Annotated in this window: 49 protein-coding genes, 1 tRNA gene, 1 rRNA gene, 1 other RNA gene and 2 pseudogenes (1 of these 54 cut by a window edge); 8 read left to right on the forward strand and 46 right to left on the reverse strand. The window is 39.1% G+C overall.

Annotated elements, in window-relative coordinates; translation table 11 throughout:
- Positions 1 to 127 precede the first annotated feature (127 nt).
- Positions 128 to 200, reverse strand: a tRNA-Ala gene (locus A2G56_RS04895).
- A gap of 54 nt (positions 201 to 254) precedes the next feature.
- Positions 255 to 1,813, reverse strand: a 16S ribosomal RNA gene (locus A2G56_RS04900).
- A 498-nt stretch (positions 1,814 to 2,311) separates the two neighbouring features.
- Here A2G56_RS04900 and A2G56_RS10200 point away from each other — a divergent pair.
- Positions 2,312 to 2,776 (forward strand): annotated as a pseudogene (locus A2G56_RS10200) (transposase family protein); the annotation flags it as partial.
- An 18-nt stretch (positions 2,777 to 2,794) separates the two neighbouring features.
- On the opposite strand, the pseudogene A2G56_RS10940 reads toward A2G56_RS10200, so the two are convergent.
- A pseudogene (locus tag A2G56_RS10940) lies at positions 2,795 to 3,647 on the reverse strand (IS630 family transposase); the annotation flags it as partial.
- A 299-nt stretch (positions 3,648 to 3,946) separates the two neighbouring features.
- Here A2G56_RS10940 and A2G56_RS10455 point away from each other — a divergent pair.
- Both A2G56_RS10455 and A2G56_RS10460 read left to right on the forward strand, forming a co-directional pair.
- Positions 3,947 to 4,018 carry a transposase gene (locus A2G56_RS10455; protein ID WP_418080411.1) on the forward strand — a complete coding sequence of 24 codons (72 nt, stop codon included), beginning with the start codon at positions 3,947 to 3,949 and terminating at the stop codon, positions 4,016 to 4,018.
- Between the two features lie 161 nt (positions 4,019 to 4,179).
- Positions 4,180 to 4,455 (forward strand): transposase, encoded by a 276-nt coding sequence (locus tag A2G56_RS10460; protein ID WP_237334389.1) that lies wholly within the window; start codon positions 4,180 to 4,182, stop codon positions 4,453 to 4,455.
- A 461-nt stretch (positions 4,456 to 4,916) separates the two neighbouring features.
- Here A2G56_RS10460 and hpf read toward each other — a convergent pair whose 3' ends face one another.
- The 3 genes from hpf to A2G56_RS04930 all read right to left on the reverse strand — a co-directional run bounded on the left by hpf (position 4,917) and on the right by A2G56_RS04930 (position 7,506).
- On the reverse strand, positions 4,917 to 5,465 hold the full coding sequence (gene hpf, locus A2G56_RS04920; protein WP_062709855.1) for a ribosome hibernation-promoting factor, HPF/YfiA family: 549 nt from the start codon (positions 5,463 to 5,465) through the stop codon (positions 4,917 to 4,919).
- Between the two features lie 80 nt (positions 5,466 to 5,545).
- A complete protein-coding gene (locus tag A2G56_RS04925) occupies positions 5,546 to 6,196 on the reverse strand; it encodes a ComF family protein (protein ID WP_237334390.1) in 651 nt (216 codons plus the stop codon).
- Positions 6,197 to 6,204: 8 nt separating this feature from the next.
- Entirely contained in the window at positions 6,205 to 7,506 is a 1,302-nt protein-coding gene (locus A2G56_RS04930; RefSeq protein ID WP_062712455.1) for an ATP-dependent helicase ComFA, read from the reverse strand.
- 46 nt (positions 7,507 to 7,552) lie between these two features.
- Between A2G56_RS04930 and A2G56_RS04935 the strand changes: the two genes are divergently transcribed.
- Together A2G56_RS04935 and cysK are read left to right on the forward strand one after the other, a co-directional pair.
- Positions 7,553 to 8,182, forward strand: a complete 630-nt coding sequence (locus A2G56_RS04935) for a YigZ family protein (RefSeq protein WP_062709860.1) — start codon at positions 7,553 to 7,555, stop codon at positions 8,180 to 8,182.
- 102 nt (positions 8,183 to 8,284) lie between these two features.
- Positions 8,285 to 9,211, forward strand: a complete 927-nt coding sequence (gene cysK / locus A2G56_RS04940) for a cysteine synthase A (protein WP_062709863.1) — start codon at positions 8,285 to 8,287, stop codon at positions 9,209 to 9,211.
- Positions 9,212 to 9,262: 51 nt separating this feature from the next.
- Here cysK and A2G56_RS04945 read toward each other — a convergent pair whose 3' ends face one another.
- From A2G56_RS04945 to A2G56_RS05010, 14 genes are all read right to left on the reverse strand, one after another.
- Positions 9,263 to 9,622 carry a S1 RNA-binding domain-containing protein gene (locus A2G56_RS04945; protein WP_062709865.1) on the reverse strand — a complete coding sequence of 120 codons (360 nt, stop codon included), beginning with the start codon at positions 9,620 to 9,622 and terminating at the stop codon, positions 9,263 to 9,265.
- Complete coding sequence (locus tag A2G56_RS04950) at positions 9,622 to 11,022, reverse strand: Cof-type HAD-IIB family hydrolase (RefSeq protein ID WP_062709867.1); 1,401 nt, start codon at positions 11,020 to 11,022, stop codon at positions 9,622 to 9,624. Before A2G56_RS04950 ends, A2G56_RS04945 begins: the two co-directional genes overlap by 1 nt.
- A 48-nt stretch (positions 11,023 to 11,070) precedes the next feature.
- Complete coding sequence (locus tag A2G56_RS04955) at positions 11,071 to 11,709, reverse strand: response regulator transcription factor (protein WP_062709869.1); 639 nt, start codon at positions 11,707 to 11,709, stop codon at positions 11,071 to 11,073.
- Complete coding sequence (locus A2G56_RS04960; RefSeq protein ID WP_062709871.1) at positions 11,702 to 12,700, reverse strand: envelope stress sensor histidine kinase LiaS; 999 nt, start codon at positions 12,698 to 12,700, stop codon at positions 11,702 to 11,704. Before A2G56_RS04960 ends, A2G56_RS04955 begins: the two co-directional genes overlap by 8 nt.
- Positions 12,697 to 13,395, reverse strand: coding sequence for a cell wall-active antibiotics response protein LiaF (gene liaF / locus A2G56_RS04965; RefSeq protein ID WP_062709874.1), 699 nt, complete (start codon positions 13,393 to 13,395; stop codon positions 12,697 to 12,699). Before liaF ends, A2G56_RS04960 begins: the two co-directional genes overlap by 4 nt.
- 161 nt (positions 13,396 to 13,556) lie before the next feature.
- The gene (gene pknB / locus A2G56_RS04970; RefSeq protein ID WP_062709877.1) at positions 13,557 to 15,464 is read right to left on the reverse strand and encodes a Stk1 family PASTA domain-containing Ser/Thr kinase; all 1,908 of its coding nucleotides are present in this window, start codon (positions 15,462 to 15,464) and stop codon (positions 13,557 to 13,559) included.
- Entirely contained in the window at positions 15,464 to 16,201 is a 738-nt protein-coding gene (locus tag A2G56_RS04975) for a Stp1/IreP family PP2C-type Ser/Thr phosphatase (RefSeq protein ID WP_062709880.1), read from the reverse strand. The genes pknB and A2G56_RS04975 overlap by 1 nt, the downstream gene beginning before the upstream one ends.
- 49 nt (positions 16,202 to 16,250) lie before the next feature.
- Positions 16,251 to 17,573 (reverse strand): 16S rRNA (cytosine(967)-C(5))-methyltransferase RsmB, encoded by a 1,323-nt coding sequence (rsmB, locus tag A2G56_RS04980; protein WP_062709884.1) that lies wholly within the window; start codon positions 17,571 to 17,573, stop codon positions 16,251 to 16,253.
- The gene (gene fmt / locus A2G56_RS04985; RefSeq protein ID WP_062709887.1) at positions 17,566 to 18,504 is read right to left on the reverse strand and encodes a methionyl-tRNA formyltransferase; all 939 of its coding nucleotides are present in this window, start codon (positions 18,502 to 18,504) and stop codon (positions 17,566 to 17,568) included. The genes rsmB and fmt overlap by 8 nt, the downstream gene beginning before the upstream one ends.
- A gap of 24 nt (positions 18,505 to 18,528) precedes the next feature.
- Positions 18,529 to 20,919 (reverse strand): primosomal protein N', encoded by a 2,391-nt coding sequence (locus A2G56_RS04990; RefSeq protein ID WP_062709890.1) that lies wholly within the window; start codon positions 20,917 to 20,919, stop codon positions 18,529 to 18,531.
- Between the two features lie 87 nt (positions 20,920 to 21,006).
- Entirely contained in the window at positions 21,007 to 21,324 is a 318-nt protein-coding gene (gene rpoZ, locus A2G56_RS04995; protein ID WP_062709893.1) for a DNA-directed RNA polymerase subunit omega, read from the reverse strand.
- Between the two features lie 25 nt (positions 21,325 to 21,349).
- The gene (gene gmk, locus A2G56_RS05000; RefSeq protein WP_062709896.1) at positions 21,350 to 21,976 is read right to left on the reverse strand and encodes a guanylate kinase; all 627 of its coding nucleotides are present in this window, start codon (positions 21,974 to 21,976) and stop codon (positions 21,350 to 21,352) included.
- A 780-nt stretch (positions 21,977 to 22,756) separates the two neighbouring features.
- Entirely contained in the window at positions 22,757 to 26,929 is a 4,173-nt protein-coding gene (locus tag A2G56_RS05005) for an IdeS/Mac family cysteine endopeptidase (protein ID WP_062709899.1), read from the reverse strand.
- A gap of 909 nt (positions 26,930 to 27,838) precedes the next feature.
- Entirely contained in the window at positions 27,839 to 29,449 is a 1,611-nt protein-coding gene (locus tag A2G56_RS05010) for a ribonuclease Y (protein WP_062709901.1), read from the reverse strand.
- Positions 29,450 to 29,599: 150 nt separating this feature from the next.
- Here A2G56_RS05010 and A2G56_RS05015 point away from each other — a divergent pair, with 150 nt between their 5' ends.
- Complete coding sequence (locus tag A2G56_RS05015) at positions 29,600 to 30,082, forward strand: S-ribosylhomocysteine lyase (RefSeq protein WP_062709904.1); 483 nt, start codon at positions 29,600 to 29,602, stop codon at positions 30,080 to 30,082.
- A 41-nt stretch (positions 30,083 to 30,123) separates the two neighbouring features.
- Here the strand turns inward: A2G56_RS05015 and A2G56_RS05020 are convergent, their stop codons facing one another.
- From A2G56_RS05020 to A2G56_RS05040, 5 genes are all read right to left on the reverse strand, one after another.
- Positions 30,124 to 31,617, reverse strand: coding sequence for a cell division site-positioning protein MapZ family protein (locus A2G56_RS05020; RefSeq protein ID WP_062709906.1), 1,494 nt, complete (start codon positions 31,615 to 31,617; stop codon positions 30,124 to 30,126).
- 11 nt (positions 31,618 to 31,628) lie between these two features.
- Positions 31,629 to 32,786 (reverse strand): THUMP domain-containing class I SAM-dependent RNA methyltransferase, encoded by a 1,158-nt coding sequence (locus A2G56_RS05025; RefSeq protein ID WP_062709908.1) that lies wholly within the window; start codon positions 32,784 to 32,786, stop codon positions 31,629 to 31,631.
- Between the two features lie 69 nt (positions 32,787 to 32,855).
- Positions 32,856 to 33,228: RNase P RNA component class B (gene rnpB, locus A2G56_RS05030), an RNA gene on the reverse strand.
- 14 nt (positions 33,229 to 33,242) lie between these two features.
- A complete protein-coding gene (gpsB, locus tag A2G56_RS05035) occupies positions 33,243 to 33,596 on the reverse strand; it encodes a cell division regulator GpsB (RefSeq protein ID WP_062709910.1) in 354 nt (117 codons plus the stop codon).
- 125 nt (positions 33,597 to 33,721) lie between these two features.
- The gene (locus tag A2G56_RS05040) at positions 33,722 to 34,240 is read right to left on the reverse strand and encodes an SLOG family protein (RefSeq protein WP_062709912.1); all 519 of its coding nucleotides are present in this window, start codon (positions 34,238 to 34,240) and stop codon (positions 33,722 to 33,724) included.
- Between the two features lie 78 nt (positions 34,241 to 34,318).
- Here A2G56_RS05040 and recU point away from each other — a divergent pair, with 78 nt between their 5' ends.
- Together recU and pbp1a are read left to right on the forward strand one after the other, a co-directional pair.
- Positions 34,319 to 34,918: a Holliday junction resolvase RecU gene (gene recU / locus A2G56_RS05045; protein ID WP_062709914.1), complete on the forward strand. Its 600-nt coding sequence runs from the start codon at positions 34,319 to 34,321 to the stop codon at positions 34,916 to 34,918.
- A gap of 1 nt (position 34,919) precedes the next feature.
- Positions 34,920 to 37,166, forward strand: a complete 2,247-nt coding sequence (pbp1a, locus tag A2G56_RS05050; protein ID WP_062709916.1) for a penicillin-binding protein PBP1A — start codon at positions 34,920 to 34,922, stop codon at positions 37,164 to 37,166.
- 1,095 nt (positions 37,167 to 38,261) lie between these two features.
- Here the strand turns inward: pbp1a and A2G56_RS05055 are convergent.
- The 21 genes from A2G56_RS05055 to A2G56_RS05155 form a co-directional block, all read right to left on the reverse strand.
- Entirely contained in the window at positions 38,262 to 39,293 is a 1,032-nt protein-coding gene (locus tag A2G56_RS05055) for an extracellular solute-binding protein (RefSeq protein WP_062709919.1), read from the reverse strand.
- 23 nt (positions 39,294 to 39,316) lie between these two features.
- Positions 39,317 to 40,078, reverse strand: a complete 762-nt coding sequence (locus tag A2G56_RS05060) for a response regulator transcription factor (protein WP_062712458.1) — start codon at positions 40,076 to 40,078, stop codon at positions 39,317 to 39,319.
- On the reverse strand, positions 40,071 to 41,714 hold the full coding sequence (locus A2G56_RS05065) for a sensor histidine kinase (RefSeq protein ID WP_062709922.1): 1,644 nt from the start codon (positions 41,712 to 41,714) through the stop codon (positions 40,071 to 40,073). Before A2G56_RS05065 ends, A2G56_RS05060 begins: the two co-directional genes overlap by 8 nt.
- A gap of 352 nt (positions 41,715 to 42,066) precedes the next feature.
- Positions 42,067 to 42,894 (reverse strand): PTS system mannose/fructose/sorbose family transporter subunit IID, encoded by an 828-nt coding sequence (locus A2G56_RS05070; protein WP_062709924.1) that lies wholly within the window; start codon positions 42,892 to 42,894, stop codon positions 42,067 to 42,069.
- Entirely contained in the window at positions 42,891 to 43,700 is an 810-nt protein-coding gene (locus tag A2G56_RS05075; RefSeq protein WP_062709927.1) for a PTS mannose/fructose/sorbose/N-acetylgalactosamine transporter subunit IIC, read from the reverse strand. Before A2G56_RS05075 ends, A2G56_RS05070 begins: the two co-directional genes overlap by 4 nt.
- 21 nt (positions 43,701 to 43,721) lie before the next feature.
- Positions 43,722 to 44,213 carry a PTS sugar transporter subunit IIB gene (locus tag A2G56_RS05080; RefSeq protein ID WP_062709929.1) on the reverse strand — a complete coding sequence of 164 codons (492 nt, stop codon included), beginning with the start codon at positions 44,211 to 44,213 and terminating at the stop codon, positions 43,722 to 43,724.
- A 21-nt stretch (positions 44,214 to 44,234) separates the two neighbouring features.
- Positions 44,235 to 44,660, reverse strand: coding sequence for a PTS sugar transporter subunit IIA domain-containing protein (locus A2G56_RS05085; protein WP_062709931.1), 426 nt, complete (start codon positions 44,658 to 44,660; stop codon positions 44,235 to 44,237).
- An 830-nt stretch (positions 44,661 to 45,490) separates the two neighbouring features.
- Positions 45,491 to 46,276, reverse strand: coding sequence for a transporter substrate-binding domain-containing protein (locus A2G56_RS05090; RefSeq protein ID WP_062709934.1), 786 nt, complete (start codon positions 46,274 to 46,276; stop codon positions 45,491 to 45,493).
- 420 nt (positions 46,277 to 46,696) lie between these two features.
- Positions 46,697 to 47,413: a YebC/PmpR family DNA-binding transcriptional regulator gene (locus tag A2G56_RS05095; RefSeq protein WP_062709937.1), complete on the reverse strand. Its 717-nt coding sequence runs from the start codon at positions 47,411 to 47,413 to the stop codon at positions 46,697 to 46,699.
- A 102-nt stretch (positions 47,414 to 47,515) separates the two neighbouring features.
- Positions 47,516 to 48,616 carry a nucleotidyltransferase gene (locus A2G56_RS05100; protein WP_062709941.1) on the reverse strand — a complete coding sequence of 367 codons (1,101 nt, stop codon included), beginning with the start codon at positions 48,614 to 48,616 and terminating at the stop codon, positions 47,516 to 47,518.
- A 10-nt stretch (positions 48,617 to 48,626) separates the two neighbouring features.
- Positions 48,627 to 49,370 (reverse strand): class I SAM-dependent DNA methyltransferase, encoded by a 744-nt coding sequence (locus A2G56_RS05105; protein ID WP_062712461.1) that lies wholly within the window; start codon positions 49,368 to 49,370, stop codon positions 48,627 to 48,629.
- A 137-nt stretch (positions 49,371 to 49,507) separates the two neighbouring features.
- Positions 49,508 to 49,861: a ribosome silencing factor gene (gene rsfS / locus A2G56_RS05110; protein WP_062709944.1), complete on the reverse strand. Its 354-nt coding sequence runs from the start codon at positions 49,859 to 49,861 to the stop codon at positions 49,508 to 49,510.
- A gap of 6 nt (positions 49,862 to 49,867) precedes the next feature.
- Entirely contained in the window at positions 49,868 to 50,461 is a 594-nt protein-coding gene (gene yqeK, locus A2G56_RS05115) for a bis(5'-nucleosyl)-tetraphosphatase (symmetrical) YqeK (RefSeq protein WP_062709948.1), read from the reverse strand.
- A complete protein-coding gene (locus A2G56_RS05120) occupies positions 50,458 to 51,090 on the reverse strand; it encodes a nicotinate-nucleotide adenylyltransferase (protein ID WP_062709951.1) in 633 nt (210 codons plus the stop codon). The genes yqeK and A2G56_RS05120 overlap by 4 nt, the downstream gene beginning before the upstream one ends.
- A gap of 39 nt (positions 51,091 to 51,129) precedes the next feature.
- On the reverse strand, positions 51,130 to 51,450 hold the full coding sequence (gene yhbY / locus A2G56_RS05125; protein ID WP_062709955.1) for a ribosome assembly RNA-binding protein YhbY: 321 nt from the start codon (positions 51,448 to 51,450) through the stop codon (positions 51,130 to 51,132).
- Between the two features lie 21 nt (positions 51,451 to 51,471).
- Entirely contained in the window at positions 51,472 to 52,590 is a 1,119-nt protein-coding gene (gene yqeH, locus A2G56_RS05130; protein WP_062709958.1) for a ribosome biogenesis GTPase YqeH, read from the reverse strand.
- Positions 52,590 to 53,117, reverse strand: a complete 528-nt coding sequence (locus tag A2G56_RS05135; protein WP_335339152.1) for a YqeG family HAD IIIA-type phosphatase — start codon at positions 53,115 to 53,117, stop codon at positions 52,590 to 52,592. Before A2G56_RS05135 ends, yqeH begins: the two co-directional genes overlap by 1 nt.
- Before the next feature lie 499 nt (positions 53,118 to 53,616).
- Positions 53,617 to 54,618 (reverse strand): LacI family DNA-binding transcriptional regulator, encoded by a 1,002-nt coding sequence (locus A2G56_RS05140; RefSeq protein WP_062709963.1) that lies wholly within the window; start codon positions 54,616 to 54,618, stop codon positions 53,617 to 53,619.
- Positions 54,619 to 54,711: 93 nt separating this feature from the next.
- Complete coding sequence (locus A2G56_RS05145) at positions 54,712 to 56,619, reverse strand: alginate lyase family protein (RefSeq protein ID WP_062709966.1); 1,908 nt, start codon at positions 56,617 to 56,619, stop codon at positions 54,712 to 54,714.
- Between the two features lie 70 nt (positions 56,620 to 56,689).
- The gene (locus A2G56_RS05150; protein ID WP_062709969.1) at positions 56,690 to 57,505 is read right to left on the reverse strand and encodes a PTS system mannose/fructose/sorbose family transporter subunit IID; all 816 of its coding nucleotides are present in this window, start codon (positions 57,503 to 57,505) and stop codon (positions 56,690 to 56,692) included.
- On the reverse strand, positions 57,492 to 57,671 hold the 3' end of the coding sequence (locus A2G56_RS05155) for a PTS mannose/fructose/sorbose/N-acetylgalactosamine transporter subunit IIC (RefSeq protein ID WP_062709972.1). It continues 687 nt past the right edge of the window; only the last 180 of its 867 coding nucleotides appear in the window; its start codon lies beyond the right edge, outside the window; it ends in the stop codon at positions 57,492 to 57,494. Before A2G56_RS05155 ends, A2G56_RS05150 begins: the two co-directional genes overlap by 14 nt.

Below are 57,671 nucleotides of genomic sequence, written 5' to 3' on the forward strand. Positions count from 1 at the left end.
AACTCATTTAATAATGACAGCGTTTCGGTTTATTTTCTTGTTACTTCTTCTACAATCTTTTCTAAAATTGTGGAATTTGATATAGATATTCAATTGTCAATGGACTATCTTGAATCTTACGATTCAATGGAGCCTAGCGGGATCGAACCGCTGACCTCCTGCGTGCAAAGCAGGCGCTCTCCCAGCTGAGCTAAGGCCCCACAAAGACCTCTCAAAACTAAATAAAGATCCCAAACGTGCTTCCATTTCCTTAGAAAGGAGGTGATCCAGCCGCACCTTCCGATACGGCTACCTTGTTACGACTTCACCCCAATCATCCATCCCACCTTAGGCGGCTGGCTCCTAATAGGTTACCTCACCGACTTCGGGTGTTACAAACTCTCGTGGTGTGACGGGCGGTGTGTACAAGGCCCGGGAACGTATTCACCGCGGCGTGCTGATCCGCGATTACTAGCGATTCCGACTTCATGTAGGCGAGTTGCAGCCTACAATCCGAACTGAGATCGGCTTTAAGAGATTAGCTGACTGTCACCAGTTCGCAACTCGTTGTACCGACCATTGTAGCACGTGTGTAGCCCAGGTCATAAGGGGCATGATGATTTGACGTCATCCCCACCTTCCTCCGGTTTATTACCGGCAGTCTCGCTAGAGTGCCCAACTTAATGATGGCAACTAACAATAGGGGTTGCGCTCGTTGCGGGACTTAACCCAACATCTCACGACACGAGCTGACGACAACCATGCACCACCTGTCTCCAGTGTTCCGAAGAAAAATCCTATCTCTAGGACGGTCACCGGGATGTCAAGACCTGGTAAGGTTCTTCGCGTTGCTTCGAATTAAACCACATGCTCCACCGCTTGTGCGGGCCCCCGTCAATTCCTTTGAGTTTCAACCTTGCGGTCGTACTCCCCAGGCGGAGTGCTTAATGCGTTAGCTGCGGCACTGAGTCCCGGAAAGGACCCAACACCTAGCACTCATCGTTTACGGCGTGGACTACCAGGGTATCTAATCCTGTTCGCTACCCACGCTTTCGAGCCTCAGTGTCAGTTACAGACCAGAGAGCCGCTTTCGCCACCGGTGTTCCTCCATATATCTACGCATTTCACCGCTACACATGGAATTCCACTCTCCCCTTCTGCACTCAAGTTTAACAGTTTCCAAAGCGTACAATGGTTGAGCCACTGCCTTTAACTTCAGACTTATTAAACCACCTGCGCTCGCTTTACGCCCAATAAATCCGGACAACGCTCGGGACCTACGTATTACCGCGGCTGCTGGCACGTAGTTAGCCGTCCCTTTCTGATAAGCTACCGTCACAGAGTAAACTTTCCACTCTTACTCCCGTTCTTCGCTTATAACAGAGCTTTACGATCCGAAAACCTTCTTCACTCACGCGGCGTTGCTCGGTCAGGGTTCCCCCCATTGCCGAAGATTCCCTACTGCTGCCTCCCGTAGGAGTCTGGGCCGTGTCTCAGTCCCAGTGTGGCCGATCACCCTCTCAGGTCGGCTATGTATCGAAGCCTTGGTAAGCCGTTACCTTACCAACTAGCTAATACAACGCAGGTCCATCTTTAAGTGGTGCACTTGCACCTTTTAAGTAGCTGACATGTGTCCGCCACTATTATGCGGTATTAGCTATCGTTTCCAATAGTTATCCCCCGCTTAAAGGTAGGTTACCTACGCGTTACTCACCCGTTCGCGACTCATTGATATCAAGTGTAGCAAGCTACGGTAGTTATCAATGCGTTCCACTTGCATGTATTAGGCACGCCGCCAGCGTTCGTCCTGAGCCAGGATCAAACTCTCATTAACTTGTTCGTTTGAACTGTACTCAGTCAGTTAACTTCTGACTTGTTCGTTTTTTATTGACAGGTTACTTACTGTAACCCGCACGTTTGGTTTCTTTATCCAGTTTTCAAAGGTCTTATCGTCTCCTAAGAGACAACTTCTTTATTCTAACAACTGTGTTTTCAAATGTCAACAAGTTTTTCTTATTTTTTTCAAAAACTTTTTCATCAGTTGGTTACTCAAACAGCAACTTTTATATCATACACTATCAGAATATATTCTGTCAACAACTTTTTTAAAAAACTTAATTGTCAAATTAGGCTTGGCTGATTTCTTCTACTCAGCAAAATGTGGTAAGAGGGTTGATAATAGCTTGATAGACAATTTCTTCGATGGCTCCACATAGGGTGTTATGACATTAAGATTTATAAGCTACTCGTGGTGCTAGTTACTTTCCAAATACACAAAAAAGCTCAAAAGGACTATACTGTAAGCGACTAAACATACAGGAGGTTAGTCCAAATGAGCCACTTACAGTATACCGCTAAATCTCATCACTTACAATGGAATATGAAACAATTATCAAAGATTTGTTCGAAGCTTTATCACGATTATTGCCCTCAATCCTTCAAACATCGTCGCAATGTCAACCTCTCTAAAGTTTCCGATGAATCCTTATTAGTTTTATTACTATTGCAAGCGGAATTAGGCATTAAATCGCAACGTCATTTCTACCGTATCTGCCACCTATTTCCTTGTGGTCGATTGCTGGAAAGAAGTCGCTTCAATCGGCGGTCACGGCAATTAATTTGGTTAGTCCAAGTCATCCGACAAGCATTGAACACTCAAATTTCTCCTGATACAATTGTCATCATAGATAACTTTCCGTTGCCCCTTTGCCAGCCTGTCCGTAACTACAGAACTCGTATTTTTAAAGGATTAGCAGACATTGGTTACAATGCCTCCAAGCATCTATGGTTTTACGGAATTAATACTCAACCAAAATCAAAAACTAACTTTCTGTAACCATTGTCTGTTGACGATATTTTTTAAAATTGGCCGTTCTAATCCTTGAATCACTTCTTGTAGCCTGTTCACCACGTCATCAAGTGTTTTAAATATTTTATTCTTAAAGCCTCTCTTGCGAATCTCAGCCCAGACTTGTTCAATTGGATTAATCTCAGGTGTATAAGGGGGAATGAACTCAAAGCTAATGTTGGCAGGTTTCTCTAACGTCCTTGATTTATGCCAAACGGCGTTATCCATGACGAGTAAAATATAATCATGGGGATAAGCTATCGATAATTGCTTGAGGAACTCGTTCATCCAGTTTGTGTTACAGCCTCCAGCAATGATGAAGAAAGAGTCTCCTGTATGGGCATCGACAGCACCATAACAATAGCGATATTCTCGAATATAGTGGCTGTGGACATGTGGGCGAGCCCCTTTCGGAGCCCATTCCTTCCCTATTTTACTGATACGCCCAAAACCGGCTTCATCTTGATACATTAGTCTTACTTTGTTGTAACGACGACTATCTTTAAAGCGCTTTCTCGCCTTCTTGAATGAATATTTTATTTTTAGACGCTAAAATGGTTTTAGCATCTGCTTTTTTAGGATGTTCTGGTCTTGGGGTTACTTTACGCCAACCATGGCGCTTCAATAATGCATAAAAACCCTCTCGTGTTGTCTGTTTCCCAACACGCTCTTGATAAGCTTGATAAAGAGAGTTGATTGTCACGAAGTCACCAGTTAATGACGCTGTTAGCTGCTCGTTTAAAAAAGCTTCCTCTTCCTCATGAGTCAGATACTGGTGATGTCGACCACCACGTGTTTCTTGAAGGAGAGCTGAAATGCCTTCTGCTTCGTATTTACGCGTTAAGCTCCAAATAGCATACTTTGAAAAGCCAATAAGAGTGGTGATTTCTTTATAAGTGAGACCTTCTGCCCTAAATAGCACCACTTGAAGTCGTCAATGAACTTTTGGAAAACTCTCAGCAGCCTTAGAACCTGTATTCACAATTGTGGTATACCAGAATTATGACACGAAAATCATATGATATCGATTTAACCGATCAAGAATAGGTTAATCTTGAACCTTATTCCTCCAACCACCACACTTATAAATGGTCTAAACGAGAACTTGTTAGTGCGACTTTGTACATCACCAAAACTGGTTGTCAATGGCGCATGCTCCCTCATAACTTTCCTCCGTATCCAACGGTATAGAGTTTCTTTCGTCGGGCCAAGGAAACTGGTCTGTGGGACGAGATTCTGACAGAGCTTGTTAAAAAAGCGAGTAAAAGCTGGTAGATCAGTCTTTCCAACCTATGCCATTATTGATTCTCAAAGCGTGAAAACAACAGATGCTGTAGAGGAACGTGGGATTGATGGTGAAAAAAGTCAAAGGGAGAAAACGCCCCATCGTAGTTGACACCATGGGGAATCTCCTTGATGTTGTGGTTCACACAGCTAATCTCCATAATACAAAACCAGGGATTTTAGTGGTTCGTCAAGTCATGGCGCAATTCCCAACAATCAAGACTTTTTCAGCTGATGCTGACTATCGCAAAAGTTTTGAAGAGATGATGGCACAAGAGTTTCGGTGGCCAGTAGATATTTCTGAAAAAATCAAAGGAAGCTGGCAAATCATTCCTAAGTGCTAGGTTGTCGAGCGGAGCTTCTCTTGGCTGAACCATTCCCGAAGATTAGCTAAGGATGTTGAAAAGCCAGTTTCATCAGAGGTTGCTTTTGTAAAACTATCACACATTAGTCGCATTTTAAAGAGATTATGATGTTGTGAATACAGGATCTAGGCTATTTAAATTATTAGTCACAACAATTGATGTCGCTATCTATGCTGTCAATAATCAATGTTTTCAAGAAAAGCACAACAGTCTCGCTCCTCTTAAAATGAGGAACGAGACCGCTTCTTAATCTTTTATTATTTCATTGTTCTCTTGACAGAGTATAATGCATTCTGTTCAACATATAACTATAACTGTTCGTTTTCTTTATAGTTTTATCTACTTAATAGATAGTGATGCTATCGAATCTCTAATATGAAAGTCTTTTTTGTCACAGACTCTACACCTATTACAGTTGAGAAATAATCGAAAATGCTCGATTATTTAGCTTCAATCAAACCAAATTCTCCATCTTCACGCTTGTATAAAACGTTGGTTTGACCATCCTCTGAATCTGTGAAGATGAAGAAGTCATGTCCTAGTAAATCCATTTGAAGAATCGCTTCTTCAATGTCCATTGGTTTTAAATCTACGTGTTTTGTTCTTACAACACGTGTTTCTGCACTTTCTTCACCAGCTTCTTTTTCAAACTCTGCTGTGAATACTTGTGCTGTAGGCACTTTTTCGCGATGTTTTTTCGCGATTTTTGTTTTATTTTTGCGAATTTGGCGTTCAATTTTATCAACCACTAAATCAATAGAGCCATACATGTCTTGTGAGACATCTTCTGCACGTAAAGTTACTGATCCAAGCGGAATTGTTACCTCAACTTTAGCTGTTTTTTCACGATAAACTTTTAGATTTACTCTTGCATCCAATTCTTGTTCTTCATTGAAATATTTTTCAATTTTTGCAACCTTTGATTCGACATAGTCACGGATTGCATCTGTTACTTCGATGTTTTCGCCACGGATACTATATTTAATCATAAGATACCTCTTTCTTGCGCTTAAAGCGCTTTCTATATTTATATTATATCGCTTTCATGAAAATTTGCAAGTTTTAAAATTCATCTCGCTAAACTAAAACTGACTATTTCTTTAACGCCAAAATCTTGCAAAATTTGCTTAGCTAAAAATATGGTGTGTCCGGTAGTATAAATATCATCCATAATAAGAACTTTCATCGGGATGTCTACTCCTTCCTTTAACTTGAAAACTTGCTCTGAACTCAGTCTCTCTTTTTTAGTTTTAGTTGTTTGTGAGACAGCATCTCTTTTTTCAAGTAAGTTTTTGTAGGGAATTTTTGCTGCTTCGAGAAGAGCTTCAACTTGATTGAATCTCCTTGTTTTCATTCTTTGATGACTTATGGGGATTGGAATAACAGTGTAATCCTTGTAATATTTTAACGACTTTCTAAGGTCCGCAGAGAATTGATTAGCTAGAAGGTAGTCTCCTTGAAATTTGAATAGAGAAAAATAGGTCTTCATCGCTTGATTGTATATGTAAATACTTTTATGATTCACCTTATTTCCTTTTCTTTCCCAATCCAAGCAATCTTGACATTGCTCTAATTCTGAGTTTTTAAAACAATTTGAACAGTGGTTTTTACCAATTGTTTCAAACAGATTTAAACAATCGTCACAAGTTTGAGAAGTCATTCTTTTAAGGACTAAAATTGACGTAAACTCTCTCTTTTCATCTATATCTTTTTGACACATCTGACACTTCATCGGAAACCTCCTAAGCAGTTCATCTTTCGTATTTCTTGCTTTGTTTTTTTGATCGCTCTTGTTAAGCCATCGTGGAAAAAGAACAAATCGCCAGTCGGTCTATCAAGTGAGCGCCCAACTCTTCCAGCTATTTGAATAAGACTGGAGCTATTAAATAATCGATGATGCGACAGTAAGACAAAAACATCAACTTTTGGAAAGGTTACCCCACGTTCTAAAATAGTCGTAGAGATTAGAATTCTTAAGTTTCCTTTTCTAAACCTTTCTACTTCTTCTAATCGATTTAAACTAACACTTGACACGAAACCTACGCTGTTTTCAGGATACATTTGGCGAAGGATTTCTGTTATCTTTTGACCAAACGAGATATCTGGGATGAATATCAAAAGGGGATACTCTGTCGACAATTGTCTATCAATATACTTCTTTAGCTTGGTAGGAATTTTCCCTGATTGCACTTTTTTCTCCAATTTTGTAAGCCAAATCGTTTGTGGCACAATCAATGGATTGCCATGAAACCTTCTTGATAAGGTTAATCTTCTTAACTGACCTTTTTTAACTTGTCTGTCTAGTGCTTCTGTTGACGTAGCTGTCATAAAGATGGTTAAGCCGTCCTCTTTTTTCGCGGTTTTAACAGCATAATAAAGTGTTTTATTATCAACATAAGGAAACGCATCGACTTCATCGACCAATATTAGGTCAAAACACCTATAAAACTTTAAGAGTTGATGAGTAGTAGCAACAACTAATGGCGCCCCACTGTAGGGTTCAGAATCCCCATGTAGTAAATCTATCTCACAAGAAAAGTCTTGACTTAAGCGTTTATATAATTCTATACAGACGTCAATTCGAGGACTGGCCAAGCAAACTTGACCTCCCTTATTAATCACTTGAGCCACCACTTCATAAATCATTTCCGTTTTTCCAGCTCCAGTTACAGCATGAATAAGGCTATCTCTTTTCTTATGAAGGGCTTCGATAAGACCATCTGAAACCTCTTTTTGATAATCAGTCAATTGGCCCTGCCATCTTAAACAATCTGTTTTAGGAAAAGGTTTTGGCGGAAAATAATAAAGATAATCATCTTCAGTTAGTCTACCTAACACAATACAAGAACGACAATAATGTGTCCCATCAGGTAGTCGCCAATCATTTGGAATCTTTTCTGCACATCTCAAACAAGTAAGACAGGCATTTTCTTTGGTCAAAGCAGGCATTCTGATAGCTATCTCTTTTTCTTCCAAAGTAAGATTTGAACTCGCAAACCAGCAGCCACTCTTTTCTTTTGTTATTTTCATCATCTATTTATTCGAAGTTCTATTAAGCTTATGGTAAAATTTTTTTATGAATTATAAAACAATCAAAACAAATCGTATTACCGAAGAAGATATCAAAAAATCACGTTTTATCTGCCATCTCAAGCGTGTAAATAGCGAGGAAGAGGCTCGTGAATATATTGCTGCTATCAAAAAGGAGCACTATAAAGCCAACCATTCTTGCTCTGCGATGATTATTGGAGAAAATAGCGAAATCAAGCGCTCTAGTGATGATGGTGAACCAAGCGGAACTGCCGGCATACCTATGTTGACAGTATTGGAGAAACAAGAACTCACTAATATTGTTGCTGTTGTCACACGTTACTTTGGCGGTATTAAGCTTGGAGCAGGAGGACTCATTCGTGCTTACGCTGGCAGCGTCGCCCATGCGATCAAAGAGACTGGACTGGTAGCTGTTAAAGAGCAGGTAGGACTACAGATCCATTTAACTTACCCTCAATACCAAACGTTTGCTAACTTTTTAGAGCAAGAAGGTTTAGAAGAGTTCAATACGCAATTTCTTGACCAGGTGACTAGCGATATTTATACTGACGAAGATAAGTTGTCTGATATCCAAGACGCTCTGACAGAATTTTATCAAGGTAAAATTTCATTCCAAAAAATTGATTCAAAGATTGTTGAAATACCACTTTCATAATAAGTTATAGTGATTGTTTATCGATCTGATAAGTAATTTGTATTTTACAAGCTTCTAGCTAGTCTTTATACTAGTATTTAAAAGAGTTTAGGAGCTAGAATCATGACAAAAATTTACCATCACATTACTGAACTTATTGGGCAAACACCTATTGTCAAACTGAATCGCATTGTCCCGGAGGATGCTGCAGATGTTTATGTCAAAATTGAAGCTTTCAATCCTGGTTCGTCTGTCAAAGACCGTATTGCTCTTCAAATGATTGAGGATGCTGAAAAAGCGGGTATCATTAAAGCTGGCGATACCATTATTGAACCAACTTCTGGTAATACCGGTATTGGCTTGTCTTGGGTTGGTGCTGCTAAAGGATACAAGGTTGTCATTGTTATGCCTGACACCATGAGTATTGAACGTCGTAAATTAATCCAAGCATATGGGGCTGAGCTAGTGTTGACACCAGGAAGCGAAGGAATGAAAGGCGCTATTGAAAAAGCTAAACAATTAGCGGATGAACGCCAGGGATGGGTCCCAATGCAGTTTGCTAATCCTTCAAACCCCAAAGTCCATGAGGAACAGACTGGTCAAGAAATCATCGATGCTTTCGGCGAAACAGGACTTGATGCTTTTGTGTCAGGTGTCGGAACAGGTGGAACTATTACTGGTGTTGCTAATGCTTTGAAAAAAGTTAATAGCGATATTGCTATCGTTGCGGTTGAAGCTGATGAATCTGCTGTTCTTTCGGGTGAAACTCCTGGACCACATAAAATCCAAGGAATTTCAGCTGGGTTTATTCCTGGTACCCTAGATACTAATGCTTACGATCAAATTATCCGAGTTAAATCTGACGATGCTTTAGAAACTGGACGTAAAGTTGGTGGGCAAGAAGGCTTCTTAGTGGGTATTTCTTCTGGTGCAGCTATTTTTGCTGCTATTGAAAAAGCTAAAGAATTAGGAAAAGGAAAGAACGTTTTAGCTATTCTTCCTGATAATGGTGAGCGCTACCTCTCAACAGCACTCTATGATTTTGACTAATAGGAACCACAAAAAAGACGCTACTGTGAATCCCTTACAGTAGCGTCTTTTTTAATCTTCTTTTTTTAAAAATTGTAAACTTTCTTCAATCCATGCTGACATCTTATTTTCCAAGGGTTTAAAACCTGTACGATGACGGTTGCTTGAGAACCGGTGACGATGTGGCATTTGATGACGATCTTCTTCTAAGGTCCTCATTGATAAACTTGCTTTTTGAGTGTACTCATCAACATCTAACACCTGAACAGTCACCTCTTGACCAATTGATAAATGATTATGAATATTATCGATAAAGCCAGGTTTTATTTCTGAAATATGAATCAAACCTGTTGTATCATTTTCTAATTGGACAAAAGCGCCATAAGGTTTAATACCTGTGATTGTCCCCTTAAGCTTATCCCCAATGTTCATTAATCCACAACCTCAATTGTTTCAATCACCACATCCTCAACCGGTTTATCTTGTACACCTGTTTCAACAGCAGCAATTTTATCTAGAACATCATAAGAAGCTTGGTTTACTAACTGACCAAAAACAGTGTGGCGACGATCCAAATGTGGGGTCCCGCCATGTTCAGCATAATACTCAGCGATAGCTTCTGGCCACCCACCACGAGATAATTCCTTAACACTATATGGGAAGTTTACATTTTGAACGATAAAGAACTGACTGCCATTTGTATTTGGTCCAGCATTTGCCATTGAAAGTGCTCCTCGAAGATTATAAAGTTCTTCTGAAAATTCGTCTTCAAAACTTTGACCATAGATAGATTCACCACCCATACCAGTTCCTGTTGGGTCGCCACCTTGGATCATAAAATCTTTAATAATACGGTGGAAAATAATACCATCATAATAGCCATCTTTGGCTAAACCAACAAAATTCGCTACTGTTTTAGGAGCTTGTTCTGGGAACAATTTCACCACTATATCACCCTGATTAGTTTTTATAGTCGCAACAGGTCCTTCGACATTGTCTAAATCCAACTGTGGAAAGTGCATTTCTTTTTCAACCAAACCTAATTCCTCCAAGGCATGTAAAATACCATCTTCTTCTACTTTACCCGTAACATAGTCGGCTTTTTCTTTTAATTCTGGAACAGCATTGCCCATAGCAACCTTAAGACCAACATGATCAAACATTTCCATATCATTTGGACCATCGCCAAAGAATAAAACATTCTCTGGTTTTAGGCCTTCTTTTTCTAGAACATGATCCAAACCAGAAGCTTTTGAAATCCCTAATTTGACAGTATCTGATGAGTGAACATGCCAAGGTACTAGCCGTACTTGCTCTGCTAAGTGTTCAGGCAAGACAAGTTCCGAGTTATTCTCTGCAAAAGTCCACATATGATAAACAGCGTTCGTTAAATGAAAATCGGGTTCCACATCTAAGTGTCCGTAAACAGGAACCAAAGCATCATCAATTAACGCTTTTCGCGCTGATACCACTGGCTTGTCTTTGCCGGCAAATCCATAATCAATACCAATTGCTTGACACCAAGCCACCAATTCCTTCAAAACTTCTTTATCTAACGGTAAATTAGCAACTTCATCACCTTTTCGATCAACCACGTAAGTCCCATTTATAGTGATAAAATAGTCAGGTTCAAGGTCACGAATCTCTGAAACCACGCCATAAATAGCACGACCACTAGCAATACCAGTTAAAATGCCTCTTTCTTTTAAAGATTTGAAAACTTTTGCAATCGATTGAGGCATGTATCCAGTATCTTTAATACGTAACGTATCATCAATATCAAAAAAAACAGCCTTAATCTTTTTAGCTTTGTATTTCGTTTTGACGTCCATTCTTTCCCCTTACTAAAAATAATATACTTAGTTATTGTATCATAATTTTTAATCTTCTTGGGGGACCAGATGATGTCTAAAAGCGTAGACCACTGCTTGTGTACGATCATCGACTTGAAGTTTGGCTAAAATATTTGAAACATGTGTTTTCACCGTTTTTAGTGAAATATATAATTCATCAGCGATGGTTTGATTGTCATAACCTTTAGCTAACAAATGCAAAATATCTTTTTCTCTAGCCGTTAAATCTTCATGAAGAGCAGGATTCTCATCATGATACTTCAACTTTTTCTCAACTTCAGTTTCAATGGCCAATTGACCTTCAACAACTTTTCGGATAGCATTGAGAATTTCTGGAGCATTAGATGTTTTCAGCATGTAACCCTTAGCTCCTGCCTGAATCACTGGATAGATTTTCTCATTGTCAAGATAAGACGTCAGAACCACTATCTTAGCTTCTGGCCACTCTTTTAGAATTTGCAAGGTAGCTTCTACCCCATCCATTTCGGGCATAACCAAATCCATGACAATAACATCCGGTCGCAACTCGAGAGCTTTCGCTATACCTTCTTGTCCGTTATCAGCTTCTCCAATAACTGAAATATCTTGTTGGAGATTCAGAAAGCTTTTTAAGCCCATCCTAACCATCTCATGATCATCAACTAATAATACCGTTAATTTATTCATTTACTTCTCCTACTAAAGGCAAGACTATCGTCATGGTGACACCTTGATTGGGTGCAGAGATCATCTGAAAAGTACCTGCCATATCTGAAACACGATCTTCCATATTTTTCAAACCATAGCTAATTTTCTTAGCCTCTTCAACATCAAAACCCACACCATTATCAATCATCTTCAACTGAACTGAACGCAATGTCTGATAAAGATAAATATCCAATTGATTCGCTTTTGAATGTTTTAAAGTATTACTGATAAATTCTTGGATAATTCGAAACAAATGGTCTTCAATCGGCTTGGGTAACCCTTGTAGATTTTCCTTGAATGAAACCCGAATTGGACTTTTATCTTTAATTTCCTGTAAAATCATTTCTAAACCTTGTTTGAGAGACTTGCCTTCTAGCTCAGTAGGACGTAAATGAAGAAGCATGACACGCAAATCATTTTGCGCATTTGTTAAAATATCTTCAGTATTTTTCAGCTGCTCTTGTAGCGCTTCTTGGCTCATATCAGAAAGGCTATAAGAAATTCCTGATAAAATCATGACCGCTGCAAACAACTCTTGACTAACCGTATCATGCAAATCCCTTGCGATACGCTTTCTTTCTTCCTGTATAATACTTTCTTTTTGAGAAAGATCAACGTTTTTCGTATTTTGTAGCTGCTGAGTCAAGGTCAGCGTTTTTTCAGATAGTTGATTAATGATTTGGCCCAGCTCATCATCCCCAGCTTGTACTGGTTGATTGTGGACAATTCTTCTTAAACTTTTAAAAATATGACGATGCGAGTTGTAATTGAGTAAGGTTGACACAAAAAGCAACATAATGGTTAAGGAGATAGTCAATAAGACGATTGAAAAAATAAACTGATTCAGTCGTTCAACATCCATCACAACATCTTTTAAAGAAACGGCAAAAGTATTTAGAATCAATGATACAATAGCGAAAATAATCACCAAGGCATAAAGAAACAGTAACATAACATGGGATTTTCTCATCGGCTCACCACCTCTGTATCCCCAGCAAAATTACTAATAACAATTTTAACGCTACGGTTACTATCTTCGTAATCATCACTTCTCAATTTAATGGTTTCGTTTCTCAAATCATAAGGCGTTTCATCAAAAAAGGCTACTGAACCATAAATGGAACTAACTGTTAAACTCACCGAAACATCAATAGGGACAAGGATTTTAGTTGGCCCATAAACTTTTCGGATAAGAATGACATTATCTTGATTTCTTAAAATAACTTTTGATAAATCAATCGTATCATTTCCAGTGATGCGAATCACATCGATATCATCAAAATAATAGCTATCTGACGTCAAATCTTCCTCTTGTCCAAACCATTGATTACGATACTTGGTTAAGGTTACTGGTCTTGTTTCAAAAGATAATTCCGCCAAGCGATTGCTCTTTCGAACTTGTGAAAAATGGTTGATCATGATGTAAATTAAGCCAACTATCATTGCTGAAATAATAAAAGGATTGAGCATGATAATTAAGAAAAATATCAGCAAAGAAGCCGTTAAAACAAAATTGATCTTATCTGTATTATTATAAAATTTAAGGGCTAACAGAGTTAAGATGAGAATGGCTATGAATCGCGGCACATCATCCGATAAAATAGTCATCATCGCTAGAAGCAAGAGAACAGCTTCGACGATTAAAAATAATTGAAATTTACGCATAAAACCTCACAGTTATCACTATGATTAAGTTTACCACAAGTTGCCAGGAAGAACATCAGCCTAAAGACTTACAAAAAAAGTATTTCCAGATTGAGCAAAACTACCAATCCGAAAAATACTTTTATTGTTATATTATTGTAGCCTCTAAAGCAGCTCCTTAATCAAGGAGAATCGCTAGACGACTCTGTTTGACTGTTACCCTCGGAAGTATCCGTCGAAGAATGACTGGAACTTGATGAACTGTTAGAACTACTTGACTCTGGTTGGCTTGTCATGCTAGTATCAGCACCGCTTGATGATGCGCTACTGCTGCTAGATGCTGATGAGTCCGGGTTGGTCAAATAGAGTGTCACACCTTCGCCAGTAGAAAGTTCAATTGAAGTACCCGCATATGGATATTGAGCATAAACAGTTGATGAAGAAGACGGTCGATCCGAATCAGTCTGAATCTGTGACGATTTAAAACCTAAATCTAACAGAGTATTTTTAGCATCTGCATAACTGTAACCAACCAAAGCTGGAACGGTTACAGTTGCTGAAGTTGCTACCTCAAAGGTGATTTTATCATTTCCAGAAGGATCAAAACTTTCGCCAGCTTCTGGCGTTTGGTTAATGATTTCGCCAGGTTTATGTTCGTCACTTGAGACTTCTTTTTTGATGATTTGCTTCTTCGAAAGTCCATAATTTTCCGTCAAATCTTTAACAGCATCTCTATAGGTCATTCTAGTATAATCAGTCATATCGAAACGCTTTGTCCCTTTTGACACTGTTAACTTAATTTCACTACCTTCTTTTTTAGTAGCTCCTGCTTTAGGACTGGTAGAAATAACTCGCCCTTCTTTGACTGTTTCACTTTCTTTACGCGCCACACTGCCAACTGTTAAACCAGCCTCTTCAAGAGTTGATTGCGCTTGTTTAATAGTTTGACCAGAGACATCTGGTACTACAACACTATCATTGCTACTTGACATAACAAAGTAAGCAAAGCCAGCCGCCAATATAACAACAATTAAAATAAAGAACCTGAATAAGCGTTGCCAAAGTGGTCTTTTGGACTTTTTATTTGTCGTATGGTTGGGTGCAGAGTTAACTGTTTTAGACGTTTCTTTGGTGGCCGCTCCCTTGACTGGCTCTGATGCTGCAACTGGTTTAGGAGTCTCTTTAACAGGAGCCGGTTCAATCTTAGGTAAGGTCTTAGTATCCGTCGAATCTTGGAAAACTAGCTTTCGTTCACGCGATCTACGAGGATCGAGAGCGGTCCCTAAGTCTTGATACATGTCTGTTGTGGAGACATAACGGTCTCCTAGTTTTTTAGCAGTCGCCTTAATCACAACGTTTTCCAAAGCTTGCGGAACGTTTCGATTTTCAAAAATAATCGAAGGCAGCGGTTTTTGGAAGTGCTGAAGAGCAATGGTTACAGCGCTATCGCCATCGAAAGGAATGTGGCAAGTAAGCATCTCAAACAGCATAATTCCCATGGCATAGATATCACTTTGAATCGTTGCCTTTGACCCACGAGCTTGTTCCGGTGATAGGTAGTGCACACTCCCCAACATAGAATTCGTTTGGGTCAGACTGGTTTCTGCAAAAGCAACCGCAATACCAAAGTCGGTAACCTTAGCCACACCATCTTTTGTTAACAGAACATTCTGTGGTTTCAAATCGCGGTGAACAATTCCTTTTTGATGGGCTAACTGCATGGCAGATAGAACCTCACTCATAATACGAACTGTTTCAGCATTGGATAGCGGAGCGTGATCTTGAATATATTTTTTTAAATCTGGACCGTTAACGTACTCCATTGCAAGAAATTGTTGACCATCTTCTTCGCCAATATCTCTGATTGCAACAATATTAGGATGACTCAATTCGGCCATCGCACGTGCTTCTCGCTGGAAACGAGCAACAGCAATCTGGTCTGTTTGATAATTGGTTCGAAGCACCTTAATGGCTACTTCTTCATTATCTAAAATCAGGTCATGTGCCAAATAGACATCAGCCATACCACCACGACCAATGGATTTAAGAATACGATAACGCCCAGCAAATAATTTGCCGATTTGGATCATTAAGCATCCTCCTCGTTATAGGCAATCAAGACAACCGTAATGTTGTCAAGTCCACCTGCTTGGTTTGCTGCATCAACAAGAGCTTCTACTTTTTCTTGTACTGTTTTTTCCGATAAAATAATCTCTAATTTCTGTTGACGACTAACCATGTTTGATAATCCATCGCTATTAACCAAAATAAAATCACCATTTTGAAGCGGTTGAATACCCAAGTCAATATCTAAAGGTGACGCTTGACCGATGGATTGTGTAATGACATTTTTTTGAGGGTGAACAGCAGCCTCTTCTTCAGTCAACTGTCCAGCTTTAACTAATTCATTAACCAAAGAATGATCGCTAGTTAACTGTTTATATTGTCCATCACGAATGAGAGAAATACGTGAATCACCAACATGGGCATATAAAACAACGTCTTTCACAAAGGCTAATACCTCAATGGTTGTCCCCATGCCGCTAAATTCTTCAGAAGTTCCTAAAGTGTGAATCTTTTGATTTTCAGCTTCAATTGTTACTAGCATCCAGTCACGGATTTGATTAACATCAGTGTAATCTGTTGCTGCCCATTGATTCCCTAAATCTGTAACAGCCATCTCACTAGCAATGTTTCCAGCGCGATGTCCACCCATGCCATCAGCTAAGATGACAAGGTTAACATCGCTCTGATTTTTGTATTGATTTACAAAATCTTGATTATTGGAACGTTTCTTTCCAATATCTGTTAAAAGTGAAATTTCCATAATCTGTATGTCTTTTCTGACGAATGCCAGCTTTCCTCCTATTAAGTCACTAGGCTTTCTTACGCAATTGCGCGATGAAAAAGCCATCTGTCTGATATTGTTCTGGCGTGATTAAAAGACAGCCATCTACTACAATATCTTTCTTGTCGTGATCTAAAGCCACTTGCTCAAAGTCAGGATGACTTGCCAAAAAAGTCCTGATAACATCTTGGTTTTCTTCCTTAAAAATAGTGCAAGTACTATAGGTTATTATACCACCTTTACGCAAGGTTTGACAAACGCTAGCCAGAATCTCTAATTGAATGGTTTGTAAGCTCGCAAAATCCTGAATATCTTTCTGGTATTTTATGTCTGGCTTACGGCGGATAAGACCAATCCCTGAACAAGGAGCATCAACCAATATTTTGTCAAAACTCTCTGGAGCAAAGACATTAGCCACTTCTCTAGCATCCAATTGTCTAGTCTCAATCCTATCAGTTAGTCCTAGCCTGTTAGCATTTTCTTGGATGAGCGCTAATTTATGGTCATATAAATCTAGCGCAGTAATTTTCCCAGATGTCAAGTAGGAAGCCATGTGCACCGTTTTACCTCCTGGGGCCGCACAGGCATCCAAAATATTGTCAGAACCTTGAATGTTAAGACTAGGGGCTACTAATTGGCTGGTCTCATCTTGAATGGTAATATCCCCATTTTTGAAAGCCACACTTGACGCAAAATGTCCCGACGACTTGGTCAAACCAACTGATGATAATGGGGAGTAATCGGCTTGAAAGCTAGCTTTAAATTCTTCTAAACGGTTAGCATTGGTAACACGAATGCTAGCTTTATTTCGTTCAAAAAGACTGTCAAACATCTTTTCTGCTCTTTCTTGCCCATATTGCTCGATCAGTTTTTTCACCAGCCAAACAGGTAATGAATATTTGATGGAATAACGCTTGTTGAGACGTTTAATAGCCTCAATATCTGGTAAATTCCCAGAAGCTAGTTTACGAAGAACAGCATTGACTAATTTCTCAGCTCCTTTTTTATTACCTCGGTTTTTAGCAATGGCAACTGCATCATTGACAATCGCATGAGCAGGTAGTTTATCCAGATAAATCAACTGATAAGCGCTAAGCATAAGCAAATCATAAACCCAAGGCTCCAACTTGTCCCTATCTTCAATGAATCGCGCCAAATACCATTCCAATGTTATCTTACGTGAAACCGTGCCATAGACAATCTCGGTAATTAAACTCTTGTCTCTGTCGTCATACTGACGATTGTTAAGCAAGCTGTTCAGAGCAATATTGGAATAAGCATTCTCATGAAAGACTTTTTCCAAAACAATTAGAGCACCTCCACGCGCCATTTTTTTCCAGTCATTAGCCAAATGTATCACCAACTTCTAAATCACGTCCAAGACCATTTAGAAAATCTGAAATGGCCATCTGCGGTTTTCCAAAAGCCTGAACTCGTTTCAATAAAAGAGCGCCATCGCCTGTCGCCACAACTAACGATTTCTTCGTTTTTTCAATAATCTGTCCCGGCTGTCCATGGCCTTCAACCAGTTCAACTTCATAAATCTTGAACCGCTTGTCATTCCATATGGTATGGGCAATGGGCCAAGGATTTAAACCACGGATAAGGTTGAAAACTTCACGATTGGATTTTGTCCAATCAATGCGTTCTTCTTCTGCTGAAATATTAGGAGAAAAAGTAGCTTGTGATTCATCTTGAGGTTCTGGCACAAGATTACCAGCTAGATAGTCCGGAAGGGTTTTTAAGAGTAAATCACGGCCAAGCACCGCTAATTTTTCAAACATGGTCCCTAAGTTATCATCATCTGTGATCGGTATAGAAGCCTTCGCAATCATATCACCCGCGTCCATTTGTCGAACCATCTCCATAATCGTGATGCCCGCTTCTTTTTCACCATTGATAATAGCGTATTGGATTGGTGCACCACCGCGGTATTTTGGCAAAAGAGACCCATGAACATTGACAGCAAAGTCAACTGAGTCCAATAGTTCTTCCGGTAAAAACTGCCCAAAAGCAGCGGTCACAATCCCGTCAGCACCAAGAGCCATCATATCCGACATTTCTTGACTGCCTGAGAGTTTTTCCGGTTGAAAAACTCGAAGATGATTTGCTAAGGCGACTTTCTTAACAGGAGTCATTTGGATTTCCTTTTTACGACCAACAGCACGGTCAGGCTGGGTCACAACGGCTAAAATATCATAAGAATCACTATCAATGATTCCCTGCAATACAGTTGCAGCCAAATCCGGCGTCCCCATAAAAATTAGTTTTGGTTTTGTCATTTCATCCTCCCTATATTAAGGTAATTACATCATATTTTGTGGTTCATTATCAATTGTAACACGAAGCTGCTTGTTTTCCGGTTTTTGGGTCCATTCTAACAGAGCATTTAGCGCTGTTTCCAGATGTTCCTCAAAGCGATATTTGATAATGATTTGATAGTGAAATTTATTATGCGTACGGGCGATAGGTTTTGGAGTTGGTCCTAAGAATCTGACGTGATCAGATAAGTGGCCTTTCAACCCCTTTAAAACATCATAAGCTTTACGAACCACCTCTTGTTCTTCCTGATGCGATAGCGTAATCCCTACCGTGTAATAATAAGGTGGATAACCCATTTTCTGGCGAATCTGCATCTCATACTCGTAAAAACCTTCAAAATCTTGTTTTTGAGCAAAACGAATCGCATAATGTTCAGGATTATAAGTCTGCACCAAGACCTCCCCCGCCTTATCAGCTCTGCCAGCCCTACCAGCTACTTGCGTTAGGAGTTGAAATGTTCGCTCACTAGCCCTAAAATCCGGTAAATTAAGTGAGGTATCTGCATTTAAAACACCGACAAGGGTCACATTGGGAAAATCCAGTCCTTTAGCAATCATCTGGGTTCCTAATAATATATCCGCCTCATGCTTACCAAAAGCCTTTAACAGACTCTCATGGGCGCCCTTACGGCGGGTAGTATCGACATCCATCCGTAATATTCGAGCTTCTGGTAAAAGCTCTTGCAATTCATCATAGGCTTTTTGCGTTCCCGTACCATAATAACGAATACTCTTGCTCTGACAGGACGGGCATTCTCGTGGGATGGCTTTTTGAAAATCACAATAGTGACAATTCATTGTCCGCGTGTCCATATGAAGTGTCAAGGAAATATCACAATTAGGACAATTATCCACATAACCACATTCACGACACATGACAAAACTTGAGTAACCGCGACGATTAAGCATGAGAACGACCTGTTCTTTTTTCGCTAATTTTTCTTGAATTTTTTCCAGCAATATAGGCGTAAAGTTACTGGTCTCTTGTTGGCCAATATAATCTCTAAAATCTACAATGTCTACGTCAGGAACAGTAGCTTTAGAATTGGCCCGTTCTGTGAGCTGCAAAAAATGATAAACGCCTTTACTTGCTCGTGCGCGTGTTTCAATAGAAGGCGTTGCTGAACCAAGTACCACGGCGGCTCTGTGAGTTTTGGCCCTAAGCAGCGCCACATCTCTAGCGTGATAGCGAGGATTAGACTCTTGCTTATAGGTAGCTTCATGTTCCTCATCAATAATGATGGCACCAATCTGTTCAAGCGGAACAAAAATAGCTGACCTTGCCCCAACAACAACCTTAGCTTGACCCGACTTGATTTTTCGCCATTCATCAAATTTTTCTCCGTCAGAAAGTCCTGAGTGCATAATAGCTACTTGCTTCCCAAACCGAGAAATAAAACGATTAGTCATCTGAGGAGTCAAGGAAATCTCTGGGACAAGAACGATAGCTGTCTTTTCAGACTTGAGAACTCGGTCAATAACATGCAAGTAAACTTCCGTTTTTCCAGAACCAGTAATCCCTTCTAGGAGAAATGGTTTGGCATCTTTTTGTCCAACAGCTTTCGAAATGGCTTCAACAGCGCTAGCTTGTTCCGCATTTAAAGAGAGAAAATCACTACTTTCCACGGATTCAAAATAAGCAGCTGAGCGTTCTACTTCTTCTTGACGCTCGATAAGAGCACCTGCTTGGATGAAAAAGCGCACAACCTCTCTGGAGTACTCTTTATTAAGTTCGCTGGCTTTTATAGAAAATGGAACCTTTTGCGATAACAACCACTCCTTAACTTCCTGACGCTTTTTAGCACGATTGGATATTTCCAAGCCAGACAAAACTGACTGATCCAAATCTAAATACTTCTCAGTTTTGATGTTTTTCTTATCATTAGCCACATAATCAACCAAAATGTGTTTATTGACAATGAGCCGATTAACGGCTTTTCGTTTGTCCAATGGTATATCCGAATAAGACAGGCTAGAAGAATCCCCAAAAATCTCATTTCGGTCATCTGCTAACAAGTCTTCACCAGGTTTTAAGCGTTTATCATATTGCGAATTAAGCAGACTAGGTATCATGCTTTTCAGCAAGGTAATCTTGTAAGAAAAGACAGTCTTTCTCAGATGATCAGCTAGCTGAAGCTGTTCCTTATTTAAAACGGGTTCTAAATCAAGCAAATCCGCAATAGGTTTTAATTCTTGATTTTCCGTATTTTCTTCGATGGAAACAACAAAACCTTGCAACAGTCGATTGCCCTTTCCAAAGGGCACGTGAACTCTTGAACCAACGCTTATCAAATCTTCAAAAGTTTGAGGTATGGAGTAGGTAAAAGGTTTGTCGGTTTGCATCAAGGGCACATCAACAATAATTTGAGCTTGCATATGTCTCCTTCTGAGCTAATCACTGCGAACAGTCACAACTTTCCGTATGACTCTAAAAATTGAAAAAAGCTAAGATTGCCAGCAACCTTAGACTTTTTGTCCTTCTTCTTGTTCTTCTTTTGCGATTTGTTCTTTAATTTTACGTTCTTCTTCCTCTTTTGCAAGACGTTCCATTTCCGCTTTACGGCGAACAGATTCACGCTTTGCAACTGGATCTGGATGAATGGTTACATATCCTGCTTCAATCTCTTCCAAGGCACGAAGAGTCGATTTTTCAGATTTAAATTCTTTAGTGGCTTTGGCACCAGCTTCTAATTCATGGGCACGTTTAGCTTGTAGAATAACCAATGAATATTTCGAAGGCACTTTATCCAATAATTTATCAATAGAAGGTTTTAACATCATAAGCGTTTTATCTCTTTTCTAAATCCTATTTACTAGCGCTTGTCTTTGCAATCATTTTATCGTAACGACCGATAACACGTTCGACACGGAAATGCTCCGCTTCAATAATACGTTTAACACGTTCCGCAGCGAGTGGTACTTCGTCGTTAACAACAGCATAATCGTATTCACGCATAAGGGCTATCTCTTCACGTGCGCGTTCGATACGACGCGCAATAACTTCTTGGCTATCCGTTCCGCGACCAACTAGACGGTCTTCTAATTCTTCCAAATCTGGAGGTGTTAGAAAAACAAAGACACCATCAGGCACTTTCTTCTTGACTTGGATAGCTCCTTGCACTTCAATCTCAAGAAAAACATCAATTCCTTTGTCTAGTGTTTCGTTAACATAGGTGAGTGGCGTTCCGTAGTAATTACCAACGTACTCTGCATATTCTAACATTTGCCCTTGACGAATCAGTTCCTCAAACTCTTCGCGGGTTCTAAAGAAATAATCAACACCATCAACTTCACCAGGTCTTTGAGGACGTGTCGTCATAGACACTGAATACTCAAACTTATGATCTGGCGTCGAAAAAATTTCTTGTCTAACTGTTCCTTTTCCAACACCCGATGGTCCAGAAAAAACAATTAACAAACCACGTTCAGACATGATGTTCTCCTTAAAAGTATTTTCTATCTATTATACCAAATAGGTGAGATATTTCAAGCTGATTGAGTCTCTTTACCCAACTTATATAATATTCGAAAATACTAACTTTTTAATTAAGTCGAGGATAAAAAAATCCTATTTACAGCACCAGTGGAGTAACGAGGTTTCAACTTAATAGATCTGAATTGAAAAATGTCACATCATTTTAGTAAAAAAAGCAAGATGATCTATCTTTGACGAAGTTTCTAAGCCTACTCAGAGAAAACTTCTAGTCGCTCGAGTCCCTGACAATGCATCCTATTAGATCTAAAAATAAGCATTAGTTTTTTAGAGATAATCCTTTGTGATTAACGATTTGCTAGCCACCAGTTAATCTATTCACGTCTCAGTTCTGAAAGGTCTCAAACGTTCTAACATAAAGACAATTCATGTAAAATCATATATTCCACTATATCAAAAAGACCAATGTATTCATTATCGTTCTATTAGAAGTCATTTGAACCATCATAAAACAAAGCGCTTTTCTCCAAAATAGTGATGCCGGCATCTTTTTTCAACGTCCAAAACCATCAAAAAACAACGACCTTTCCCTTATGGATATAAGGAACAAGGCCGCTGCCTAATTTTTCATAATATTGTCCACTTGACAGTGAGCCACTTAGATTGCATTCCTCTTCTATGAGATACTACAAGTGACAAGGAGAGCTTTATTTGAGAAATAGACTTTACAGAGACATTGACTCATTTTCATTTACTACTTTTTTAGCGAAAGATGGTGACTCATTTTTCTTTCTTTAACTTCCTCAAACCCCAGATACTTCCTAAGAGAAGTACTAGAGCCACACTGCAATAATGAACAGCATCTTGCAAATGGGAATCTTCCACATTTTTTCGATTTTTTTTCACAACAAGCCTACCTGATTGGTGCTGCGTTTGATTCTTGTCTGCTGCTTTATTATTGGTTAACTCATAATTTGTCTCAGATGCATTTTTCGCACCAACGCGTTCTTCTTTTCTAGAAGAAACCACTCGTGCTTCAGAAGCATCATCACCTGTTGGTGACACAGAGTTCAACTCTGTCTTTGGTCCAACTTGTGTCGAAGTGGAGCGAGGTGTCTCTAGAATCCGTGGACTAGCAGTGTCAGATACTGACTTATGATTCTTGTCTGGATTCTTCAACTCAGATTTTTGACCGATCTCAGGCGAGAAAGGAGTCTCTGGGATAACACTTGAACTAATTTCGCTCTTTGTGCCTATTGCTAAATCAGAACCAGTATTATCTGTCACTGGTGAATCAGGAGTCAATACAGACTGAGTATTGATTTCTGTCCTTGATTGATCTGGAGTATCCATAGGAACTTGTGGAACAATCTCGCTTTTGGCATCAATCGTTACTTCCGAATCTGCTTGTGGTACAACGCGGGTTGTTGATGAAGCTTCAGCGTTATCTGAACGGCCTTTCAATTCAGGTTTTTGACCGATCTCAGGCGAGAAAGGAGTCTCTGGGGTAACACTTGAACTAATTTCGCTCTTTGTACTTATCGCCAGATCTGAATCGATTGATGGTACAACGCGAGCTGTTGATGTGTCTTTGGTGTTGCCGGTAGAGACCTTCAACTTGGTTTTAGAAGCGATTTCAGTATCCGTTAAACGAGAGGTTTTTGGAACTTCTGGAGCTGAAACAGATGGGTTCAGACTTTTTAATACTGTTTTGGGACCTACTTGGGTAGCCGTGGAGCGTGGAATCTCTGGGATTCGCGGAATTTCCATGTCAGTTTCTGAATCATTAGTCTTGATCGGAATCTTAGACTCAGGCTTCGTACCAATTTCTGTCTTGGATTGGTCTGGAGCGTCAGTAGGGACTTGTGAAACAAGCACTGTCTTAGAACCAATCGCTACATTAGAATCAGTTGATGGAACCACGCGGGCTGTTGATGTATCTTCGGTGTTACCGGCAGAAACTTTCAACTCAGTTTTAGGGCCTATCTGCGTATCAGTCGAACGGGGAACCTCTGGAATCTTCAACTCAGGCTTCGTACCAATGTCGGTCTTAGATTGGTCTGGAGTGTCAGTTGGAACTGATGCAACAAGCACAGTTTTAGAACCAATCGCTACATTAGAATCAGTTGATGGAACCATGCGAGCTGTTGACGAATCATTGGTATCACTTGTAGAAACTTTCAACTTCGTTTTAGGACCTATATGAGTATCAGTCGAACGGGGCGTCTCCGAAACACTTGGAAATTCTGGAGTTGAAGCAGATGGGGCCATACTCTTCAATTCTGTTTTAGGACCTACTTGTGTATCAGTCGAACGAGGTGTCTCCTGAATACTTGGAACTTCTGGAGTTGAAGCAGATGGGGCCATACTCTTCAATTCTGTTTTAGGACCTACTTCAGTATCAGTTGAGCGAGGCGTCTCTGGAATCTTCAACTCAGACTTCGTACCAATTTCTGTATTGGATTGATCTGGAGTAACATTAGGAACTTGTGATACAAGCACAGTTTTAGAACCAATCGCTACATTAGGATCAGTTGATGGAACCACGCGAGCTGTTGAGGTATCTTCGGTGTTACCTGCAGAAACTTTCAACTTCGTTTTAGGGCCTATCTGCGTATCAGTCGAACGGGGAACCTCTGGAATCTTCAACTCAGGCTTCGTACCAATGTCTGTCTTAGATTGATCTGGAGTGTCAATTGGAACTGATGAAACAAGCACCGTTTTAGAACCAATTGCTACATTAGAATCAGTTGGCGGAACCACGTGGGCTGTTGAGGTATCTTCGGTGTTACCTGCAGAAACTTTCAACTTCGTTTTAGGGCCTATCTGCGTATCAGTCGAACGAGGTGTCTCCTGAATACTTGGAAATTCTGGAGTTGAAGCAGATGGGGCCATACTCTCCAATTCTGTTTTAGGACCTACTTCAGTATCAGTCGAACGTGAGGTATCTGGAATCTTCAACTCAGGCTTCGTACCAATTTCTGTCTTGGATTGGTCTGGAGCGTCAGTAGGGACTTGTGAAACAAGTACTGTCTTAGAACCAATTGCTACATCGGAATTAGTTGACGGAACAACACGGGCTGTTGAGGTATCTTCGGTGTTTCCTGTAGAAACTTTCAACTCGGTTTTAGGACCTATATGAGTATCTGTTGAACGAGGTATCTCCGAAATACTTGGAAATTCTGGAGTAGATGCAGCTGGACTCAGACTTCTCAATTCTGTTTTGGGTCCTATTTGAGTAGCCGTAGAGCGTGGAATCTCTGGGATTCGTGGGATTTCCATGTCAGTTTCTGAATCATTAGTCTTGATCGGAATCTTTAGCTCCGGCTTCGTACCAATGTCTGTCTTGGATTGGTCTGGAGTATCAGTTGGAACTGGTGAAACGAGAACTGTCTTAGAGCCAATTGCTACATTAGAATCAGTTGATGGTACAACGCGAGCTGTTGAGGTATCTTCAGCGTTACCTCTAGAGACTTTCAACTCTGTTTTAGGACCTATATGAGTATCTGTTGAACGAGGTGTTTCTGGAATACTTGGAGCGACTGGGGTTGAAACAGCCTTGTCGCTCTCTTCTTTGCTTTTTGCAAAATAATCCTTCCACTGCTGCTCACCTAAATCTAAGGTGTATAGGTTTCTAATAGCAACACCTTTACTACCGTCATAATTATTAGTAATATAGGCTTTTCCGTCTCTATCAACAACTGTGTAACGTTTTAAGCTTTGTAAAGGTTTGCCATCTTTAGCATCAATCACAGCCGTATGATCATCTGTGTCCGTTACATAGAGTGCCGTTAGTTTGCCACTGTTATCAAACTCAGCTCCCCAAACGTTAACAATGTGTCCTCTGTACTTATTGAACAGATAATCCACCGCCAAAGCTTTTTTTACCCTCAAAGCCTGTTTAATCTTGCTACCAAGAGATACAAGGTCGCTCACTTCTTCTCGGCTAGTGAGTAGCTTCTGTCCAAAAACATCTTTGAAGAAACCACCACGTTGGTCCAACGTCCCTTTTGTTTCTCTTTCTCGATAATTAGCTTCATTATTCACTTCATATTTACGGGCATCTGGATAGCCACTAAAAAATAGATCTAGTACTCTATGAGTATAAACAGATTTTGAAAAATAAGTCTTAAACAAGTCAAATAGTTGACTTTTATGTCCTCCCTCATAGTTCCGATGCTCTCGCAAATCAATTGGTTTATAATTATCTGGTGTTACAACCCCATTTGTAGCAGATTCTTCTAGATATTTGTCCACATACTCTTTATTATTAGCTAGCCACCAATGAAGCATATTAGCTGCTACACCTGCTGAACAAAGTCCAAAGTCACCACTATTTGCAGTATAATCTTTATTGGCATCAAAAAGTTGACTGCCGTCTTTATAAGGCGCTGTGTAGTAACCTTGATAATATTCTTTCTGCCATGTCAATTCATCCTTATTCGGCCTCGACACTCCATGAGTCCATTCTTGACTCTCTGATATTATTGGAGGTGTATAACTATCTTTAACTGATTTCAAAGGCTCTGGTTTCGATACAACTTCTTCAACAGTCGTTGTGGTAGCAGAGGAAGCATCCGCAAGAGGTTCTTGAGTTGCAACCGACGAGCTATTATCCATTTCTTGTGCTGAGTCAGGGGAAACCTCTCTTGCTTCACTGCTTGTCTCAGAATTTAACTGCTCTAATTCTGGTGTAACTTCTGATTCTGACGTAACTTCTGGTTCTGGTGAAACTTCTGGAACAAGATTTTCTTGTTCTTGAACCAAGGTAGCCTGCCCTACATTATTTCCGCTAGCCAAAAGATTTCCGGTTGCTTCCGTTTCGTTTGCTAATGCAGGGGTAGCGCTTCCAACTGCAAGTATAGCTAAAACACTTGCTCCAAATAGCCACTGTTTACCTGATTTCCACATTCTAAAGTGTCCAATTTTATGTTTAACTAATTTATTATACATAACACATATTCCTCCAATTTTAGACATTTTCCATCATTTAGAATAACATATTAGAATATAGATGCAATAAAAATATAATAAAATTACACAAAAAACACATAAATTAAAAATAGCAACAATTAAACATTAACCGAACTGCCATCAATACGGCTTCGTAAACTATTATATGGCAGTGATAACAAGCTAAAAGGCACACTTTTTGTACAACAGCTATAACGTGTCTTTGGTTAATACGATACTGATAGGCATTTGTTATAAAGGCTAGAAAAGGTACTTCACCAATAGATATAAGGTCTAAATTTCAGTGCTATCTCCTCCAATGAGCTTAAAATATTAAGGTTTAGACCTTACATTTCAAATATTTGAAATCTCTCAGTGATTCAACTCACCAAAACTTCAAAGTTCAAACCCTACTTGAACTCCACCTAAATTCTTCTCTCGTCATTGCACACGCGCTTCATCAGAAACTTATTCTGAGGTAAAAATCAGGATCGACTGGTACTTCTTCGTTATAAGAAAGTGTTTACCTGCCAAAATAAGTCTGCCAGCATGATTTTGACCCCACCTATCATCGACCTTAAAAGAACTTATTGTGACATTCCTTATTAATGCCGATAAAATATCGTACAAATCTTCTAATAAGGGATTTTTATTAGAAAGAAATTAAACAACTTACTAAAAACAAACGACCAAAGACCGTCAACTTAATATCGAAAACTAAGTAGTGTCCTTTAACGTAACTACTGAATGAATCAACATTCTTAAGAAATGATGAACTAGAGAATTTTTTCGATATGCTTTATTGCTAAGCACTTTAAAACGATCACCGTTTTAAACAAACAAAAAAAGAGAACCATATTTGATTCTCTTCTTAGTTGATATAATCCCTCTACAATCGACAAAGCCTTTTTATTTGGCGTAGTCAATAGCACGGAATTCTCGAATAACGGTTACCTTAATATTTCCTGGGTAATCTAAGTTACTTTCAATTTTTTCCCGAACTTTATGTGACAGAGTTGTTACCTGATCATCACTTAATTTCTTAGGATGAACCATAATTCTGATTTCACGTCCAGCTTGCAAGGCAAAACTATTTTGAACACCATCAAAACTAGAGGCAATTTCTTCTAATTCACGTAGGCGTTTTATGTAGTTTTCCATCGATTCGTTTCGCGCACCTGGTCGCGCGGAACTCAAAGCATCTGCTGCTGCAACTAGAACGGCGATAACACTATCTGGTTCGACATCACCGTGATGGCTTGCAATTGCATTGACAACGATTGGATTTTCTTTATATTTGCGAGCAAATTCTGTACCAATCTCAACATGACTTCCTTCGACCTCACGATCAATGGCTTTTCCCATGTCATGTAAGAATCCAGCACGACGAGCAAGCGATACATTTTCACCCAGTTCACCAGCCATGATACCAGCGAGTTTACCAACCTCAACTGAATGACGAAGGACATTTTGTCCGTATGATGTCCTAAACTGCAAGCGTCCCATGATTTTAATCAAATCAGGATGAAGGTTGGGAGCACCGATTTCGTAAGCGGCTTCTTCACCGTATTCACGGATACGATTATCCAGTTCCTGACGATTCTTCTCAACAAGTTCCTCAATTCGAGCCGGATGAATACGACCATCAGCAATCAAGGCTTCCAGAGTCATTCTTGCAATTTCGCGACGAATAGGATCAAAACCAGACAGAACAACCACTTCTGGCGTATCATCTATGATGATATCAATACCTGTTAAACTTTCCAAGGTACGAATATTGCGACCTTCACGTCCAATAATACGACCTTTCATACTGTCGTCTGGTAAATGAACCGTCGTAATAGTCTGTTCTGTAACGTACTCGCCAGCCATGCGTTGCATAGCTTGGGAAAGCAAATTTTTGGCAATTTTAGTCGACTTATCTTTTATTTCTTGCTCTGCTTCACGGATCTTAGTTGCAATCTCATGCGTCAACTTAGATTCCGTATCCATCAAGATAACTTCACGTGCTTCTGCAATGGTCATATGACCAACACGTTCCAGTTCGGCACGCTTTTCATCTTCTATTTCGCTAATTTGATTTTCGCGTTCATCGATATGTTTAGATTTATCAAAAAGACTTTGTTCTTTAGATTCGAGTGTTTTTTCTTTTATAGCTAAATTTTCATCCTTACGGTCGAGCGAATAAGCACGTTCGGTTAAACGATTTTCTCTTTCTTTCAACTCTTGTTTATCAGCTTTAAATTCCTGGTCAACTTCTTCTCGATATTTTCTTGCTTCTTCCTTTGCTTCTAGAAGGAGCTCTTTTTGATGAGCAATGCTTTCTCTCTCAGCTGTTTTACGAATCGCTTGCGCTTCCATCTCTGCCTTTCCGCGCAGGTTAACAGCATCCTGTTCAGCATTTAACAATGTTAATTCCGCTGCTTCCTTTGAAGATTTCATCTTCATCGTCATGATAGCGTAACCAACAGCTAAACCAATGAGGGCAAAAATCAATGTTAAAACAACAATTCCTAACATCTTATTTACCTCAAAATTCTAAGGTTTTAATATAGTCAAAACCACTTTTAAGTTTATCATATTTTAAGTCTTTTCACAATGGAAAATCAGCGAAAGACCTCTCTACCAAATTATGATATGATAAGCATATAAAAAGAATTGGAGGCGCTTATGTCAAAAGAAGTTATTGTTGAAAGTTTTGAACTTGACCACACCATCGTTAAGGCACCTTATGTAAGGCTTATTTCTGAAGAATCCGGTCCAGTTGGTGATGTTATTACCAATTTCGATATCCGATTGGTTCAACCAAACGAAGATGCTATCCCAACTGCTGGGTTACACACCATCGAACATCTATTAGCCAAACTCATCCGTGAACGAATGGACGGTTTGATTGACTGTTCCCCATTTGGCTGCCGAACAGGTTTTCACATGATTATGTGGGGCAGACAAGAAGCCACTGAAGTCGCTAAAGTGATAAAATCATCGCTAGAAGAAATTGCCAACGTTACTTCTTGGGATGATGTCCCTGGTACAACCATTGAATCTTGTGGAAACTATAAAGACCATAGCCTTTTTTCTGCTAAAGAATGGGCAAAAGTCATCTTAGAAAAAGGGATTTCTGACAACGCTTTTGAGCGTCATGTCGTTTAGAATAACAAAAAAGAGGGAACTCCCTCTTTTTTTCTATAAACTTAATAATCAAGATTATCCGCATTTCCTGGTTTATTACCAACGAAGTAACCTGTTTTAGCATTAATCGAGAACAGATAGGTGCCATCTGGTTTGAACATGTTGTAATAACCATTACCATTGACAATATTAACACGTTCAAGAATATAGTTGTTTCCGGAAATATTGCCGCGGGCTTGGGCTTTCCCAACAACAGTCTCTAAAACACCAGGAGCAAAGTTCCAGGCAGCATTCCCAGAATCAGCAATGGCTGCTTCATTATAAGGAACACGGCTGAGATTTCGCTGTAAGCTAGCGGCATCGTAACCGGAAATACCATAGGATGGCGCAACAGGTGCTGCTGGGGCAGCTTCTTGATTGTTTTGAGATGGCGCAGCAGCTTGGCTCTCTGTTCGAGAAGCAGCCGCAGCTTCTTCTTCAGCGGCTTTTGATGCACTTTCACTAGCAGCAACACTTGATTGACGACTAGCTTCTGCTTCAGCAGCACTACTATCCTTAACACCTTTTAATTCATCTCTGCCTTTTTTGACAGCTTTTTGCAATAAATTATCCAAACTTGCATTACCTGTGTTTAAGGTTCCAACTGATAAATCATCAAAATTAGCATCCGCCTTAGGTTTGGCTGAATCAACTAACTCCCCATCGACAATAACTGCCTTGTCAAATTTGGCATTGACAGCTTGAATACCATCAATTTGCTCCTTCAAGTTATCATATTTTTCTTTAGCAGCATCATAAAACTTTGTACCCTCTAGTTTTTTAAGCGCTATTTCTAACTCAGGAAGTTTCCCAAACTCACTATTTTTAAGTTTAACGGCCTTGTCGTCGGTAAAGAAACCATCATACATTTCTCCAAAAGCTTCGTTATCCTTAATCGATTGAGCCGTGGCATGTTTACCAGATGCATCCAACGCTTTGCGGCTACTACTTGAAGCTGTCGAAGGGCTTGAAGCAGCCTCTTTTTTATTAAATTGGTTGACACCATAGCTGATTCCAAAAACGCTTAAAAGGAGTAATAACAAACCTACTAAAATAGGGACCTTCCTCTTATAAAAAGGTTTGTCATCCAAGTCACTAGAATCTTTCAAAATAGAATCATCTTCAGGCTCTGCAGATATGCTAGCAACTGCTGCCTGCTCGTCAGCATTATTATCTCCCAAGTCTGATGATGACATAACTGCCGCTGTTGTTTCCATATCAGCGTTTACTTCTGAAGCCGCTAAATCAGATTCTGAATCAATCGAGTCATGTTCAACTTCTGCGCGTTGTTTTTTAATAAAGTCATCCAAAGTCGCCGTATCTAGGTCTTCTAAATTAACTTCTCTAGTCTCAAATTTTTGAGATGCGACCTCATCAGGATGCTGCTTAATATACTTATCTAAGATACTATCTTCGTCTGTTATGCCCGCTTTGATTTCCGCATCTTTTCTGACAGCTTCACCAACCGTTAAATCTTTAGCCTTATCAAAGTCTAGATTATCATTTTCTTTGGTCATACAAGTCCTCTCTATTTAGCCTCTTTTCGTTTGACACGTTGGCCAAAATATTGGTACAAATCAACTTTTAAAGTACCATTATATAATTTTCGTTTTTTATCCGCTAAGCTACCATACTTGGTTTCAAAAGCTTCATCACTGGTCAAGATAAATTTGCTCCAAGTCGTTAATGGCGCGAAGGTTTGACCCATTTCATTATACAAGATGTCGATAGCTTTGTCATCAAGAAGTCGCTCGCCGTATGGTGGATTTGAGATGATAACTCCGTTGATTTTATTAGTTTTTAGATCCTGAAGACGCATTTGTTTCAATTTGATAACATCTGCCAGTCCAGCTTCTTCTGCATTCTTTTTAGCAATGTCAACCATACGACCATCGATATCAGAACCAGTGATATCCAGTTCAATATCATAATTAGCCTTTGATTCTGCTTCATCCCGAACTTCCTGAACTAAGTCCTTAGATACCCAAGACCAATTTTCAAAAGCAAAATCTCGATTAAAACCTGGTGCGATGTTCATCCCAATCATAGCTGCTTCTATACAGAATGTCCCAGACCCACAGGTTGGATCAATTAAAGGTTTGTCGGGGTACCAATTACTTAGCATCAGGATAGCTGCTGCCATATTTTCCTTAATAGGAGCACCACCTTTTTCTACCCGATAACCGCGTTTGAAAAGACTCGAACCAGTTGTATCGATCATAACAGTGGCAATATCTTTTAATAAAGAAACTTCGATTTTATATTCAGGTCCATTTTCTATCAAGGGAACACCCTCAGGACGATGGTAAATTTTTTGAAGTTTTTTGACAACAGCCTTTTTACTGATAGCTTGAACGCTCGGCTCGTTATGAAGTTTCGATTTAACACACTTCGCTTTAGAAATCGGAAAAGTCGAACCTAGTGGTAAATAATGATCCCAATCTAAGCCATAAACACCTTGAAACAATTCTTCAAAGGTTCTAGCTGGAAATTGTCCAACCACGATTTTAATACGGTCCGCAGCACGTAACCATAGATTAGTTTCTACAATAGTCTTGACAGTTCCCTGAAATCTAACTTTGCCATTTTCGACTTGACACTCGATTCCTAAGTCTCTGATTTCACGTCCCACAACTGCTTCAAGTCCAGCTGCTGCTGTAGCGATCAATTCAAATGTTTCTTTCATTTTTACTTCTTTCACTTTTTTACTGTTAAATAAAAGCTAGCCTAAGCTAGCTAAACCTATTATGTAATTTTCTATAAGCCATGTTTTGTTCAGAAGCTGACTAGGAACCAACTTCCTCGATAATCATCTGTCTACTGCTAAAGCAGTTAAGATAGTTCTGTTCGTCTTCCAGCTATCTCATGCCCCGACCAAAGTTTGGGTTGCTAGCTTGAGGGGTTTACCGCGTTCCACTTTTTAGGTTTCCCTAAAAACTTCGTCACTGTGGCACTTTCAAGGTTACTGAGGCATATCCAGAGAACTTAGCCATTTTACCTGCCGTAACGTATCACCGACACGTCCCTAGGCTTATTTTTTCGCCTAGCACAAACACTACCGGCATCACAGCCAGTGCTAGCATGGACTTTCCTCATAGTATTCTTATACTACGCGATTATCCGAAAATTACACAGGAATAATCTATTCCGTGATTTGTTTTCCAAAAACTTCTTTTTCTAATCGACTAATACGCTTCAAGATGTCAAAATTAGTCACCGGATTGTCCGCACGATTTTGCAAACCACCAACAGCACCTCTCTGCGCTAAACTAACCCCTGCAGCTCGACTAGCCTGCGGTTGAGAAGTGACTTTTTTCAAACGAGCCTTTAACTGGTCATTCTCTGATTGCAGCTCCTCAACTAAACTAGCATAAGCCTCGTAGTCTTTAATCACATCATCTAGAAACTCATCAACTTCGCGCTTGTCATAGCCACGCATAGCCGTTTTAAATTCTTTTTCAAAGATTTTTTTGGGGGTATTAATAATACTGGTCATTCTCTCGTCTCCAACACTCGTCATTCTACTGATAAAATACGATTAAAATAATCATTCAATCATAAAATATAATACAGAATTTAAAACTAAAAAGCAAGTATTTTCCCCCATTATCAGGGGATTTGTTATTCATTTTCCATAGCAATGTCATTTAAGTCATCAAATCGTAACTGATTAACTTTATAATCAGATTCCTGCATCATGCGGTATAAATATTTTAAGTTTGTCTCATTGTCACTGTCGTAAAATAAATAAGCTTCATCGGTATTGGCAAGTAAGAATTGATGATATTGCTTGAATTGACCAGGATTGTCGTAAGCATCGAAACTATATTTAACAAAGTCAACTTGTTTAAAGGCTGACAATTTCATCTGATTGGCTTCGTTCCAGTTGTCACCTTGATTGGCAAAACAAAATATGGTGGCTAACTTCAGATCATAATCTTCCTTCATTTCTTTAGCGACTTCTAAAACCCAATACTCAAACCCTAACTCACCTGTAAAAATAAGCCACTCCAATCCCTCCGAACAAAATCGCTCCAAGTCTCGTCTGATGGCTTTTTTGATAACGGCAATGCGTTCATCATTTTCCTTAAAAATTCCTAAATCAAAACTGCGATAACCAGACACTAAAAGAGTGGTCATAATTTTGTTGTCCTCTCAAAAATATGATATAATGATACGTGTTTATCTTACCATTATTTAAAAGATTTTAGGAGAAATATGGTTAACTATCCTCATAGGATTTCTCAAAAAACACGGCACTTATCCTCTTCGAAAAAGGAATCCAACATTAATTTTGCCAATCGAGGGATGTCTTTTGAAACCGCTATCAACGCAACCAATGACTACTACCTAACGCATGGTGTTGCTGTTATCCATAAGAAACCGACACCGGTGCAGATTGTTAAGGTTGATTATCCCAAAAGAAGTCGAGCCAAAATTGTCGAAGCGTATTTTAGGCAAGCATCAACAACAGATTATTCTGGTGTTTATAAGGGTCATTACATTGACTTTGAAGCTAAAGAAACTAGACAAAAGACAGCCATGCCTTTGAAAAATTTCCATGATCATCAGATTAATCATATGAAGAATGTCATCGACCAGAAAGGGATTTGTTTTGTGTTAATGCATTTTTCAACATTAAAGGAAACCTACTATTTACCTGCAAGCCACTTGATTGCATTTTATCAAGCCGAAGGAGGTAAACGATCCATGCCATTAGATTATATTCAAGAACATGGCTATGCTATTAAACTATCAACTTTCCCTCAAGTTCCTTATCTTGACATTATTGAACAAAATTTTTTAGGCGGAATCTAGAATGAATAACATTTCAAAAATTGCTAAGTATATCCTATTAGGGGTTGCTGGCCTTGCTATCTCAGGAGTTGTCATTGGAGGTCTTCTATTCACCTTCTATGCGAGCACAGCTCCAAAACTATCTGAAGCTAAGTTAAAATCCACTACGTCTAGCCTCATTTACGATAGCGACAACAATCTTATTGCCGATTTAGGAGCCGAAAAACGCGAGAACGTTACAGCTGATAATATTCCTGTTGAGTTGGTCAATGCGATCACTTCTATTGAAGACCATCGTTTCTTCGCGCACCGTGGTATCGACATCTATCGGATTATGGGGGCCGCTTGGAATAACTTAACAAGTAGTACAACCCAAGGGGGGTCAACCCTTGACCAGCAATTGATCAAACTCGCTTATTTTTCAACCAATAAGTCTGACCAAAACCTTAAGCGTAAAGCCCAAGAAGGTTGGCTGGCCTACAAGATGGAGAAAGAATATACTAAAGAAGAAATCCTAACCTTCTACATCAACAAAGTGTATATGGGAAATGGTAACTATGGTATGCTAACAGCTGCTAAGTCGTATTTTGGCAAGGACCTAAAAGACCTGTCCATCGCCCAAGTTGCTTTGTTGGCTGGTATTCCACAAGCACCAAGTCAGTACGACCCTTATAACAATCCTGAAATGGCCAAACAACGGCGAGATACAGTTCTTTCAGAGATGTATGAGTTGAAAAAAATCGATAAAGAACAGTATGATACAGCGATTGCAACTCCTGTAAATGATGGTTTGCAAACCTTGAAAAAAGAAGCTAGCTATGAACCATACTATGACAACTACCTCAAAGAAGTTATTTCACAGGTAAAAGAAAAAACAGGTAAAGACGTCTACACGGCTGGTTTAAAAGTCTACACCAATATCAATTCTGATTTCCAAAAATTCCTCTGGGATATTTACAATTCAGATACCTATGTGTACTACCCAGATGAGAAATTCCAAGTAGCATCTACCGTTATGGATGTTACCAATGGGGCTGTCGTTGCCCAACTAGGGGGGCGCCACCAAAACAATGTATCTCTGGGAAGTAACCAAGCTGTGCTAACTGATCGTGATTGGGGTTCAACAATGAAACCTGTTACGGATTATGCTCCAGCTATTGAGAACGGTGTTTACTCAGCTACTTCTGCCAACACTCAAGATACCTACTACACATGGCCAGGCACTGACCAACAGGTATATAACTGGGATCGTAAATATAATGGGAATATGACCATTCAACGTGCCATTCAGGAATCACGTAACGTACCTGCCATTAAGGCTCTCGAAAAGGTTGGATTAAAAAATTCGTTGAACTTTTTGAAAGGCCTTGGCATCAATTATCCTGAACTACATTATTCTAATGCGATTTCAAGTAATACAAGCAGTTCTGACCAAAAATATGGTGCTAGCAGTGAAAAAATGGCTGCTGCTTACTCGGCATTTGCTAATGGTGGGACTTATTACGAGCCAATGTATATCAATCGTATTGAGTTTAATGATGGAACCAAAGAGGATTACACAGCACCTGGTAAACGTGCTATGAAAGCTACTACAGCCTATATGATGACTGACATGATGAAATCGGTCCTTTCATATGGTACAGGGACAAACGCTGCCATCAGCGGTTTATACCAAGCTGGTAAAACAGGAACCTCATCATATTCAGATGATGAATTAGCCAAGATCGAAGCAGAAACCGGCATCTATAATAGCGCTGTGGGTACAATGGCTCCTGATGAAACGTTTGTCGGCTATACCAGTCAATACGCTATGGCTGTTTGGACTGGTTACAAAAATCGTTCTACCCCTCTTTATGGAGGTATGCTTAATACAGCTACGGATGTCTATAAGACGATGATGTCCTATATCACCGGCGGTTACAGTGAAGACTGGCTCATGCCAGATGGCTTGTACCGTAACGGTAGTTATGTTTATCTAAATAGCTACACTGGACGTCGAAACTATTACTCTAATCCGTATGGAACTGGCGGTAACGGCTTTGGTACCAATGGTAACACCACAGAAGGAAATAATTCTAGCAATACTGAGAATACTACTGAAAATGGTTCAACATCCAATAGTTCATCAGAAGGACCATCTCAAGATACCGGCAATACACCTTCACCAAATACTGAGCAATCAAACGCTATCCAAGGTAACGGTCAAGGAAACAGTAACAGCACCAATGGTGGCGCTAATCAACCAGCCACTGGTGGAAATGGAAACTAACAAAAAATACTAGACCAATTGGTCTAGTATTTTTTTAATCTAACAACGGCCTTATATTTATCCTTATTCCAAATCAAAAAATAGCGGTGATGCGGTCTCTATCAAAAAATAGCGGTGATGCGGTCTCTTTGTACACTCGATTTTATAGTCGAATGAACTAACGTTGAGACAAATAATTGAGATGCGAGCAACACTTGAGTAGGGCAAGGCGAAAGTGACGATGTCTTAACCTTAATTCAAAAGATTATAGTTGGGAAGGGATGAGTTATTGTGTCATAACATTATAATGCCGCTATTTCTGAATTTTGTTAAACATTAGCACAATCATATCAATTTGGTCGGCTTCTTTTCAATATCAATACGTTATTTTTTATCAAGAATTAAAGAATATCAGAACCGTTCAACCCTATCATTTGATTTTAATATAGGGCTGCTTTGATTTGATAGTGGCTTGCCTTAAATCCGTTAAAGTTCACACTGCTTTTCGCAAATTGTAATTCCTATGAGTCCTTGGAATTTTTGACAATAGTGTAGATTGACTCTATTTTATCAGCAATTAGCTCACTATCTTCTGTCATCTATGCAAACGGCTTTGTTGTTCTGTTGTTTCTGAAGTCACTGGGTCATGGCTCAACACTATTCAACGAAAAGTTACCCAAGAGTCATGGGGTTTACTGAAAACCAATTATCTGACAAGGTTGAATGACTGTACTAGCAAGCGCAGTTTGCCAGAGTCCTCATCTAAAAAGAATAGTTTAAAAACTACGGGTAGTCATAACTCGGTCCTGTTTTACTGAAACAAAAGACGTCTTTGCCGAAAGCGATATTTCAACATATTAACTAATATCACTACCTAAGCTGCCTAAAGACTTTATCATCGTCTAAGGATGTAAAACCGAGCAGCTTTTGCAATGATCATATTGCAATGAATAGCAAAATTAGCTGCCTTCGATAAGGTAGCATCTCAATGATGACACTTTGTCGGTAGGTTGAACCTGATTTTCTTAACTCTGAAATATTTAGAAGCCGTTTAGACACAAAGCAATTGAGAAATCCTTTGGCACAAGATTTGTTTCCTTGTTCACGCTATAGCTATCATTTAGGAACCAGCTTAGCATAACGCTCAAGAATCATCGATTGGTGTTTGGTGACATAATCATAGTCCTCTTTAATAGTTTTAATGTTTTCTAAGGGTTGCATATTCGGATTCAGTTTAGCTTCCTTGTGAATAGGGCGGTTGGTGGTTAATTTTCCTAAAGCATCCTGTGCTTCTTTGGATACCATAAAATCTATAAATAATTTAGCATTTTCAAGATTCTTGGCTCCTTTTAAAATCGCCATTGAAGACGGTGCAAAAACGGTGCCTTCCTTAGGATAAACAAGACTCACGTTAGCAGCATTTTCTACTAATTTCAAACTGGGAGCCTCATAAGTTAAGCCAACGGCCATCTTTCCATCAACGACCGATTGATAAACAGCCGAAGAACTTGTTGGAGAAACCTCGCCATAGTTATCAGTCAATTTCTTAACAAATGACCATGCCGACTCACTCTCATAACCACCCTTAGCCATTAGCATACTCGTCAATTGAGACAAAGCACTGGACGAGCTTCTTGGATCAGCGTAAGCAATTTTACCTTTTAATTCGGGATTGAGTAAGTCTTGATAGCTATCAATGGTCATATCCTTGGTTAAATCTTTATTTACTAATAAGACATTGCCATTAATCGTATAAGCCGTCGCTATCACACTTGAATCTCTATAATCTTCTAATAATTTAACTACTGCTTTTGATCGATAAGGTAAAAACAAGTCCTCATTATTGGTAAATTGCGTATAAATACCTCCAAAAAAAACATCTGGTGTTTTTTCAAAACCTTGTCGGATCTGACTCATCAATTCACCTGTCCCATTTTCGACAAGCTTGACATTGATGCCATACTTTTTTTCAAAAGCTGGAATCATCTCTCGCAGCAATGTCGGACTGTTAGGAGAGTATATGGTTAAAGCTGATGTTTTCGTATAGCTTTTTGATGACAAATAGCCATGTTGGACGACGAAAACTCCCAGTAACAGCAGTAGGGTAACTATGCTGATTAGCTTAACAAGTAATGTTGGTCTACGCAATCTATGCCTCCCTTCCTCTATGGTTATACAGTGTGGCGTTTCTTAAATTGATTGACGGTCATACCGACATATTTTTTAAAGACACGATCAAAATAGCGGTAATCATTATACCCGACTTCTTCTCCCAATTGGTAAACCAATTTATCAGGCTGGTCCATTAAGAGTTGAATTGCCATACTTATCCGATATTGATTGATGTAGTCGTTAATCGTCGTCTGTAAATATTTTTTGATCATATTATACAAATAACTTTCACTATAGCCAATATCATGAGCCATTTGCGCAATTGTTATTTTTTCTTGATAGTGTTGGTGAATCCAGGTGACAACCAGTTCGACAGCCTCAGGCATATTATCTGTTAATACAGGGAGATCGACATAGCTTTGGCTAATCGTTTGACTAGTGACCTTTTCTCTTTCTCGTAATTGAGAGATGATTTTCCCAAGACAGCTGAACAAGGCCTCTTTATCTAAAGGCTTCGTTAAAAATTCAACCGCACCATAATGGAGCGCTTCTCTAGCGTTACTGAAGTCAGCATAACCAGATAAGATAATTTTTTCATAGTTAAGGTCTCTCGTGGCTTCGAACATCTCAAAAGCAGACATGATCGGCATATTGATATCTGTTAACACAATATCAGGCTTCAATTGATGGATTTGCTTCACACCTTCTTGCCCGTCTTTGGCTTCCCCAACCACAATAATTCCCAAACTGTCGTAGTCAAGTGCATACCTGAGCCACTTCCGAATGAGATGTTCATCTTCTACGATTAATAATTTATACACCATTATCCTCCCTTACCTTAAATGTGATCCCAAATCCGAGGTCTGTACGATTGAATTGAAGCTCAACATCATGAAATTGATGAACCAAGCGACGATAGGAATTAATAACCCCATGATGGCTATCCATTGTCTGTAAATTAGCCAATAGTTGTTGCTGGCGATCTTCACTAATCCCCGGCCCATTATCCTCTACGCTCAACCACAGATAACCCGATTCTTTTTTGACATGGATGTGAATAACAAGGTCATGGCGGTAACGGTAGCCATACTTGATGCTATTTTCCACAAGAGGCAATAAGACTAATTTAGGAATCCTTATCTCCTTGACATTATCATCATAAGTCAGCTGATAACTCAGCTCTTCAAAACGAACTTGATTGATTTGCAAATAAGACTCCACAATGGCTAGGTCATTAGCAATTGTTTCTTGTTGATGGTCATGGTTAAGGCTATAACGCAACAATCGCGTTAAACGAAGAACAATCGTTTCAGTCAACTTAGGATCAAATTGACTGGTGATTAAAATGGTTTCCAAAGTATTATAGAGGAAATGCGGATGAAATTGCGCTTCAAGCATACGCCTTTCAAAGGTTTGCCTTTCCTTTTCCAATAGCAAAGCCTTTCGACTCAATTGGTAGAGACGCTGGATCATCTGATTCATCTGATCTGCCAAATAGCTAAACTCGTCCTCTGTCTTTAAGTCAATGCTTTTCTTTTCACTTTTTGAAACCGCCTCCATCTCTGACACCAACGTTTCAATCGCTACCGAATTTTTAGTCGCAATCTTATCTCCTAATTGTTTCGATTGCCATAACAAAACAGCAAAAATACTAGCTGATAAGCACATGGCGAATATCAACATCGCCGTTATAGGGAGCAATTGCCGATAAACAGTGACTGTCATTGAAGGCGATAACGAAGAGGTTTGACTCAGATAGGCTTTTTGCTTAGAAAAGATTAACCGCTTGGTCAGGATTGTTTCATCAACCTTTCCTAAACTCCCCGTCATAAAATTGTCACTATTACTCAAAAACGGTGACTGATACTCATCAAAAATAAGGTATCGAGAATCTAATGACTTTAACAAAGTCAAAAAATCGTCGCCATTAATTAATAAGACCGAATAACCAACTAAGCGATTCGCCGCCTTAATCGTAGCAATCATTGCAAGATAGTGGTTTCCCTCTCCATCTATAATAACTGTAGACTTGATAGGGGTCTCAATACTCTGTTTCATCACCAATTTTAATTGTAGTGACTGAGCTAAAGGCGTTAGCTGATTATCTGTCATCAGCTGGAGATCTTGTTCAGCATTGAAAACAAGTAGATTTGATCGAACTGTCGTCGAAGACCTTGCACTATAAAAATCACGATAAACGTCTCGTTCAACTGGTTTATCCGAGAGGTATTGTTGGATAGACCCTTGACTAAGATCTCGCAACAAGTGCTCGTGATGCGTCACAAACTTGTCGTAGGTTTTTGAGATTAGTCTAGAATCACGATAAATACCATATTGCTGTGGAACAAGCGCAAAAAATGAGAACAAGGCAATTAAAATCCCCGATAACAATAGTGCCTGACGTGAAAAATGCTTAACAATGTCTTCTTGTAACGTCAGTTTAAACTTTTCTTCCATAAACTTTCCACCTTAGTTTGAAACGCTTCCACATTCATTATAGCAAATTAACAGTGAAATGGTGAATCACCTTTTCCTGGTGTTTCCTATTGCTTTCATGGCTATTTTCTGTTCAAGTCAGAGAAACCGCTTCCGACCACTCTTTCATCACTCCTTAAACACCACTTTGACTGATAAGTATCGAGAACCTTTTAAATCCTTATCAACTGAGATAATCTGGTCTTTACTAATTTTCTAACAAGGGAGGGCCTAGTCTGAAAAGTCCCTTGCCATATTTTCTTAGTTGATATGATACCATCTTAGTCAGAGAAAAACGTTTGAGATTAAAACCCCAAACGTTTACCATATTAAATTAGCAAATACCAAGTAAACCTAGAGCAATACCAAGTAACATAATACCAAACATGATCCAGTTGATATTAACCTTTTTACGAAGTAACCAAAAGGCACCAAATGTTACAATTAACGGTACAATACCCACAAATAATTGGTCAAGATAAGTCTGAATTTCAGCAGCTTCCTTAGCACCTTTCGCTGAGACTGTCAAAATGGTTTTGAATTTAACGCTGGAAGCGGTCATTGACCCAACCATCATCAAACCTAACATGCTTGATGTTTTAGTGACGATTTTCATACCGCCAGATTCATATAATTTCTTAATGAAATTAGCCCCAACAGAATAACCACTATAAAGACTGTAATAATGTACTAAGAAGGCAGGAACATTGTAAAGAAGTAAGAAAATAACAGCCCCCATAGCAGAACCAGTGCTAGCTATTGAAATCCCGATCCCTGCAGCTATAACACGTAGAATTCCCCAGAAAAAGGAATCACCAACACCTGAGATAGGTCCCATAAGAGAAGCTTTGACAGCTGTAATAGAACTAGGGTCAAAGTTAGGATCTTCGCTATTTCTCTTTTCCATAGAAGCTACTAAGCCCATGATGAAATTGTTTATATGCATGGTAGCATTAAACCAAGTTGTATGGCGGATAATAGCTTCGGCTTTTTCTTTATCCGTTTTGTAAAAACGATTAATCACTGGTAACAAGGTATAGATAACACCGATAGCATGGTATTGAGTCGCACCTGTACGACTGGCATTCATCGTCCATGAGCGCCAAAAGACTGATCGCAACATTTTTCTCTCTTCAACAGTAAGATTTTCTTGAGATTTCATGCAAAAAAGTCCTCCTCTTCAGCTTCTTTTGAATCATAACTAGTAGCAACTTGATTAACACCTCGGCTAACGGCATCAAGTTCAAGGTCACGTTGTGACACTAGGACACAGATAACAACACCCAATACAGCTACTGCTACTGCAGGTAGTTGCAAGTAAGCGGTTAAAATAAAGCCTAATAGGTAAAAGACAGCTAGTTTATTAGACCAAAGTAACTTCATCAACATGGCAAAACCAACCGCAGGAAGCAAGCCACCAGCTGCACTCAAACCATTCATCAATGGTTGAGGAATATTTTCAACAAAACTATTTACTGGTCCACTTCCCACTAAAATACCGATAAAGGAAATCATAGCGATAATCAAATAATAGATAATCCACGTTCCATAATGGAGGCCAACTAAAGCTCGTTGATTATTTTCTGCTGCTGCCTTATCGACCATTGGTGCAAAAATATTCATGAAAACATTTTTCAAGAACATGACAACAAAGGCTGCTAGCATACCGATAGGAACCGCTAGAGTCATTGCCGCTTTTTGATCAATGTTTGAAATAATGGTAAAGGTTGTAGCCATTGCTGTTGCCGTTACAGGCTCTGCGGCAATAACACCACCAATATTAACATTTCCAAGGAACAGCGCTTCCAAAGAAGCACCAAGTAAAATACCAGTCTTCATATCACCTAGTAGCAAGCCTGTCACTAAACCAACAACAAGCGGACGCTCCATCATACTCTGACCTGTTAAATAGTTCCCTCCAAAACAGATTAAAACAGCTAACGCTGCCATAGTTGCAGGTATTAACATATATTATGAACCTCTCTCTTTCTAGCCTAACAATTGTGCTAAGCTGACTTTAGTATTTGTCGGTAAAATCTGATTATAAGAGTCTACATGAGATAAGCTAACCAATTCCTTAGCTGCCTCAAGTTCATCTGGATTCAACAATAAACTAGAAGCTAATTTTACTTTTGAAGCAGGATCAGACTTATCAAAGCGACCGACATTCGCTACATTCACTGTCTCTACACTTGGTACTTTTTTAGCGATTTCCGTCGCATCTCTGATAGTGTTGACAATGACAAAAATACGTTTGTCTTTAGCACGTGGGTCATTGAAAACAGCGATAGCATCTTCTACTGAGCGAATAAGCAATTTCATCCCATTTGGAACTGCCATCTTCAAGGTCATTTGAGTAATTTCATTGGTTGCTGCTTCATCATTAGCAACCACTAATAGTGGAGCGTTCAATTCCTTAGTCCAGACAACTGCAACTTGTCCATGAATGAGACGATCATCTACGCGAATTTGTGTAATCATTTTCTTCTCCTCGTTTTAATATTAGTCAAAAAAATCAGCTTCGTCATTGTTATTCAATGCTAAATCAACAGCCGTCACTTGTGATTCTGCAACGACTTGATGAATATCTTCCAAGGTCAGTGCTTCATCTGGTTTAGCATAAGCTAAGGACAAAATAGTGGCTAGGTTTATATTTGAGATTAACAACACATTGTCTTTAGGGTTATCCATCAATGTTTGAACCACCTTCTGATTCACGCTTCCCCCTAGTAAATCAGTAAAAATAAGCCCTTGTTCATCCTCATGTAGTTGATTAACGAACCCTACTAAAACTTCAGTATAATCACTATCATCTACATACGCATCAATCACCGCGAACTCTTCGCCGCGTCCTGTTAGGACCTCCAATGAATGTTGAAGCCCACTAGCCAAACGACCATGGCTTGCGATTAAATAACGTCGCTTCATAGCTTCCTCCTTCTAAAACACAATTCTAAAATATTTGTGAGATGTATTAATATGCCTTTATTGTAACAAATGTAAGCGTTTTTACCATGACCAATCCTTGATGAAATGTGGACTATTCTCCACAAAAACTCTTATTCTTCACCCTTAGTCATTTCAACTCCTGACGTCAATCGTCTCGATGATAAGACTTAAAAAACCAGAATCTGCTATCTTTTAGCAGTTGCGCTTAGCAACTTTTGGGTAAGTATTAAGGCTTAGCATTATCGTCCCTAAAGTAAGTCACTCGCCTGGTTAATCAACAGAGCAGACCATCAGAAGGTTTCTTTTCCCATAAATTTACTGACCATAAAAAGCAAGAATGACTTGATGATAGCCGTCAAGTGCAACAAGGAATTTTCTTTTCTAAGGCAAAATCTGCAAACAACCAATCACCAAAAAACTACTCGGACTCCATCTCATTAAATACTCAATAAAATCAAAAAGAGACTAGACAACGTCGATACAGATAGAACTGACCTTCATCAAATCACGTCAACAACGTCTGCTTTTGATTTTTGAAAAGTGTAAGCTATCAGATAGTCTGCTAGCATTACCAAAAAAGCAAAAAAGACAATGACTTTAGTTAAGCACTGCCTTGTTTTTTTCTTTGGAAACTCGTATTAAACTTAAGAAAAAGTAAAAAGATAACTTTACCAACACTGCCACTCTCAAATAGAAACTCCGACAAACACTTCTATCATAATGCCTAAGAACTAGAAACACAAACCTATTACTACTTAGGCTATCTTTCTGTCTCTATTAGAGGGGCAGGGGCTATTTTATAGCTTTGTCTAACGATTGGTTTTGGAAGGAGCAAGGTAGTTACCACCTAGATGGATTTTACTCAATTCTTTTAATTTGCCTGAATCTTGAAGTTTTTCTAAAGCACCATTAAAAGATTTTTGTAGGGCATCTTGATCCTCTGCAAACATAATGTAATTATTTGGATTATCGTTACTCTTAATATCAGTAACGTATAAATCCAAACTTTTCTGTTTTATAATGGTTTCAACTGATATTTTATCGAAGATCAAGTAGTCAAATTCACCATTTTCCAAGTCCAGTAACCTTTTGGAGACATCCTCACCAGAATAATCAATTGTTGAAGGATTATCTTTATGCTTCTTATTCCAATCTGACACTAATTTAGCTGTTGATGTCCCTGTATCATCCTGTGTCTTTAATCCACCTATATCATTGAGTTGATTCACTTTAGCATTATTTGGACTCACAAGAACTAGTGGATTGGTTGCAATCGGTTTAGAATAAAGATACTTATCCGCACGTTCTTTGGTATAACTCAAGTTATTGGCTGCGACTTGGTAATGGCCACTGTCTAAACCAACAAAAATACTTTCCCAACTAGTCTTCTTATAAGCAAAACGATAGTCATCCATCAACTTGTCTGCCGCTTTTAAAACCTCAATATCATATCCTGTCAGCTGTCCTTTCTTCTCAAAAGAAAATGGCCGAATATCTCCCGCTGTTGCTACAACTACCTCTTTTTCTTTGGCCTGTGCTAAAGGCGATATGGCTAAACCAGTCACAATCGTTAATCCTAAAAATAGCTTCTTCATAGACAATCTCCATTTCTGTTATTATCATAGGTTTAGTTGATATCATAACAAAGTTCAAAGAAAGTGACTAATGCTTATTTGTTATGATAAGTTATCAAAATGAGTTATAACCAAAAGAGAAATCTGAAACGCTCAGGATACCAATAAAGCTTCTAAACGGGAGAGACATTGAGCATCTATCGTAACCTAAAGCAAGAACGGGACTAGGATCCACAAAAAAAGCATTGCAAATAGGCAATACTTTTCGATGTTGGTTTATGAAAATCTAGTGGATGTGCTCTACTAATAGAATAGCCTAGTTGTACTATTTTGGTTGCACTTGATGATAGAAAAAACAAACTCTTAGAACGGTTGACTTAATCTTTTTCTGAGAATTTTTCCTCTCAAATAAGATAAAAAAGTTGAAGCAGCCTTCCTTTATTAGAAATCTGCTACATTGTGGTAAACTTTTTGAACATCATCGTCATCTTCAAGGGCTTCAACAAGTTTTTCAAAGATTTCTAAGTCTTCACCTTCAAGAACTACCTCAGATTGTGGAATCATTTCAAGCTCTGTTACTTGGAATTCTTCAATACCTGATTGACGAAGAGTTTCAAGTCCTTTGTGAAGGTCAGTTGGTGCTGTGTAAACAGTGATGGTTCCCTCATGTTCTTCCACATCATCCACTTCGACATCAGCTTCCAGTAACTGCTCAAAAATAGCGTCAGCATCATTACCAGCAAAAACAATGACACCTTTTTTATCGAACATATATGATACAGAACCAGCAGCACCCATGTTACCACCATTTTTACCGTATGCTGCACGAACATTAGCTGCCGTGCGGTTAACATTTGAGGTCAAAGTATCAACAATAATCATAGAGCCGTTAGGTCCAAAACCTTCGTAACGACCTTCTACGAACGTTTCATCAGTGTTACCTTTGGCTTTATCAATCGCTTTATCAATAACGTGTTTTGGTACTTGTGCTTGCTTAGCACGGTCGATAACGAACTTCAGTGCTGAGTTAGTCTCAGGATCTGGATCACCTTGCTTAGCAGCTACGTAAATTTCAACACCAAATTTAGCGTAAACCTTAGATGTTGCACCATCTTTAGCTGTTTTCTTTGCAACAATATTTGCCCACTTACGTCCCATGGGATTCACCTCTTATATTTGTTATGATTTTGGCCTCAGTATGAGAACCAATGACTCTACCATTATAGCACTTTGACATGATTTCGTAAAATTCATTCATGATCACTGTTTCGTTTTGACGCCCAAAGGAATTCTCCCAAAATTTTGCTCTTTGAGATCAGGATGACCCAGTTGATAGATGGCATCAGCCCTTTGACTCGTTTCATCCCAAGCTTTAGCACCAATACGACTGACAATATCCACAGACTTTTTCACACTTTTCAAGTGTTCTTGTCCTTTTTGCGAAAATCCTAACAGTCGAACCGTCTCTGGTAACGGTGTTTCCACAGCATTGACTAAAATATAAGTCAACAATCGCCTTACCCTTGCCTTAGTGAAACGTTTGGTGGCTACTTTATCCACAAGGTCCTCCAGAGATACGGCTGATTTTATAGTTGCTTGAATACGGCTAGCTAATTCATCATTGACCTGAAAAATTATCGTTAAATCGGGATGCGTTAGTATTTGATAGGTCAACAATTGAAAATAGTTATCCCATGAAACCTGTGGACAAGCCTGTAACAGGGCCGCGTTAGGCACCGACTTTTCCACAAAAGCTTGATCACTTCTATGTTTACGGATAGCCGTTGCCGAAGCGATAACCGCTTCTTTACTATCCGAATGAAATCCTGCTCCCAAACGTTTAATAGGCTGTAAACTTATCCCTCTGATAGCACAGGCCTTGGTATAAGCCAATCCCAAAATGTGATTTGGCGTATTTCCCGAAAAAGAAATGCCCGTAAACGTCTCCCACATCTGTTGGCTTTTTTGAGGATAAGTCAGAGAATCTGGCAAGGAGGCAAGATAAGCCTGTATGTCCTTTTGACTGGTGACATAAGTTTCAGCCATATGATTGTAGTCAATCAGTTCTTCCGTGCCAAAAGCTAGCTGGTCAATCCCTAGCTGTGATAGAATATTCACTGCTCCTTCCGCAAAATAATCGGCAGATTGGACAGACACTAAAAAGGGTAACTCAACAACAAGATCTGCTCCATTTTCCAAGGCCATCTGGGCTCTGGTCCACTTATCCACAAGAGCGGGTTCGCCACGCTGCATAAAATTTCCAGACATAGCCACTATCTTAAGACCTTTGGCTTGTTGCAGTAAGTATTTGTGCCCATTATGGAAAGGATTAAATTCAGCGATAATACCGGTAACTACCATAATAACCTCATTATTTTTGAGCGACGAAAAACCATCTCTTGCTCGTTTCCGTCGGTTCTTTATCTTCAAAGTCAGCGTAGAGCTTGAAGGATTTAAAACCAGCTTGTTCAAGGAGGATATCGTAAGTCAAAATATCATAAGTGCGTTCTTCGTGGACTTCGTCAAAGCGTGTAAAACGACCATCTTCATCTTGGATAAAGAAGGTCAACTCGTGAACCACCGAATGTGGCGCTTCATCCTCAAAAGAGTCCCAGACCATGGCAAATTCTTCCGCATTTTCATGATAAGAATAACCTGGAAAAACCTCATCTATTTGATAGGTTGAGTGGACATCAAAGATAAAAACACCGTCATCATTCAAGCAATCGTAAACCTGCTTGAAGACATCACCAACATCAACTTCATCCTGCATATAACAGATAGAATCTGAATAGCAAGTGACAAAATCATACTTACCAGCTCTTGATAAGTCCAACATATTACCCTGTTGAAAGGCTATGTTTTGCTTGGCTGACTTGGCACGTTTTTGCGCAATAGCCAGCATTTCCTGACTCAAATCCAGTCCAGTAACATCAAATCCAGCTTGTGAGAAACGAACAGACTGAATGCCAGTTCCACAGGCCAACTCTAGTAATTTCTTTCGATTTTTAGATTTGGGTAAATGACGGAGTGAAAAATCTGTCCACAAATCATACAAAGAATCATCCATGATGGCATCGTAAACCGACGCGAAGGTCTCATAGTTTTTAATCATGTTACAAAGTGCAGCTAGAACAGCCTTTATGCTGTCAAAAGTCTTTAACAAGCCCTCAGATCGACTGAAAAGACAAGCTGCTTTTCCTTTCTATTCTCAAAAACCTTGCTTTTTTAGCAAGGTTTATTTTTTATAGCTTATGCCAGATATTCTGCGACGTCCACTTCTGGCGCTTCATGCCACAGTTTTTCAAGGTTGTAGTGGAAACGTTCATCTTCTGAAAAAATGTGAACCACAACATCGTTAAGGTCTAAGAGAACCCATCCCGTCTTACTATCGCCTTCAATGTGACTAGGGTCTCCACCAGCCTCTTTAACTTTCTCACGGATGTTATCCGCAATAGCCTCAAGTTGGCGGCTGTTAGTTGAGCTCACAATAACGAAATAGTCCGTCACGCTGGTCAATTCAGCTAAGTCAAGGACAAGAATGTCTTCTCCTCGTTTTTCATCAGCTGCTTTCACAACTAATTCAAGTAATTCTGTTTTGTTCATTCTTTATTAAACTTCCTTCATATACTTTACAAAACTGTTGTAAGTTTCGATGGTTTTTGGGTAAATAGGCTGCGCTTTTTGAGCCAGAAAGGCCACGGTATTAACCGTTTCGTATGCCACTGCTTGATTAAGATTTTGCTGCGCGATGTCACGGGCTTTGGCAACCAGAGGAAAATCACGATTGTGTTCAATATAATCAGCTATATAAACAATTTTATCCAAAGTTGTCATCTCTGCGTCGCCAATGGTGTGAATTTCAATGGCTCGCAAAATATCTGGATCCGTTAACCCAAGCTCTTCTTGGATTTTATAGATGCCAACCACACCATGCCAGATATTATTATTCCAGTTTTTTAAATCAGGATCAAGCTGGTATTTATCAATCAAGTCCAAAAATTCTTGATCAGAACTTTCTTTGGCATAATCATGCAGTAGCCCTGCCAGTCCTGCTTTAACCTCATCGTAGCTGTTTAAACGAGCTAACTTGATCGCTGCTTGCTCTACTCCTAAGACGTGCGCAAAGCGTTTTGCACTCATCACTGACTGCAGTTTCTCCAAAAGCTGGTCTCGGCTATAAGCTGTGTAGGATTGGTAACTCATCGGTAAAGTCCTTCTTCTTCAATATAATCCAAGACTGGTTTTGGAAGGAGATAATTAGGCTGACGACCTTTTTTGATATAATCGCGGATCATGCTTGAGGAAATATCCAATAGTGGAACGTCAACCCAAATGACTGGATAGGAGGTTCCTGCCTTGTATTTAGGTCGTTGAACACCCACGAACTGAACCATTTGGACCAGTTCATCAATTTTATGCCATTTTGGCAAATAATCAACCATATCGGCACCAATAATAAAGTAATAATCCACATCAGGATTCTTCTCAATAAGAAGCGCCATCGTTTCATAGGTATATGAAATGCCCTTGCGTTCGAGTTCAATGGTTTCAATAGCTAAACCTTGAACATCTTGAATGGCCAATTCCAACATTTTAAGCCGATGCTTCTCATCAATGGTCTCTTTATGATCCACATGTGGTGGCTCAAACTCAGGCATGAGATAAACTTGATCCAATCCTAATTGCTGGCGAACCTGGTCTGCGACTACTAAGTGAGCATTATGAACAGGGTTAAAATTTCCCCCTAAAATACCGACTTGCTTACGGTCAGTTTCTTTTTTCTCTTCTTCTAGCTCCACTTTGGTAAAGGGAGTTAAGAGCTCAATGGGCATAGCTACTCCTTACACGATACGATTGATTGTTTATGTTGTTTAGTTTGATTTTAAGGCTTTTACTTTTGGTGAAAGTTTGCGATTTTCCTTTTTGGCTGATTCTTTAAAAAGAATTAGGATGCGACCAATTTTTAAAACGGTATCACAACCAATTTCATCCTCTAGTGTTTCAGCGACATCATGAATATCTTCATCAGTATTTTGAAGAAGCGTTACTTTAATCAATTCACGAGCATCTAAAGCCTGACGAACACTAGTTTTAATCTGGTCATTGAGACCGTTTTTTCCAATTTGAATAATGGGTTTTAGGGAATGTGCTTCTGATTTCAAGAAGGCACGCTGTTTACTTGTTAGTGACATAAAATCTTTCTTTTTCTATTATTAAATCAAAGCTTTTCGAACGAGTACCGATACACCTTCTGGTGCCCAAGCGGCAACAACTGTCGGATTTTGTGAACTGGTGTTAACACGAATCCAACCAAGTCCTGAAAAGACAATGTCCATTTTATCTTTAATGGTGAACTCATGACGAACTAATTTAGGAAAATTAGCGTTTTCTTCGTTAGATGGTGGCGTCAAGAGACTTCCTGCGTGCTTTTCATAAAAAGCATCTGCTCCATCTAATTTGGTACGGTGTAGTTCTAAATGATTATCGAAATAAGCAGTGAAACCTTGCTTTTGGCCTGAAACAAAATCAAAACGTCCCAAACCACCTAGGAAGAGGGTTTGTTCTGAATTTAACTGATAGGTTTTAGGTTTGATTTCCTTTTTGGGACTGATATATTTAAGGTTCTTGGCTGTCAGGTAATGCGCCATTTGATGACGATGAATAATTCCTGGTGTATCATAGATGTAGGAACCATCGTCAAGCGGAATTTCAATCTTATCAAGCGTTGTCCCTGGGAAGCGTGAGGTCGTAATCACGTCTTTGTCACCAGTAATTTCTTGAATAATAGCATTGATGAGGGTTGATTTACCAACATTGGTTACTCCAACCACAAAAACATCTCGCCCGCGGCGGTATTTTTCGATGGCATCAATCAACTCGCGAATAGCTGTTTTGTTTTGGGCACTCGTTAAAATAGTATCAACAGGTCTAAAACCTTCTTCATGGGCTCTCTCTGTCAGCCATTGTGTCACCTTAGCATCTTTAACTGACTTAGGTAAAATATCTTTTTTATTCCCAACAAGAAGAACATCATTTCCCGATACAAATCGAGGCAAGCCTGGAATCACAGAACCATTGAAGTCGAAAATATCTATGACATTGACAACCAAGGCATCGCTATCACCGACATCATGTAAGAGTTTTAAAAACTCGTCATCTGAAATATTGACATCAACTATTTCATTATAATGACGCAATCTGAAGCAACGTTGACAATAAAGGTCCCCTGTTTCAAGTCCTTTTTCTAGGGCGCTTTTAGGAGTAAATCCTGCTTTTTCTTTGTTTTGCGTTTGGATAATGGCCCCACAGCCAATACATATTAATTCTTCCATTAAATTCCTTTTTGATAGATCATTTTACCGTATTTTTCTTCCAATCTTGCCCAGACACGGCGTTCTCTCGCACGATTGATTTTTGTATTCCAAGCATCAGATGATACGATTGGTTTCACCAAAATAGAACGGATACCTGCGCGATGCGCTGCTCTAATATCTGTCATCAATTGATCACCAACCATAACAACTTCTGATTTATCAAAGCCATAGCGACCGATAGCAATGTCAATTCCACGTGTGAATGGCTTCAAGGCCCGACTAACAAAGTCAACACCAAACCGTTCCACTGCTTGCTTAACACGCGCATGATTGTTATTTGACACTACCACCACTGGAATATCTGCCTGAGTCATTTCATCCAACCAAGCTCGCAGCTCATCGGTACCATCAGGATTATTCCAAGCAATCAAAGTATTGTCCAAATCTACCAAGACCGCACGAATACCTTGGCGAAGCAAATCGTCCGCCCGCAAATCATAAACAGCCTCAACCACATGGTCCGGCCTATAATCTTCAATAGCCAATATATTCTCCAAAAAATATAATATTACTCCTTATTATAGCATGCAACCTGAATATAGTAAAACAAACACCGCTAAAGCTGATTAAACCAACGTTTTTTATTGTTTAAATAACCATATCCCCTGTTCAAGGACTTTTCAGAGGTAACTAGAAGGATAACTCATTTTGAGACGAGTCCAGTAAGCAGGAAGTGCCTTGCCGGCAGATACATGTTTTGATTGTACAAGAATAAGCTGATGGTCCTGTTCTAAAACAAAATTCAGCATAAATACCCATTGATAAGACATACAGATTTAAACAACAGTCGGTTTGAACTATTTTTTCTACTTTTTTCATTTATTTTCGGAAAAGAAAACCCTCAGAGAGGTTACAACACCAACCTTTCTAAGAGTTTATCTTTTATCATCAAGTTTTACCTTTACACTTTGTCTATCATTGACAAGGTTTATCTCTCTTCTGATCCGCTATTCTTTAAATAAAGCTAGCGATTGTTAGGAATACTTATAGGGTAGACCCCTTCCATTCAATACTACAATCAAAGATTTTTTGTTTTTCTTCCGAAGTTGTCTCTTCTATCTCACCAATCAATATTTCAGCCGCTTCACGACCTTCAGCATAGGCAGGTTGAACGATTGTCGTTACTGTTGGAGATGAAAAATTTGTCCATTCCAAATTATCGAAACCAACCAAACCAATCTTTGGCATCTCGAAGTCCAACTTTTTCATGACACTAAATACCATATGTAGTGCCCAGCAATTAGGGACAAAAACCAAAGTGTTATTGGCTCTATTGATATGTTTGTCCAAGAAGTCCTCGAGCAAAGCTTCATCAGCATCGTCTTGATTGATAACTAATTTTTGATAATCATAATTCTTCTCAGATAGAGCATCTATAAAACCTGAAGCACGCTCGATTCGTGTACTTAATAAACTAGTATCTGCTGTAACCATCACAAAATCAGTATACCCTTTTTCGATACTGACTTGCACCATATCATAAACAGCATCATAGTTATTCGTTTTCACCCAATTTGTCCGATGTTCATATAATTGACTATCAAAAAACACCATCGCTTTTTCTTTTTCTCTAATAATTCTGGAGTATTTCCTAAAATTCGATGTTGGTTGGATGATAAAGCCATCAACACCTAAATTGAGCATATTTTCAATGTAATGATCTTCATTTTTAGAGTCGTAATTACTATTACCGATGATAACTTGATAGCCTTTTTCTTTGGTAACTGCTTCAATTCCTTTTACAATTTGATTAGAAAAGGTATTCGTTATATCTCCAATGAGGACACCAATTAGGTGGGTTCGCTTAGAGTTCATGCTCCTTGCAATAACACTAGGTCTATAACCAGTTTTTTGGATAGCTTTTTCAATACGCTGACGCGTTTCTTCTGACATCTTTTCAAATTTGTGATTTAAATAAAAGGATACGGTGGTCTTAGACGTCTCTGATAATTGTGCGATGTCAGTTATAGTAACTTTTTTGGGCAAACTTATTCTCCCTCCTCACTTTATTAATACTGTTTTGTCCCATTTAGTATACCACATTTCCACAAGACAAAAGCTTGATAAAGCTTGTAACAACTAACTTTTTAAACGATAATAGCGAGATTTCTTAATATCAAATACAACTACTTTCCCCCGACATTTACGTCCTTTTATTTTATAGAGTTTATCCCCTGTAAGAATATCACTTATCATTATGCCAACAAGGTAATGGTGATCACTATCGACAATTTCCCAAGCTAAGCCATTCTTCAATGGCTTTTTAGAACCTGTTTGAATCAACGGCAACTCTGTCACTTGACAATTTTGATCGGCTATCAAAGTGTAGTCTTGAATATTATCTTTAAATGGTATGGTTTTATAGAGTCTCTTACTGTCTGCTAACTGATTATAGTGTTTAGAAACCAAGCAAGTATCTTCATTAAACGGAACAGTGCTATGAAAATACAGCTGGTTAACACTATGATGATTGATTGTAACATCCTTATCCAAGATAAATTGACTTTCCAAATCATGCTTTCCTGGATGATTAACTTCATCCACAATAAGAGTGACACGGTTTGGTAATCCTAAAATAAGTCGGTTATGCATGAACGGTTTTCCGCAAATATCAGCTGAGTAACGTCCTTCTATTAAAAACACATCATCGCGCTGGGTCAGGGATACATTGTTTGTTGTCGGATATTTGGCATAGCTCCAGGAATCTGTTATCTCTTCTAAGTTTTTGTCTTTAATAAAGCAAGTTGAATGGCTCTTTGAACTTTTTAACCAATAACGTATAGGGTCTTCTCGATAGGTATAGCGTCCTGGATCAATAATAATCGGCGTCCCTCTATCATAGAGGCATAGGCTATTTTGATCGCTGTGACTATGGGCACTACCTAATGGACCACACTTAAAAAACAAATACCTCTGCGACTCTTTACAGCAAACATGTCCGCTACAATCGAACAGACTTATTTGCGTTTGCTCAGGTTCAGCCTCAATCTGTTGATAGTGTTGGACAGCTGATTTTCCAAAGTACATTAAGCTTTCAATAGTAACCTTGTAATAACCATAAGTTTTTAATCGCCCAGACTTCAGAACCAAAGCTGATAATGTCAAGATATCACGTGTATCTGTAACATCACTATCTCCAAATGCTATCTGATGATGATCTGGACCAGTCATCATCACTATATAATGGGCCATTTGTTCAAGCACAGCTCTTAAGCGATTTTTATATTCTGGTACAAAGATTGCAAGATCAAGCAATGCTTTGTAAACTTCGACATGATACATGATTGATTGTTCATATTGAGTACCGTCTTCTAAAATCTGCAATCTTAGTTGTTCTTCTAACTCATCTTCTGCAAAAGCCCTTAGTTCTGGCATATCAAACTCATCTTCAAAATAATACAGCCAAGTTAATATTGCCGTAGTCTGAAATACTCCCCAGTTGCTCAAACTGTACTTTTCAATATAATTATCCTGCAAAAATTGAAGTTGTTTTTTAACAGAAGCTAAAACTTTGACTAATTCGTCTGGCTTTATTAGTCGATCACGCTGTAAGTACAAAACAACTTTTAACCAAACCAAACACCTGATAGCTGTGTCCAATGTACGACTGGTTAATGACTCTGGTTTCAATTCAAAATCACAATCAATCCAATAAAACATCATCTCTTTTAACTTACCAATATAGCGGTAATCATCTTCAACTAAGTGTACAATAAGAAAGTTTAACAAATAACTTTGCCTATTTAACATATAATTCCATTCATTATCATCAGTCACAGCTTGATCCCAGCGCAACTCTCTCAATCGATAAGGGATATGACAGGGCTCCATATCCCAGTTACCTTTGAATACAAATGTATTATCCAACAATAAATCGACAGATTCTCTAATAGACTCATAAGATTCCGTGTGATGTTTCAAAATGTACTGTCTAATAAAAGAACTGTCATCACTACTAAAAAACCATTTTACACGTTCATTATTCATAACCTATCATCCCCCAACTACTCTCAATAAAAAAAGGACCAGTCAAAAGTCCAATCCTTTTTCTATCTTATTACGCAAGCACGCCTAACCAGCTACCAATAATTCCGATAACAACCGTTAAGATAACCAATTTATAGGTTGACCATTTTTTAGTTTTGATAAGATAAAACATTAGTAAGGTATAGAGAACTGGTAGCATCGCTGGAGCGATTTTATCAAGCATACCTTGAACTGTAACAATTTTTTGTGAGGCATTTGTGACTTTATCGGGTGCAAATGTGTATGGAATGGTTAATTTCACTTGTGTTGCTGCCAAACTTGAAATAACAGTAACCCCAACAATGTTAGCGGCCCGAGAAATAACTGACATTTGTTCACTTAGTTTGTCAATAAATTTTGTTCCCAACTTATAACCATATAAACCAGTCACAAGTTTAATGGTAGTTAGGATAAGGTTCATTGAAACAAAGAAGAGAATCGGTCCTATCACCAGTCCATCAGAAGCTAGTGAGGCTGCAATGGTTGAAAAAAGCGGCGCCAAACAAAACTGTGATAAGGAATCGCCTATCCCTGCTAATGGCCCCATAAGGGCCATCTTAATACCTCGAATCTCATCTTGTGGGCGGTCATTTTCTAGCATTGCCAAATGCAAACTCGTTACAAATGGTAGAAAGTGAGGGTTTGTATTATAAAATTCCACGTTTTCTTCTAAAGCTGATGCCAATCCCGCCTTATCATTGCCATAGTATTTTTTTAGCGCTGGGTACATGACATTCGCATAACCCAAACCTTGATAGTTACTATAGTTAAAGCCATTTTGTAAGTAAAATGCACGCAGAGCTGTTTTTGTGTAATCACTTTTTGCTAATTTTTTAGATCCAGTCATCTTGAGCCTCTCCTTCAGGTTTTGATTCTACCATTGTATTAGTAGGTTTTCTAAAGACATCAATTAAAGCAAATATCGTTGCTATCAAAGCTACACCGATTGTAGGTACACCTAAAACCGACGACGTCGTGACTGCAGTTAACAATCCATCTTCATTAGCTGTTGG

Source organism: Streptococcus halotolerans, assembly GCF_001598035.1.
In the GTDB taxonomy this organism is placed as follows: domain Bacteria; phylum Bacillota; class Bacilli; order Lactobacillales; family Streptococcaceae; genus Streptococcus; species Streptococcus halotolerans.

Bases quoted from the DNA above. Each gene is read 5' to 3' on its own strand.
- A2G56_RS05010 (WP_062709901.1), bottom strand. From the start codon at position 29,449: ATGTTAGGAATTGTTGTTTTAACATTGATTTTTGCCCTCATTGGTTTA.
- rsfS (WP_062709944.1), bottom strand. From the start codon at position 49,861: ATGAACAAAACAGAATTACTTGAATTAGTTGTGAAAGCAGCTGATGAA.
- A2G56_RS04925 (WP_237334390.1), bottom strand. From the start codon at position 6,196: ATGTGTCAAAAAGATATAGATGAAAAGAGAGAGTTTACGTCAATTTTA.
- A2G56_RS05150 (WP_062709969.1), bottom strand. From the start codon at position 57,505: ATGACTGGATCTAAAAAATTAGCAAAAAGTGATTACACAAAAACAGCT.
- A2G56_RS05090 (WP_062709934.1), bottom strand. From the start codon at position 46,276: ATGAAGAAGCTATTTTTAGGATTAACGATTGTGACTGGTTTAGCCATA.
- A2G56_RS05100 (WP_062709941.1), bottom strand. From the start codon at position 48,616: ATGGTAGTTACCGGTATTATCGCTGAATTTAATCCTTTCCATAATGGG.
- A2G56_RS05105 (WP_062712461.1), bottom strand. From the start codon at position 49,370: ATGATTAAAAACTATGAGACCTTCGCGTCGGTTTACGATGCCATCATG.
- A2G56_RS04930 (WP_062712455.1), bottom strand. From the start codon at position 7,506: ATGAAAATAACAAAAGAAAAGAGTGGCTGCTGGTTTGCGAGTTCAAAT.
- cysK (WP_062709863.1), top strand. From the start codon at position 8,285: ATGACAAAAATTTACCATCACATTACTGAACTTATTGGGCAAACACCT.
- A2G56_RS05015 (WP_062709904.1), top strand. From the start codon at position 29,600: ATGTCAAAAGAAGTTATTGTTGAAAGTTTTGAACTTGACCACACCATC.
- pbp1a (WP_062709916.1), top strand. From the start codon at position 34,920: ATGAATAACATTTCAAAAATTGCTAAGTATATCCTATTAGGGGTTGCT.
- A2G56_RS05095 (WP_062709937.1), bottom strand. From the start codon at position 47,413: ATGGGACGTAAGTGGGCAAATATTGTTGCAAAGAAAACAGCTAAAGAT.
- gmk (WP_062709896.1), bottom strand. From the start codon at position 21,976: ATGTCTGAACGTGGTTTGTTAATTGTTTTTTCTGGACCATCGGGTGTT.
- liaF (WP_062709874.1), bottom strand. From the start codon at position 13,395: ATGCGTAAATTTCAATTATTTTTAATCGTCGAAGCTGTTCTCTTGCTT.
- A2G56_RS05080 (WP_062709929.1), bottom strand. From the start codon at position 44,213: ATGATTACACAAATTCGCGTAGATGATCGTCTCATTCATGGACAAGTT.
- yhbY (WP_062709955.1), bottom strand. From the start codon at position 51,450: ATGTCACTAACAAGTAAACAGCGTGCCTTCTTGAAATCAGAAGCACAT.
- recU (WP_062709914.1), top strand. From the start codon at position 34,319: ATGGTTAACTATCCTCATAGGATTTCTCAAAAAACACGGCACTTATCC.
- A2G56_RS05070 (WP_062709924.1), bottom strand. From the start codon at position 42,894: ATGAAATCTCAAGAAAATCTTACTGTTGAAGAGAGAAAAATGTTGCGA.
- A2G56_RS05065 (WP_062709922.1), bottom strand. From the start codon at position 41,714: ATGGAAGAAAAGTTTAAACTGACGTTACAAGAAGACATTGTTAAGCAT.
- yqeK (WP_062709948.1), bottom strand. From the start codon at position 50,461: ATGAGTTACCAATCCTACACAGCTTATAGCCGAGACCAGCTTTTGGAG.
- A2G56_RS05020 (WP_062709906.1), bottom strand. From the start codon at position 31,617: ATGACCAAAGAAAATGATAATCTAGACTTTGATAAGGCTAAAGATTTA.
- A2G56_RS05025 (WP_062709908.1), bottom strand. From the start codon at position 32,786: ATGAAAGAAACATTTGAATTGATCGCTACAGCAGCAGCTGGACTTGAA.
- A2G56_RS04975 (WP_062709880.1), bottom strand. From the start codon at position 16,201: ATGGAAATTTCACTTTTAACAGATATTGGAAAGAAACGTTCCAATAAT.
- A2G56_RS04935 (WP_062709860.1), top strand. From the start codon at position 7,553: ATGAATTATAAAACAATCAAAACAAATCGTATTACCGAAGAAGATATC.
- A2G56_RS04950 (WP_062709867.1), bottom strand. From the start codon at position 11,022: ATGGACGTCAAAACGAAATACAAAGCTAAAAAGATTAAGGCTGTTTTT.
- A2G56_RS05120 (WP_062709951.1), bottom strand. From the start codon at position 51,090: ATGCCCATTGAGCTCTTAACTCCCTTTACCAAAGTGGAGCTAGAAGAA.
- pknB (WP_062709877.1), bottom strand. From the start codon at position 15,464: ATGATCCAAATCGGCAAATTATTTGCTGGGCGTTATCGTATTCTTAAA.
- A2G56_RS10460 (WP_237334389.1), top strand. From the start codon at position 4,180: ATGGTGAAAAAAGTCAAAGGGAGAAAACGCCCCATCGTAGTTGACACC.
- A2G56_RS05040 (WP_062709912.1), bottom strand. From the start codon at position 34,240: ATGACCACTCTTTTAGTGTCTGGTTATCGCAGTTTTGATTTAGGAATT.
- hpf (WP_062709855.1), bottom strand. From the start codon at position 5,465: ATGATTAAATATAGTATCCGTGGCGAAAACATCGAAGTAACAGATGCA.
- A2G56_RS04990 (WP_062709890.1), bottom strand. From the start codon at position 20,919: ATGCAAGCTCAAATTATTGTTGATGTGCCCTTGATGCAAACCGACAAA.
- A2G56_RS04955 (WP_062709869.1), bottom strand. From the start codon at position 11,709: ATGAATAAATTAACGGTATTATTAGTTGATGATCATGAGATGGTTAGG.
- rpoZ (WP_062709893.1), bottom strand. From the start codon at position 21,324: ATGATGTTAAAACCTTCTATTGATAAATTATTGGATAAAGTGCCTTCG.
- fmt (WP_062709887.1), bottom strand. From the start codon at position 18,504: ATGACAAAACCAAAACTAATTTTTATGGGGACGCCGGATTTGGCTGCA.
- A2G56_RS05145 (WP_062709966.1), bottom strand. From the start codon at position 56,619: ATGAATAATGAACGTGTAAAATGGTTTTTTAGTAGTGATGACAGTTCT.
- A2G56_RS04945 (WP_062709865.1), bottom strand. From the start codon at position 9,622: ATGAACATTGGGGATAAGCTTAAGGGGACAATCACAGGTATTAAACCT.
- A2G56_RS04960 (WP_062709871.1), bottom strand. From the start codon at position 12,700: ATGAGAAAATCCCATGTTATGTTACTGTTTCTTTATGCCTTGGTGATT.
- yqeH (WP_062709958.1), bottom strand. From the start codon at position 52,590: ATGGAAGAATTAATATGTATTGGCTGTGGGGCCATTATCCAAACGCAA.
- A2G56_RS05085 (WP_062709931.1), bottom strand. From the start codon at position 44,660: ATGAAGCGACGTTATTTAATCGCAAGCCATGGTCGTTTGGCTAGTGGG.
- A2G56_RS05005 (WP_062709899.1), bottom strand. From the start codon at position 26,929: ATGTATAATAAATTAGTTAAACATAAAATTGGACACTTTAGAATGTGG.
- gpsB (WP_062709910.1), bottom strand. From the start codon at position 33,596: ATGACCAGTATTATTAATACCCCCAAAAAAATCTTTGAAAAAGAATTT.
- A2G56_RS05075 (WP_062709927.1), bottom strand. From the start codon at position 43,700: ATGTTAATACCTGCAACTATGGCAGCGTTAGCTGTTTTAATCTGTTTT.